General features: G+C 28.7%; 56 protein-coding genes, 6 tRNA genes and 1 riboswitch (1 of these 63 running past the window's edge). Of the genes, 8 read left to right on the forward strand and 54 right to left on the reverse strand.

The window, feature by feature from the left end:
• Positions 1 to 87: 87 nt before the first annotated feature.
• From raiA to I4V51_RS11955, 4 genes are all read right to left on the reverse strand, one after another.
• Positions 88 to 615 (reverse strand): ribosome-associated translation inhibitor RaiA, encoded by a 528-nt coding sequence (raiA, locus tag I4V51_RS11940; RefSeq protein WP_195988666.1) that lies wholly within the window; start codon positions 613 to 615, stop codon positions 88 to 90.
• Positions 616 to 1,052: 437 nt separating this feature from the next.
• Positions 1,053 to 1,769 carry a ComF family protein gene (locus I4V51_RS11945; RefSeq protein WP_195988667.1) on the reverse strand — a complete coding sequence of 239 codons (717 nt, stop codon included), beginning with the start codon at positions 1,767 to 1,769 and terminating at the stop codon, positions 1,053 to 1,055.
• On the reverse strand, positions 1,742 to 2,734 hold the full coding sequence (locus I4V51_RS11950; RefSeq protein WP_195988668.1) for a hypothetical protein: 993 nt from the start codon (positions 2,732 to 2,734) through the stop codon (positions 1,742 to 1,744). Before I4V51_RS11950 ends, I4V51_RS11945 begins: the two co-directional genes overlap by 28 nt.
• Before the next feature lie 18 nt (positions 2,735 to 2,752).
• The gene (locus tag I4V51_RS11955; RefSeq protein WP_195988669.1) at positions 2,753 to 4,984 is read right to left on the reverse strand and encodes an ATP-dependent RecD-like DNA helicase; all 2,232 of its coding nucleotides are present in this window, start codon (positions 4,982 to 4,984) and stop codon (positions 2,753 to 2,755) included.
• A 157-nt stretch (positions 4,985 to 5,141) separates the two neighbouring features.
• Here I4V51_RS11955 and nagA point away from each other — a divergent pair, with 157 nt between their 5' ends.
• Positions 5,142 to 6,281 carry an N-acetylglucosamine-6-phosphate deacetylase gene (nagA, locus tag I4V51_RS11960; RefSeq protein WP_195988670.1) on the forward strand — a complete coding sequence of 380 codons (1,140 nt, stop codon included), beginning with the start codon at positions 5,142 to 5,144 and terminating at the stop codon, positions 6,279 to 6,281.
• 172 nt (positions 6,282 to 6,453) lie between these two features.
• On the opposite strand, the gene metK is transcribed toward nagA, so the two are convergent.
• From metK to I4V51_RS11995, 7 genes are all read right to left on the reverse strand, one after another.
• Positions 6,454 to 7,629 carry a methionine adenosyltransferase gene (gene metK / locus I4V51_RS11965; RefSeq protein WP_195988671.1) on the reverse strand — a complete coding sequence of 392 codons (1,176 nt, stop codon included), beginning with the start codon at positions 7,627 to 7,629 and terminating at the stop codon, positions 6,454 to 6,456.
• A 91-nt stretch (positions 7,630 to 7,720) separates the two neighbouring features.
• Positions 7,721 to 7,923: riboswitch (SAM riboswitch) on the reverse strand.
• Positions 7,924 to 8,046: 123 nt separating this feature from the next.
• Positions 8,047 to 8,131, reverse strand: a tRNA-Tyr gene (locus I4V51_RS11970).
• Between the two features lie 5 nt (positions 8,132 to 8,136).
• A tRNA-Thr gene (locus I4V51_RS11975) sits at positions 8,137 to 8,211 on the reverse strand.
• A gap of 5 nt (positions 8,212 to 8,216) precedes the next feature.
• Positions 8,217 to 8,292: transfer RNA gene (locus tag I4V51_RS11980), tRNA-Val, on the reverse strand.
• A gap of 28 nt (positions 8,293 to 8,320) precedes the next feature.
• Positions 8,321 to 8,405: transfer RNA gene (locus I4V51_RS11985), tRNA-Tyr, on the reverse strand.
• A 3-nt stretch (positions 8,406 to 8,408) separates the two neighbouring features.
• Positions 8,409 to 8,483 (reverse strand) — tRNA-Thr (locus I4V51_RS11990).
• 38 nt (positions 8,484 to 8,521) lie between these two features.
• Positions 8,522 to 8,606 (reverse strand) — tRNA-Tyr (locus I4V51_RS11995).
• A gap of 389 nt (positions 8,607 to 8,995) precedes the next feature.
• Between I4V51_RS11995 and yyaC the strand changes: the two genes are divergently transcribed.
• Positions 8,996 to 9,535, forward strand: coding sequence for a spore protease YyaC (gene yyaC, locus I4V51_RS12000; protein ID WP_195988672.1), 540 nt, complete (start codon positions 8,996 to 8,998; stop codon positions 9,533 to 9,535).
• Between the two features lie 48 nt (positions 9,536 to 9,583).
• Here yyaC and mreB read toward each other — a convergent pair whose 3' ends face one another.
• The 24 genes from mreB to I4V51_RS12120 form a co-directional block, all read right to left on the reverse strand.
• On the reverse strand, positions 9,584 to 10,618 hold the full coding sequence (gene mreB / locus I4V51_RS12005) for a rod shape-determining protein MreB (RefSeq protein WP_195988673.1): 1,035 nt from the start codon (positions 10,616 to 10,618) through the stop codon (positions 9,584 to 9,586).
• A 110-nt stretch (positions 10,619 to 10,728) separates the two neighbouring features.
• On the reverse strand, positions 10,729 to 10,983 hold the full coding sequence (gene spoIIID / locus I4V51_RS12010; RefSeq protein WP_195988674.1) for a sporulation transcriptional regulator SpoIIID: 255 nt from the start codon (positions 10,981 to 10,983) through the stop codon (positions 10,729 to 10,731).
• Between the two features lie 119 nt (positions 10,984 to 11,102).
• Positions 11,103 to 11,936, reverse strand: coding sequence for a M23 family metallopeptidase (locus I4V51_RS12015; RefSeq protein WP_195988675.1), 834 nt, complete (start codon positions 11,934 to 11,936; stop codon positions 11,103 to 11,105).
• Between the two features lie 150 nt (positions 11,937 to 12,086).
• Positions 12,087 to 13,142 (reverse strand): stage II sporulation protein D, encoded by a 1,056-nt coding sequence (gene spoIID, locus I4V51_RS12020; RefSeq protein WP_195988676.1) that lies wholly within the window; start codon positions 13,140 to 13,142, stop codon positions 12,087 to 12,089.
• Positions 13,143 to 13,278: 136 nt separating this feature from the next.
• Positions 13,279 to 14,541 (reverse strand): UDP-N-acetylglucosamine 1-carboxyvinyltransferase, encoded by a 1,263-nt coding sequence (gene murA / locus I4V51_RS12025; protein WP_195988677.1) that lies wholly within the window; start codon positions 14,539 to 14,541, stop codon positions 13,279 to 13,281.
• A gap of 20 nt (positions 14,542 to 14,561) precedes the next feature.
• Complete coding sequence (locus tag I4V51_RS12030) at positions 14,562 to 15,203, reverse strand: hypothetical protein (protein ID WP_195988678.1); 642 nt, start codon at positions 15,201 to 15,203, stop codon at positions 14,562 to 14,564.
• A gap of 220 nt (positions 15,204 to 15,423) precedes the next feature.
• Positions 15,424 to 15,825 (reverse strand): ATP synthase delta/epsilon chain alpha-helix domain-containing protein, encoded by a 402-nt coding sequence (locus I4V51_RS12035; protein WP_195988679.1) that lies wholly within the window; start codon positions 15,823 to 15,825, stop codon positions 15,424 to 15,426.
• Between the two features lie 12 nt (positions 15,826 to 15,837).
• Complete coding sequence (atpD, locus tag I4V51_RS12040; RefSeq protein ID WP_195988680.1) at positions 15,838 to 17,232, reverse strand: F0F1 ATP synthase subunit beta; 1,395 nt, start codon at positions 17,230 to 17,232, stop codon at positions 15,838 to 15,840.
• Positions 17,233 to 17,247: 15 nt separating this feature from the next.
• Positions 17,248 to 18,093, reverse strand: a complete 846-nt coding sequence (gene atpG, locus I4V51_RS12045; protein WP_195988681.1) for an ATP synthase F1 subunit gamma — start codon at positions 18,091 to 18,093, stop codon at positions 17,248 to 17,250.
• A gap of 37 nt (positions 18,094 to 18,130) precedes the next feature.
• Complete coding sequence (gene atpA / locus I4V51_RS12050) at positions 18,131 to 19,645, reverse strand: F0F1 ATP synthase subunit alpha (protein WP_195988682.1); 1,515 nt, start codon at positions 19,643 to 19,645, stop codon at positions 18,131 to 18,133.
• A gap of 10 nt (positions 19,646 to 19,655) precedes the next feature.
• A complete protein-coding gene (locus tag I4V51_RS12055) occupies positions 19,656 to 20,195 on the reverse strand; it encodes a F0F1 ATP synthase subunit delta (RefSeq protein ID WP_195988683.1) in 540 nt (179 codons plus the stop codon).
• A 2-nt stretch (positions 20,196 to 20,197) separates the two neighbouring features.
• Complete coding sequence (locus I4V51_RS12060) at positions 20,198 to 20,677, reverse strand: F0F1 ATP synthase subunit B (protein ID WP_195988684.1); 480 nt, start codon at positions 20,675 to 20,677, stop codon at positions 20,198 to 20,200.
• Between the two features lie 33 nt (positions 20,678 to 20,710).
• Positions 20,711 to 20,944, reverse strand: coding sequence for an ATP synthase F0 subunit C (atpE, locus tag I4V51_RS12065; protein WP_042399498.1), 234 nt, complete (start codon positions 20,942 to 20,944; stop codon positions 20,711 to 20,713).
• Between the two features lie 15 nt (positions 20,945 to 20,959).
• Positions 20,960 to 21,643, reverse strand: coding sequence for a F0F1 ATP synthase subunit A (locus I4V51_RS12070; RefSeq protein WP_195988685.1), 684 nt, complete (start codon positions 21,641 to 21,643; stop codon positions 20,960 to 20,962).
• Entirely contained in the window at positions 21,644 to 22,015 is a 372-nt protein-coding gene (locus tag I4V51_RS12075) for an ATP synthase subunit I (RefSeq protein ID WP_195988686.1), read from the reverse strand. It abuts the gene before it with no gap.
• A gap of 663 nt (positions 22,016 to 22,678) precedes the next feature.
• On the reverse strand, positions 22,679 to 23,860 hold the full coding sequence (locus I4V51_RS12080; protein ID WP_195988687.1) for an acetyl-CoA C-acetyltransferase: 1,182 nt from the start codon (positions 23,858 to 23,860) through the stop codon (positions 22,679 to 22,681).
• A gap of 297 nt (positions 23,861 to 24,157) precedes the next feature.
• Positions 24,158 to 24,658, reverse strand: coding sequence for a dCMP deaminase family protein (locus I4V51_RS12085; protein WP_347708662.1), 501 nt, complete (start codon positions 24,656 to 24,658; stop codon positions 24,158 to 24,160).
• 184 nt (positions 24,659 to 24,842) lie between these two features.
• A complete protein-coding gene (gene upp, locus I4V51_RS12090; protein ID WP_195988689.1) occupies positions 24,843 to 25,472 on the reverse strand; it encodes a uracil phosphoribosyltransferase in 630 nt (209 codons plus the stop codon).
• Between the two features lie 32 nt (positions 25,473 to 25,504).
• Positions 25,505 to 25,954 carry a ribose 5-phosphate isomerase B gene (gene rpiB, locus I4V51_RS12095; protein WP_195988690.1) on the reverse strand — a complete coding sequence of 150 codons (450 nt, stop codon included), beginning with the start codon at positions 25,952 to 25,954 and terminating at the stop codon, positions 25,505 to 25,507.
• A 95-nt stretch (positions 25,955 to 26,049) separates the two neighbouring features.
• A complete protein-coding gene (locus I4V51_RS12100) occupies positions 26,050 to 27,099 on the reverse strand; it encodes an L-threonylcarbamoyladenylate synthase (RefSeq protein ID WP_195988691.1) in 1,050 nt (349 codons plus the stop codon).
• Between the two features lie 19 nt (positions 27,100 to 27,118).
• On the reverse strand, positions 27,119 to 27,706 hold the full coding sequence (locus I4V51_RS12105) for a hypothetical protein (protein ID WP_195988692.1): 588 nt from the start codon (positions 27,704 to 27,706) through the stop codon (positions 27,119 to 27,121).
• Positions 27,707 to 27,760: 54 nt separating this feature from the next.
• Positions 27,761 to 28,846: a peptide chain release factor 1 gene (prfA, locus tag I4V51_RS12110; RefSeq protein ID WP_195988693.1), complete on the reverse strand. Its 1,086-nt coding sequence runs from the start codon at positions 28,844 to 28,846 to the stop codon at positions 27,761 to 27,763.
• Between the two features lie 195 nt (positions 28,847 to 29,041).
• A complete protein-coding gene (prmC, locus tag I4V51_RS12115) occupies positions 29,042 to 30,796 on the reverse strand; it encodes a peptide chain release factor N(5)-glutamine methyltransferase (protein ID WP_195988694.1) in 1,755 nt (584 codons plus the stop codon).
• 17 nt (positions 30,797 to 30,813) lie between these two features.
• Complete coding sequence (locus tag I4V51_RS12120; RefSeq protein ID WP_195988695.1) at positions 30,814 to 31,401, reverse strand: thymidine kinase; 588 nt, start codon at positions 31,399 to 31,401, stop codon at positions 30,814 to 30,816.
• Between the two features lie 167 nt (positions 31,402 to 31,568).
• On the opposite strand from I4V51_RS12120, the gene rpmE reads away from it, so the two are divergent.
• Positions 31,569 to 31,775: a 50S ribosomal protein L31 gene (gene rpmE, locus I4V51_RS12125; RefSeq protein ID WP_005212373.1), complete on the forward strand. Its 207-nt coding sequence runs from the start codon at positions 31,569 to 31,571 to the stop codon at positions 31,773 to 31,775.
• A gap of 162 nt (positions 31,776 to 31,937) precedes the next feature.
• Here the strand turns inward: rpmE and rho are convergent, their stop codons facing one another.
• From rho to I4V51_RS12180, 11 genes are all read right to left on the reverse strand, one after another.
• On the reverse strand, positions 31,938 to 33,368 hold the full coding sequence (gene rho / locus I4V51_RS12130) for a transcription termination factor Rho (RefSeq protein ID WP_195988696.1): 1,431 nt from the start codon (positions 33,366 to 33,368) through the stop codon (positions 31,938 to 31,940).
• Positions 33,369 to 33,614: 246 nt separating this feature from the next.
• Positions 33,615 to 35,216 (reverse strand): CTP synthase, encoded by a 1,602-nt coding sequence (locus I4V51_RS12135; protein ID WP_195988697.1) that lies wholly within the window; start codon positions 35,214 to 35,216, stop codon positions 33,615 to 33,617.
• Positions 35,217 to 35,364: 148 nt separating this feature from the next.
• On the reverse strand, positions 35,365 to 35,667 hold the full coding sequence (locus I4V51_RS12140) for a ribose-5-phosphate isomerase (protein WP_195988698.1): 303 nt from the start codon (positions 35,665 to 35,667) through the stop codon (positions 35,365 to 35,367).
• A 97-nt stretch (positions 35,668 to 35,764) separates the two neighbouring features.
• Complete coding sequence (locus tag I4V51_RS12145) at positions 35,765 to 36,181, reverse strand: DUF1934 domain-containing protein (protein ID WP_195988699.1); 417 nt, start codon at positions 36,179 to 36,181, stop codon at positions 35,765 to 35,767.
• A 9-nt stretch (positions 36,182 to 36,190) separates the two neighbouring features.
• The gene (locus I4V51_RS12150; RefSeq protein WP_195988700.1) at positions 36,191 to 37,180 is read right to left on the reverse strand and encodes a tRNA 4-thiouridine(8) synthase ThiI; all 990 of its coding nucleotides are present in this window, start codon (positions 37,178 to 37,180) and stop codon (positions 36,191 to 36,193) included.
• Between the two features lie 15 nt (positions 37,181 to 37,195).
• A complete protein-coding gene (spoIIR, locus tag I4V51_RS12155; RefSeq protein ID WP_195988701.1) occupies positions 37,196 to 37,876 on the reverse strand; it encodes a stage II sporulation protein R in 681 nt (226 codons plus the stop codon).
• A gap of 72 nt (positions 37,877 to 37,948) precedes the next feature.
• Positions 37,949 to 38,794, reverse strand: a complete 846-nt coding sequence (gene ispE, locus I4V51_RS12160; protein WP_195988702.1) for a 4-(cytidine 5'-diphospho)-2-C-methyl-D-erythritol kinase — start codon at positions 38,792 to 38,794, stop codon at positions 37,949 to 37,951.
• A gap of 126 nt (positions 38,795 to 38,920) precedes the next feature.
• Complete coding sequence (gene cphA / locus I4V51_RS12165; protein ID WP_195988703.1) at positions 38,921 to 41,536, reverse strand: cyanophycin synthetase; 2,616 nt, start codon at positions 41,534 to 41,536, stop codon at positions 38,921 to 38,923.
• The gene (locus I4V51_RS12170; protein WP_195988704.1) at positions 41,520 to 42,353 is read right to left on the reverse strand and encodes a cyanophycinase; all 834 of its coding nucleotides are present in this window, start codon (positions 42,351 to 42,353) and stop codon (positions 41,520 to 41,522) included. Before I4V51_RS12170 ends, cphA begins: the two co-directional genes overlap by 17 nt.
• 113 nt (positions 42,354 to 42,466) lie before the next feature.
• Positions 42,467 to 44,035, reverse strand: coding sequence for an SPOCS domain-containing protein (locus tag I4V51_RS12175; protein WP_195988705.1), 1,569 nt, complete (start codon positions 44,033 to 44,035; stop codon positions 42,467 to 42,469).
• 427 nt (positions 44,036 to 44,462) lie between these two features.
• Positions 44,463 to 44,699: a Veg family protein gene (locus I4V51_RS12180; RefSeq protein WP_133014100.1), complete on the reverse strand. Its 237-nt coding sequence runs from the start codon at positions 44,697 to 44,699 to the stop codon at positions 44,463 to 44,465.
• A 250-nt stretch (positions 44,700 to 44,949) separates the two neighbouring features.
• Here I4V51_RS12180 and yabG point away from each other — a divergent pair, with 250 nt between their 5' ends.
• Positions 44,950 to 45,849, forward strand: a complete 900-nt coding sequence (yabG, locus tag I4V51_RS12185; protein ID WP_195988706.1) for a sporulation peptidase YabG — start codon at positions 44,950 to 44,952, stop codon at positions 45,847 to 45,849.
• Positions 45,850 to 45,888: 39 nt separating this feature from the next.
• On the opposite strand, the gene I4V51_RS12190 is transcribed toward yabG, so the two are convergent.
• Positions 45,889 to 46,890, reverse strand: coding sequence for a CotS family spore coat protein (locus I4V51_RS12190; RefSeq protein WP_195988707.1), 1,002 nt, complete (start codon positions 46,888 to 46,890; stop codon positions 45,889 to 45,891).
• A 104-nt stretch (positions 46,891 to 46,994) separates the two neighbouring features.
• On the opposite strand from I4V51_RS12190, the gene I4V51_RS12195 reads away from it, so the two are divergent.
• Positions 46,995 to 48,113: a glycosyltransferase family 1 protein gene (locus I4V51_RS12195; RefSeq protein ID WP_195988708.1), complete on the forward strand. Its 1,119-nt coding sequence runs from the start codon at positions 46,995 to 46,997 to the stop codon at positions 48,111 to 48,113.
• 72 nt (positions 48,114 to 48,185) lie between these two features.
• On the opposite strand, the gene I4V51_RS12200 is transcribed toward I4V51_RS12195, so the two are convergent.
• The 3 genes from I4V51_RS12200 to I4V51_RS12210 are packed head-to-tail and all read right to left on the reverse strand — an operon-like array spanning position 48,186 to position 50,983.
• Entirely contained in the window at positions 48,186 to 49,220 is a 1,035-nt protein-coding gene (locus I4V51_RS12200) for a CotS family spore coat protein (RefSeq protein WP_195988709.1), read from the reverse strand.
• A gap of 13 nt (positions 49,221 to 49,233) precedes the next feature.
• Positions 49,234 to 49,974: a hypothetical protein gene (locus tag I4V51_RS12205; RefSeq protein ID WP_195988710.1), complete on the reverse strand. Its 741-nt coding sequence runs from the start codon at positions 49,972 to 49,974 to the stop codon at positions 49,234 to 49,236.
• 13 nt (positions 49,975 to 49,987) lie between these two features.
• On the reverse strand, positions 49,988 to 50,983 hold the full coding sequence (locus I4V51_RS12210) for a CotS family spore coat protein (RefSeq protein WP_195988711.1): 996 nt from the start codon (positions 50,981 to 50,983) through the stop codon (positions 49,988 to 49,990).
• 125 nt (positions 50,984 to 51,108) lie between these two features.
• Between I4V51_RS12210 and I4V51_RS12215 the strand changes: the two genes are divergently transcribed.
• Positions 51,109 to 52,239 carry a glycosyltransferase family 1 protein gene (locus I4V51_RS12215; protein WP_195988712.1) on the forward strand — a complete coding sequence of 377 codons (1,131 nt, stop codon included), beginning with the start codon at positions 51,109 to 51,111 and terminating at the stop codon, positions 52,237 to 52,239.
• Between the two features lie 38 nt (positions 52,240 to 52,277).
• Here the strand turns inward: I4V51_RS12215 and I4V51_RS12220 are convergent, their stop codons facing one another.
• The 3 genes from I4V51_RS12220 to tsaD all read right to left on the reverse strand — a co-directional run bounded on the left by I4V51_RS12220 (position 52,278) and on the right by tsaD (position 55,713).
• On the reverse strand, positions 52,278 to 53,492 hold the full coding sequence (locus tag I4V51_RS12220; protein WP_195988713.1) for a trypsin-like peptidase domain-containing protein: 1,215 nt from the start codon (positions 53,490 to 53,492) through the stop codon (positions 52,278 to 52,280).
• A 115-nt stretch (positions 53,493 to 53,607) separates the two neighbouring features.
• Positions 53,608 to 54,618 (reverse strand): alpha/beta hydrolase, encoded by a 1,011-nt coding sequence (locus tag I4V51_RS12225; protein WP_195988714.1) that lies wholly within the window; start codon positions 54,616 to 54,618, stop codon positions 53,608 to 53,610.
• Positions 54,619 to 54,696: 78 nt separating this feature from the next.
• Entirely contained in the window at positions 54,697 to 55,713 is a 1,017-nt protein-coding gene (tsaD, locus tag I4V51_RS12230; protein ID WP_195988715.1) for a tRNA (adenosine(37)-N6)-threonylcarbamoyltransferase complex transferase subunit TsaD, read from the reverse strand.
• A gap of 289 nt (positions 55,714 to 56,002) precedes the next feature.
• Here tsaD and I4V51_RS12235 point away from each other — a divergent pair, with 289 nt between their 5' ends.
• Together I4V51_RS12235 and I4V51_RS12240 are read left to right on the forward strand one after the other, a co-directional pair.
• Complete coding sequence (locus tag I4V51_RS12235) at positions 56,003 to 56,644, forward strand: RusA family crossover junction endodeoxyribonuclease (protein ID WP_195988716.1); 642 nt, start codon at positions 56,003 to 56,005, stop codon at positions 56,642 to 56,644.
• 14 nt (positions 56,645 to 56,658) lie between these two features.
• Positions 56,659 to 57,228 carry a GDSL-type esterase/lipase family protein gene (locus I4V51_RS12240; RefSeq protein ID WP_195988717.1) on the forward strand — a complete coding sequence of 190 codons (570 nt, stop codon included), beginning with the start codon at positions 56,659 to 56,661 and terminating at the stop codon, positions 57,226 to 57,228.
• Positions 57,229 to 57,447: 219 nt separating this feature from the next.
• Here the strand turns inward: I4V51_RS12240 and I4V51_RS12245 are convergent, their stop codons facing one another.
• Positions 57,448 to 57,671, reverse strand: the end of a protein-coding gene (locus I4V51_RS12245; protein ID WP_195988718.1) for an NAD(P)/FAD-dependent oxidoreductase. The gene runs 709 nt beyond the window's last position; only the last 224 of its 933 coding nucleotides appear in the window; its start codon lies beyond the right edge, outside the window; the stop codon is at positions 57,448 to 57,450.

The raw sequence follows: 57,671 nt of genomic DNA on the forward strand, positions 1-57,671 counted from the left end.
TAATTATGATATATAGTTAAATAATAGTAAAAATTTATATATAAATAAAGAGAGCTGTCAATAACAGCTCTCCTATAATTATATTAATTAAATATAGTCTGGTTCTAAAAGACCATAATTCCCGTCTTTTCTCTTGTATATGACATTAACATTATTTGTATCAGCATCTTTAAATACAAAGAAATTATGTTCAACAAGTTCCATTTGTAGTATAGCTTCCTCTGTACTCATTGGTTTTATATTAAATTTTTTAACTCTTACTATTTCACCTTCATCATCTTCTTCAAATGCAACTTCATCAAAACTATTAAATCTTAAAGATTCATTATTTCTTCTTTGTAATTTAGTTCTTTGTTTTCTTATTTGTCTCTCTAATTTTGTTTCTACTAAATCAATAGACTTGTACATATCATCTGTTGATTCTTCACATCTTAAAATTACACCATTAAACGGTATTGTTACCTCAAAAATTTGGCTATTCTTTTGAACAGTTAATGTGGCTCTTGCAGCTACTTCTGGTGAAAAATATCTGTCTAATTTTGAAATCTTTCTTTCTACTATCTCTTTTAATGCTGGTGTTACGTTAATGTTCTTTCCTATTACTGTTACTCTCATAAGGTCAGCCCCTCTCTTTAAGTTCTAATTATACTATTTAAGATTTCAATATATATTTGTTTTATATATATATTTTATCATCTTATATATTATTCCTCAAAGACCGTTTTCTGAATTTACAGAAAATTTAAACTTATTTACTCTACATAACTCGTCCTATCTTCATTTATCTCATTATTAAAAATAAAAAAACATCAATTCATAAGAATTGATGTTTTTTTATAAAGTTAGCTGACCTGGATTTTGCCCCCACACTCGCCTGCTGGAGCTTTTGCTACCCGGAATTAACCTCTCACTACTAACACTCTCAGTATCTCTACTGGCAGGACTTACCTCTATACCGCACCATGCTCATTAAATCTTTGTCTAACTTACGTGGATCGTTTCGCCTGCGACTGGCATCGACTTTCATCCACAGACCTAACTTTACATTATTATTATATATTGCTTTTAGCAATTGTCAATACTATAATTTTTTTTGCCCCTGATTTTTTTAATATTTTTTTACATTCACTAATAGTAGCTCCTGTAGTAACTACATCATCAATTAATATAATATTTTTATTATTTATATAATCACTGTCATTAACCTTAAAAACACCCTTTATATTTTTAATTCGCTCTTCTTTACTCAATGTTTTTTGTTCTTTAGTGTTTTTTATCTTTTTAATACAATTACTTATCGGTATATTCATATTATTACTTATAATTTTTGCAATTAACTTACACTGATTAAAACCTCTCTTTTTTTCAGCTTTTTTGGTCATAGGAACATAACAAATAACATCTGCACGTATATTATTATCTTTTATTATTTCCATCAAAAAATTTGCTAACAAATAACCTGCTGTATAATTGCTTTCATACTTAAACTCTAAAATTAATCTTTTTAATATGCCACCATAAAAACCATATGATAAATTATCATTTTCAAATATTGATCTATTAATACTTCCCTTACAACATGGGCATATTCCTATAAATCCATCACACTTACAAATTATACACTTATCCTCTAGTGGATATATTATATCTAAAATTTCATTATATATTTTTAAGATATAATGTATTATTTTACTATATAACTTATAACTATTATTAATTAAATTAAAATTTTTAATCTCCTCTATGATCTTAAATATTGTTTTTCCCATAATATTTTATTAAATTCTCTAGTAATATTTTTTGCATTATCTATCTCCTCTGAAATTTCTTTTGATACAAGGATTAATTCTGATTGAATCTCACTTATACAGTTAATTGATCCACACATATAAACTATCTTTTTATACGAATAGTAAATATCATCAGCAAATAATACTATTATATTTACATTTGGAATATTATTCATATATTGACCACAATTATTAGTAATTATAAATAATGAATCACTATATCCATCTATTATTTCTTTTATAAAGCTAAAACTTTGATTCTTATTATATCTAACAACCCTAATGTCTAACTGCCTCAAAACTTCATAATAATGATTATAAACTTTATTTAATTTTTCTTCAGATGGTACAACAATCAATACTATTCTTCTATTTTCCTTAAACCATTTAAAATATTCAAATAATGATAATGGAATATTTTCTTCTAATCTTATTCTTGTACTCATTAATCGTGGTTCTATCATTGGCTCTTCTGATAACATATATGGAATTTCAATCTTTTCTCCTATTGGAAAAATAAATTCACTAGAATAAATTATAACTTTGTTACTCTTCCAATATATATTCTCTACAGCCTCTCTAACATACTCATTACTTAACTTTGAAAATAAAGTAATATCATCAAATATAACTAAATCATATAACATATCTATGTTATTTATCTCGCTTATAACTATACATTGTAAATTACTTTCTATTTGTTTATCACTTATAGCTTCATCAATAAATTCACGTAAACTAATTTTCTTTTCATCTACATAATCCCTCTCTTCACTACAAAAAACATATAATATATTTTTATCCTCGAATAAAGTCTTATTTATTATATTTGAAAAAATTTCTATAGTATTAAATGGTCTTGTTTTCACAGATAACACTTTTGTTTTTTTTCCATACCACTTATTTATTTTTTTAAAAATATTACTCAATTCCTTATAATTCATAGTATCGACTCCATTTATCTATTCTTCACTTATTTTATCATCAGATACAATTTCTAAAATTCTCTCTTTCAATGATGAATATCTCTCCATACTATTTGTATTATCTACCATGTATTTTAGTGCTTTTTGATTTCCAACAACTACAACAAGCTCTTTTGCCCTTGTTATTCCAGTATATAATATATTTCTATTCATTAAAAATGATGATCCCATAAAAGCTGGAGTAATTACTACTTTAAATTCACTTCCTTGACTTTTATGTATCGTTATAGCATATGCCAATTCTAGTTCTTCAACATATACATTATCATATACAATTCTTCTTTCATCATCAAATATAACAGTAACTGTTCTATTCTCTTCATCAATAGCTTCTATAAACCCCATATCTCCATTAAATACACCTACACCTTCATTATCACCATATCCACCCATTCTATTCCATTTTAAAGAGTAATTATTTTTAGTTTGCATTACTTTATCTCCAACTCTAAAAATAACATCCTTAATTTTCTTTTCTTTTTTATACTTATCTGGTGGATTTAAAATAGCTTGAAGCTCATTATTTAAATTATCTACTCCTAAAATACCCTTTCTTGTAGGTGATAATATTTGAATATCCTTAACCTTATTCCACTTAGAATTAAATGTTGGTAATCTTCTATTCACTAGGTCTAATATAGTACTTAAAATGTCTTCATTATTTTCTCTATTATCAAAAAAGAAATCTCCTCCCTTTTTATTTAAGTATGGCAGTTCTCCATTGTTAATTTTATGAGCATTTAAAATTATCATGCTCTCTTTTCCTTGTCTAAAAATTTCATTTAACCTTACTACTTTAATAAAATCACTATTTATTAAATCTCTTAAAACATTTCCAGGACCTACAGATGGCAATTGATCCACATCTCCAACTATAATAACTCTAGTTCCTAATTTAATGGCCTTTAAAAGGCTATTCATTAGCATTATATCTATCATAGATGCTTCATCAATTATAATAACATCTCCCTCTAAAGGTTCTCCTTCGCCCTTTCCAAAAAATGAGTTTTCATCATCACTAACTCCCATCTCTAATAATCTATGTATAGTTTTAGCTTCTCTCCCTGTTGACTCTGTCATTCTTTTAGCAGCTCTTCCAGTAGGTGCTGCTAAAAGCACCTTCATTCCATTATTTTCATATATTTCTATTATACATTTAATTATGGTTGTTTTTCCAGTACCTGGACCTCCAGTTATTATTTCTATTCCATTTTCAAAAGCACCAATTATCGCATCCTTTTGAGACTCTGCAAATTTAATATTATTTTTGCTTTCAAAACTAGATATTTCAAAAGAAATATCTGAATTTATAGTTTGAAAATTCTCTATACTTAATGTAATAATTTTATTTGTAACTCCTAATTCACAAAAATAATATGGAAGTGAATATACAGCTTCAATATCATTAATTTTTTCAACCTTTATCTTTCCTTCTAAAACACTATTATATATATTAACCTCTATTAGCTCTTTATCAACTACAAGAACTTTTTGACACTCTGTAATAAGTTTTTCTTTAGGCATATATGTATTTCCAAGACCAGAAAAATTATTTAAAACATATCTTATTCCACTTTGAACCCTAAAATCAGATTGTGGCTCAATCCCTAAACTTTTTGCTATCCTATCTGATGTTAAAAATCCAATTCCCGATATTTCATCATTCAATACATATGGATTTTTTGAAACTATATCTATAGAATTCGGACCAAATTTTTTATAAATTTTCAAGCATTGATTTATTGTAACTCCATGTTTTTGAAAAAACATTATAATATCTTTCAACTCTTTACTTTCAAGATATGATTCATATATTATATTAAATTTCTTTTCTCCTATTCCCTCAACCTCTTTTAATCTTTCAATATTATTATCTAATATATCTAATGTTTCTACACCAAATGCCTTTACTATTTTTTTAGCAGTAACAGGTCCTATACCATGTATTATTCCTGTACTAAGATATTTCTCTATTTCTTTAGAAGAAGTTGGCAACAACTCTTTATACTCTTCTACACTAAATTGCCTTCCAAATTGTTTATGATTTATCCAATTTCCTTTTATCTCTATTTGTTGACCTTCTTTAATTAAAGGCATTATTCCAACAATAGTTATTACCTCTTTATTAGCTGTAACTTTCGCTACTATATATCCACTATCATCACTTTTAAATATTATTGCCTCTACTAAGCCTTCTAATATTTCCATATTATCGCTCCAAACATTTTATTTTACTCATTAATATTATATAATTATATCATAAGTAAAATTTTCATTGATTATTTTAAAAAATAGATTTATATTTTACTTATTAATACTATTAACTTATTATTAATTAGTTAAACATTAAACTGGAGGTATTTAAATGTTATTACAAAATTGTAATATAGTCTTTTTAGATAGAATTGAAAAAGGCTCACTATTAATTGAAAACGGTGTTATAAAGGAAATTAACCCATTAGAAACTACGGACTTAGAATGTATTGATTGTAAAGGTTTATATGTTTCTCCTGGTTTTGTTGATGTTCATATACACGGTGCTGGTGGACATGATACAATGGATGGAACTTTTGAAGCAATTAATGAAATAGCTAAAACTATTTGCAAATATGGGACAACTTCATTTACACCAACAACAATGACTATGTCTGCTGATGCTATATTAAAATCTATGACAGTCATAAAAAAAGCAAAACTTGAAGGAACTGATGGAGCTATAGTTTTAGGTGCTCACTTAGAAGGTCCTTTCATTAGTCCAAGTGCGATAGGCGCTCAAAATCCAAATTATTTAATAGCACCTTCATTTGAAAATTTTAAATCAATGACTGGTGATGCCATTGATGCTGTTGTTTCTATTACTATGGCTCCTGAAGTTTCTGGTGCAAAAGAATTAGCTACAGAATTAACTGCTAAAGGTATTCGTTGTTCTATGGGCCATACTAAAGCAACTTACGAAGAAGCTATTGAAGGTATAAAATGTGGTTTCTGTCACTCAACACATTTATTTAATGCTATGACTGGATTTACTCACAGGGAACCTGGCGTAGTTGGAGCAACATTCGACTCAGATATAACTACTGAAACTATCTCTGATGGTATACATATATCATACCCATCACTAAGAGTTGCTTATAAACAAAAAGGAACAGATAAAACTTTACTTGTTACAGATGCTATGTGCGCTTGTGGAATGCCTGATGGAACTTATGCTTTAGGCGGACAGCCTGTAATTGTTAAAAGTGGTGCTGCTAGACTGGAAAATGGTGCCTTAGCAGGTTCAATCTTAACTTTAAATAAAGCAGTTAAAAATATATATGATAATACAGATTATCCATTATATGAAGTTGTTAAAATGGCTTCTTATAACGGGGCTAAATATTGTAAGGTTGACGATAGAAAAGGTCAGATCAAAGAAAATTTCGATGCTGATTTAGTTATTTTTGATGAAAACATCGATGTTAAAATGACAATTATCGGTGGAAAGGTTGTTTATAATAACTTTTAATTTCAAATAAATCGAACTACAGTGATAACGAAAAACACAATATTGCTTTTCCAGAGATCAGTGAAGTTTTCAATTTGAAGTTATATTATTAATTTTCGGCATCACAGCATATAAGCTTTGGTTTGCTCTTTATTTAAAAAGCGAGATACAATTTTGTATCTCGCTTTCCATATTATAAATATTTCTTAATCTCTTCTACTTTATTTAACTCTTCCCATGGAAGGCTTAAATCGTTTCTTCCAAAATGACCATAAGCAGCTGTTTGTCTATATAAAGGTCTTCTTAATTCAAGATTATTTATTATAGCTCCTGGTCTTAAATCAAATACCTTTTCAACAATATCTGTTATCTCTTGATCTGATATTTTACCTGTTCCAAAAGTCTCTACTTCAATAGAAACTGGCTTTGCAACACCTATTGCATATGCTAATTGTATTTCTAATTTATCTGCAACTCCTGCTGCAACTAAGTTCTTAGCAACCCATCTTGCTGCATATGCTGCTGATCTATCTACCTTTGTTGGATCTTTTCCTGAGAATGCACCACCACCGTGTCTTCCATATCCTCCATAAGTATCAACTATAATCTTTCTACCAGTTAATCCACTATCACCTTGTGGCCCTCCAACAACAAATCTTCCTGTTGGATTTATATAATATTTAGTTGAATCATCTAATAATTCAGCTGGAATAACAGCTTTTATTACATGTTCCATTAAATCTTCTCTTATTTGCTCTTGGCTAACATGATCATCATGTTGAGTAGAAATTACTATAGCATCAATTCTAACAACTCTGTTATCATCATATTCTACTGTTACTTGAGTCTTTCCATCTGGTCTTAAGTAAGGTAATGTTCCATTCTTTCTTACTTCTGTTAATCTTCTAGATAATCTATGCGCCATAGCAATTGGTGAAGGCATATATTCTGGTGTTTCATTAGTAGCAAAACCAAACATCATACCTTGATCCCCAGCTCCAACAGCCTCAACATCATCCTTTTCACCAGCTCTAGATTCTAAAGCTTCATCAACCCCCATAGCTATATCGCTTGATTGTTCATCAATAGATGTTAATACTGAACATGTATCGCAATCAAAACCATACTTTGCTCTATCATATCCAATTTCCCTTACTGTATTTCTAACTATTTTAGGAATATCTACATAACAAGATGTTGATATTTCCCCCATTACTAACACCATCCCAGTTGTTACTGCTGTTTCGCAGGCAACTCTTGCCATAGGATCCTTTTCTAGTATATTGTCTAAAACTGCATCTGATATTTGGTCACATATTTTATCTGGATGCCCTTCTGTTACTGATTCTGAAGTAAATAATCTTCTCATTTTGCTTAGCTCCTTTCAACTTTTTGATATTAATTCTAAGCAATAAAAAAAGCCTCTTCAAGAAAGAAGAGACTGTAATTATCTAAGGTCTTTCTTATCTTGCAAAAATAATCTTTATTATGCAGGAATTTGCACCACGCTAATTCAGTTTGTAGTTTGGAGTTTTTAGTTAGTAGTTTTTCAGGAAACTTTACGAATTTCTCTAACTTCTAACTTATAACTTCTAACTAGTAACTAGTTAACAGGTTGCAGGGTTTCACAGGGCCTTTATCCCTCCACCTCTCTGGATAAGAACTAATATCAAATTTTATTTCTAACACATTTTAACAATATATTTATACTATGTCAATAGTAATTATATACATTATTTTAAATAAAACTTTTACAAAAAATAAAAGCATGGTATTAACCATGCTTTGGTGGGGGAGGACGGATTCGAACCATCGAAGCGAAACGCAACAGATTTACAGTCTGCCCCCTTTGGCCACTCGGGAACTCCCCCATATTTGGAGCTTCATGTCGGAGTCGAACCAACAACCTGCTGATTACAAGTCAGCTGCTCTGCCATTGAGCCAATGAAGCTTATTTGGTGGAAACAACAGGGATCGAACCTGTGACCCTCTGCTTGTAAGGCAGATGCTCTCCCAGCTGAGCTATGCTTCCATATCTTTTCAATAAAATTAAATTTAAATGGTGGGGGAGGACGGATTCGAACCATCGAAGCGAAACGCAACAGATTTACAGTCTGCCCCCTTTGGCCACTCGGGAACTCCCCCATTTGGAGCTTCATGTCGGAGTCGAACCAACAACCTGCTGATTACAAGTCAGCTGCTCTGCCATTGAGCCAATGAAGCATATTCCAATTTAATTTTATTATTTTTTAAATTATTAATGGTGGGGGAGGACGGATTCGAACCATCGAAGCGAAACGCAACAGATTTACAGTCTGCCCCCTTTGGCCACTCGGGAACTCCCCCATGAACAATTTAATAACTTTGTGCCGTTCGTTTTGTTACTTCCGAACTGACAAGGACTAGTATATAATTAATGCCTAAATAAATCAACCTTAATTTTATCCCTTTTAAGCTAATTATATTGATTTTTCTTTCATTTACTTTCTTTTTCTTTATTTTAATACATTGTTAACTTTTTTTTATTATATGTATTATTAAAAATATTTTAAATGTTTTTATCAATTTCAGTAACATATATTTCTCAACAAAAATATATTATAAGTGAAACAACACTTTAATATTTAAAGGTAAATTTTTCATTATTTAATTAACACACTTATATTATCAAATTTCTAATCATATATTTTATATATGATATTCTTTCATCTATTATAACGATAGGGGTGAATTATTTGATAAAACGAAAATTTAACTATAAATCTAATTTAGCATATTATGAAATTGCTGAATTCATGAGAAAGTATATTAATTCTAATACTATAATAGTATGTATAGGCACTGATAAATGCGTTGGTGATTGTTTAGGTCCATTAGTTGGAACCTTTCTTGAAGAACATAATTTTCCCTTACCTGTATACGGCACATTAAAGGATCCTATTCATGCTCTAAATCTTGATAAAAAATTGCTTGAAATAAATAAATTACATCCTAATTCATCTATAATAGGCATTGATGCATGTTTAGGTGATACAACATCAATAGGTGAAATTCATACTCGTGATTATCCAATCCATCCTGGAAAAGGTGTAGGAAAATCCCTCCCTGATGTTGGTACAGCCTCAATAATAGGAATAATTGATTCAAGCGATACAGCTGAATTCTTTACATCTAGGAGTATACGACTTCATTTAGTATTTGAAATGGCAAAAGTTATTTCACATGGATTAATCCATGCATATTATTTAAATACTATAATTAATAAGCAAAGCTAGAAGTTAATAACTTCTAGCTTTGCTTATTATCAAAAAATTTCATAATAACTAATTTATTAATTGTATCTCTCTACTTGAAAAATCGTTGTCCAATTTGCTGACATAATTTAAAACTTCACCAGTTCCTATTGCAACAGCTTCCACTGAATTTTCTGCTACTCTAACTTCTATGCCTGTATTAGCCTCAATAAGCTTATCTAAACCATCAATTAATGCACCACCACCAGTCATTAATATTCCTTTTTCTATTATATCCGCAGATAATTCTGGTGGAGTTTTTTCTAATACCGATTTTACAGTCTCAACTATTAATGATACTGGCTCCATTAATGCTCCTCTTAATTCTTCTGTAGAAATAACTATTTCATCAGGTAAACCTGTGATTAAATTTCTTCCCTTCATTGTTGTTGTTAAATTTCTAGATCCTTCAAATACTGATCCAATTGATACCTTTAAATCTTCAGATGTTTTCTCTCCGATTAAAATCTTATATTTATTTCTAACATATCTTGTAATTGCCTCATCAAATTTATCACCAGCTATTTTAATTGATTCCCTTATAACTACCCCACCTAATGAAATTACAGCAATATCAGTTGTTCCTCCACCGATATCAACTATCATATGTCCATCTGGTTTAGTTATATCTAATCCTGCACCGATTGCAGCTGCTAGTGGTTCCTCTATAAGATGTACCTTTTTTGCTCCCGAATTCATTGTAGCATCTACAACTGCCCTTTTTTCAACTTCCGTTGCTTGCGAAGGTATACAAACCATTACTTTTGGTGCTATAACACGTCCCTTTCCACAAGCCTTTTTTATAAATGCCTTAAGCATTTTCTCTGTTACATCATAATCTGAAATAACACCATCTCTTAATGGACGAACAGCCACTATATTTCCTGGTGTTCTTCCTATCATTTTCCTTGCCTCTTCTCCAACAGCTAAAACCTTATTATTATTTTTATTAATTGCTACAACTGAAGGTTCTTTTAACAAAACCCCTTTTCCTTTTACATATACAAGTACAGTAGCTGTACCTAAATCTATTCCTAGATCACTACCACTTCTCCAAAACCACATTTAATTCACTCCTAAATATATAATAATTTCAAAATAATTGTTTTTTCTACAAATTTATCCCTACTTTATTATATATGTAATGAATTTATCATTCAATCATTTTATATCTATTATAACTCATTTGCCTTATATTTCATTTTTGTAGCTTTTCCACCTCTTATATGTCTTTCAGACTTATTTAGTTCTAATATTAAATGTGTTTGTTCTGCTATTGCTGGATTAATTTTAGGCAATCTTTCAGTCATATCCTTATGAATAGTACTCTTACTTACACCAAATACTTTTGCTGTTTTTCTTATTGTAGCCTTAGAATCAATTATATATTGTGCAACTTCTAAAACTCTTTCTTCAATATAATCTTTCAAGATTCTACCTCCTTAACCTCTATTTGTTATTTACTTTATAAAAAAAATCATAAAATTTACATAAATAAAACTAAATATTTTTTAAGTATCAACCATAAAATGGTTGATACTTAAAACAATTACTTTAAATTAAAGTATGCACTAGGATCAACATCATTTCCATTTGCATCTTGTACTTGAACATTTAATACATCTCCGCAAACTTTTGATGTAAATATACCTGAAGTATTACCAACTGTTCCTATTTCAGTTCCAGCACTAACAACATCTCCTACTGCTACTTTAACTTCTTCACTTAAGTTAGTGTATTTTGTCTTTAATCCATTTGTATGTGTAATGATAATGTAAGTACCATCTGTAGTATTACTTGATACTTCTTCAACTTTTCCCTCTGCAGCTGCTTTAACAGCAGTTCCTACTGCAGCATTAATATCAATACCTCTTCTTGATGTATCTTCACTTCTTGTTTCATCAGAATAAGTTCTAATCATCTTACCAAATCCTCTTGAAATAGCCACATTTCCATCTATAGGTAATGATAAAACTATTTGAGTATCATTTCCTGCAGAAACATCAGTTGTTTCTTCTTGTGTAGATTCTGTAACTTGATTTTCAGCAACTTCCCCTTGAGTATTATCTGCTACTTGTTCTTGTGAATCCGCAACTTCAGGCTCAGATAAAATTTCCTCACTATTATTAGCTAACTCATCATTATTTTCTACTCTTTCAGCATTTTGCTTATTAAAGTTAGAATCAGTCTCTGAAGAAGTCTTATCCTCTACCTCATTTAAAGATAATTCGTTATTTACCTTATTTTCTTCTTTAGCAACAGAATTTTTTCTAATTGTAAATGCAGCTACTGTTGCAACAATACATAGACAAACAAATAATACTAAGTAAAAGCCCTCCTTTCTGAAAAAGTCCTTTACTTTATTTTTTTTATTTTGGTCCATTTCAACACCTCCTGTCTTGTATTCTTGCCTGTAAAGATAAATTAATTCACTTTAAACTTAAGTTTTATACGTCAAATTTATACAAAAAAAGACAAGAATAGTTTTTATTTAATAAAACTCTTCTTGTCTTTCATTTATTAAATTTATATATTAACTAAATTTTAAATACCCTATATTAATTCCAGTATAATAGTGCTTCAAAATTTCCTCATATTTACTACCTTCTTTAGCCATAATATTGGCTCCCCATTGACTCATACCCACTCCATCACCATCCCCCTTACATTCAAATATGATTGTCTTATCCTTTATTGAATATGTAAAATTAGTCGAATTTAATCCTACCATAGTTCTAAATTCAGCTCCATCTATCTTATCATTTCCAATAACAACTGTAATAACACCACCAGCACTACTTCTCTTACTAATCTTTAATTTCGAACTTAAATTTTCTGTATTTAATCCTGAGTTTGGATATTCAGCATTTATTGCTAAAGACAAATCACTCAATGTCATCTTCTTCGTGGTTGTAAATTTAGGAGATGACTCTTCTCCAAAACTTTCAACCGATATAAGATATGGTATATCTCCAAATGATAAATCAGATGCCGATTCAGTTTTTCCTGAACTAGTAGAAAAAAATAACGGATATAAAACTAATTCTCCGTCATATGTTAAGATCATTCCCTTAGTATCCTCTACTGCAGCCTGTATCTTATTCCAATATTTCTCACCATTTTCTTCCCCCCATTTATTAATTAATTCATCCTTAGAAGAATAAATCTGACAATGCATAGAATCACATATATCCGTTTCATCATGAATTGAACAATTATTTATTTTTTTACTTGCTAAGTAAGTTCTGCTTGCTATAGCTTGAGCCTTTAATGCTTCTTCCTCAAAATTTACTTGCATCTCATTAGCAACCACTCCACATATATAATCTTCAATATTAACTTCCTCCACAGTTTCCTTTAATGTTCTATAAACCCTTACTATATCATCACCATTTATATGTATTTCATTACTTGTCTCTGCTAATGTTTCCTTAGTTGCCTCCTCCTTTTTAATAGGTTGTTTGCTCTCTTTAATACTATTAGTTTTTATGGATAACATGGGAATAATTATCATAAATAAAATTATTAATATAGTTGTATATAATATCGGTTTTATCTTACTTATAACACCACAATTTATTTTTTTCATAGCCCCTCCTATTACTCTATTACATCTATATATATGTTTTAATCTGTAAAACAATACCTCTTATTTTCAAACCATACACTTATGCTACTCTAAAATTCAAAAAAAAAATTAGGAGTCTTTAAAAGACTCCTAAGTATTATTTATATGCTCTATATATATCTGCACCAAGCTTTCTAAATTTATCTTCTATATTAGTGTACCCTCTATCTATATGATATATTTCACCAATTTCCGTTTGACCACTAGCAACTAATCCAGCTAAAATCATAGCTGCACCAGCTCTTAAATCAGTAGCCTTCACTTGACATCCAGTAAGATTCTCTACCCCTTCAACAATAGCAATTCTTCCGTCAATTTTAATATTAGCACCCATCCTACCAAGTTCTCCAACATGCATAAATCTATTTTCAAACACTGTTTCTGTTATTACACTTGCACCTCTTGTAACTGATAATAATGCCATCATCTGTGCTTGCATATCTGTTGGAAAGCCTGGATAAGGCATTGTTTTTATATCCACTGCCCTCTTTTCACTTGTTCCATCTACTATCATTTTTTCTCCATCTACCTTACAGTAGACTCCACACTCTTTTAATTTTTCAATTGTTGGCATCAAGTGCTCTTCATTAACTCCATTTATAGTTATTTTACTATTTGTTATTCCTGCTGCAACCATAAACGTACCAGCTTCAATCCTATCAAAAATAGGTGTAAATGGTTCAGGTTGTTTTAATTCTGATACACCCTGTATAGTTATTTTTCCATATCCAGCTCCCTCTATTTTTGCTCCCATACTATTTAAAAATCTTGCTAAATCCCATATTTCTGGTTCTTCAGCCGCATTTTCAATAACTGTAACTCCTGGTGCAAAAACAGAAGTCATCATTATATTTTCTGTAGCCCCTACAGATGGGAAATCTAAATATATTCTATTTCCATGTAGTTTATTAATTTTAGCTTCAACATATCCATAGCCTATTTCAGAATCTATTCCTAATGCCTTAAAACCTTTCAAGTGAAGATCTACTGGCCTACTTCCAATATTACATCCTCCTGGCATTGATATTTTACATCTGCCAAATCTAGCTAACATAGGTCCCATAACCAAAAATGATGCTCTCATCTTACGTATTAATTCATTATTTGCTTCTATTTCTTTTAGGTTTAAAGTATTTATCTTTAAATCCCCTGTTATAGGTGAAAATTTAACTTCACAATTTAATTCTCTTAATAAATTTATTAAAACTGTTACATCTTCTAACATAGGTACTTTTTTCAAAACTATTTCTGTTGGATTTAAAATAGTTGCAACTATTATAGGTAATACTGCATTTTTTGCAACACTTATATCAACTTCTCCTTGAAGTTTTTTTCCACCTCTAACTATAATTTTTTCCATATTATCCTCCATATTTATTGTTAGTATGTTACGAAAATTATCGGTGTTCCTATAATTAAATATGAACCTGTATCGTAAGTAATTTGTCCAATGTTTATATTAGTACTATCTATCATCGTTGCCTTAGCTATACTACCATTGCTTATATCTAATTTTTCATTAATTTTAATTTTCAATTTATTTTCTACATCTTCAAATATATTTTTTTCTTCTGTTTCTATCTTTCCCTTTATAAATGAAAAATACCTCTCATCTATAAATTTACTGTTTCTAATTTCTTGAACTAATACTTCTAAATTTTTTTCTGATAAAGTCTTATCATTATTAATTGCTATTACTTCAACTTTTGTTAATCCATTATAATTAAAAATATTAACACTATAGTCAATATTTTTACCTTTTGCAGATATGCCCCTTTCAGTTATTGTTACTATTAAATCATTTTTTCCCTCAAAAATTTTATTTATTCTTTTAAATTCATCGTTAATATCTGCCTTTACTGTATATTCCAATTTAATACCATTTTCAATAAATTCATATTCATTTAATACATATCTTTCAACATCATTAAATAAATCCTTCTTTGCTTCACACTCATACTCTTTTCCATTAATAATTAATAGAGAAAAGATTAAAAGAAATACAAAAAATACTTTTTTCATATTGTAATCCCCTGCCCTTCCTCTAAAATTATTGTCCAAACTATTTTTTTTATACACTATAATATATATATATTATAAATCCCTTAGAATAGTTCGCTCTCATCTTAAATTTTTATAAATATCAACTATATTCGTCTATATACAACAGAGTATTTAAAATTTAACTATATTCTTTATAATATTCAAAAAAAATAAAGAAGCCACTTATTTAGCGACTTCTTTATTTTAATTCTAATCTAGCTTTAGCTCTAGCCTCTGCCTTCTTAGCTCTTCTAATATCAATATTATTTTTTTCTTTATTATTTAATCTATCTTGAGCTCTCTTAAGAGATTTCTCTGCACGATCTTTATCAATCTCTTCTGGGAAATTAAAAGAATCACAACAAAAATTAATTATATTATCCTTAATATAAACAATTCCTGATGAAGTAAATACTTTTTTCTTACTTCCATCTATATTAGTATACGTAGTTACTGCTGGTATAGTAGCTATTATAGTTGGTGCATAATTTGCTAGAATTTCTATTTTACCATCATCTGCAGTTGTTGCTAAAGTAACTATTTCCTCTGTTAGCATTTCACGCCCTGGAGCTACAATATTAAGTTTTATTAATTTTCCCATAAATCATATCTCCTATTTCATACTATTTGCTTTTTCTACAACTTCTTCAATTGTACCTGCAAATAAGAATGCTGATTCAGGTAAGTGATCATATTTTCCTTGTAATATTTCTTTGAATCCTCTTACTGTTTCTTTTACAGGAACATATCTTCCTTGCATTCCTGTAAATTGTTCTGCAACTGTAAATGGTTGAGATAAGAATCTTTGAATTCTTCTTGCTCTAGCAACTACAGCTTTATCTTCATCAGATAATTCATCAACACCTAAAATTGCTATTATATCTTGTAATTCTGTATATCTTTCAAGTATATTTTTTACTTCTGTTGCAACTTCATAATGTTCTTTTCCAACTACTCTTGGATCAAGTATTCTAGATGAAGATTCTAGAGGATCAACTGCTGGATATATACCTAATGCTGAAATAGATCTAGATAATACAGTAGTAGCATCTAAATGTGTAAATGTAGTTGCTGGTGCTGGGTCTGTTAAGTCATCCGCTGGAACATAAACAGCTTGAACTGATGTTATAGATCCATTTTTTGTTGATGTAATTCTTTCTTGAAGAGCACCCATTTCAGTTGCAAGTGTTGGTTGGTAACCAACTGCTGATGGTATTCTTCCTAATAATGCAGATACCTCAGAACCTGCTTGTGTAAATCTAAATATATTATCTATAAATAATAATACATCTTGACCTTGATCTCTAAAGTATTCAGCCATAGTTAATCCAGTTAATGAAACTCTCATTCTTGCACCTGGTGATTCATTCATTTGCCCAAATACTAACGCAGTTTTATTAATAACTCCTGAATCCATCATTTCATGATAAAGATCATTACCTTCTCTTGATCTTTCCCCTACTCCTGTAAACACAGAAAGTCCACCATGCTCTTTTGCAATATTATTAATTAACTCTTGAATTAAGACTGTTTTTCCTACACCAGCCCCTCCAAATAGACCTATTTTACCACCTTTTTGATATGGTGCAATTAAGTCAATAACTTTTATTCCAGTTTCAAACATTTCAGGCTCTAAAGATTGTTCTTTAAAACTTGGTGCTGGTCTATGTATAGGATATGACTCCTCTGCTTCTATTTCACCCTTATTATCTATAGGTGCTCCTAACACGTTAAATAGTCTTCCTAATACATTTTTCCCTACAGGTACTGATATTGGTTTTCCTGTATCTAACGCTTTCATACCTCTTTTTAATCCATCAGTAGATTCCATTGCTATTGCTCTAACAATATCATCTCCAACGTGTTGCTCAACTTCTACAACTAACTCTCTATCACCCATGTTAATTTTTATTTCATTGTATATGTTTGGTAGAGAATCTGAATCAAACTTTATATCAACTACAGGTCCAATTACTTGAACTACTTTTCCAATTTTACTTTCAGCCATACTTCTTCCTCCTTGCTACTTTTGAGCTTCGGCTCCCCCAACAATTTCTGAAATTTCTTGCGTTATAATACCTTGTCTAATTCTATTAAACTTAATATGAAGATTTTGTAGTATGTCATCTGCATTCTCAGTAGCTCCATCCATTGCTGTCATTCTAGCACTATGTTCACTTGCCTTAGCGCTAAGCATACATGTCTTAAGCTGACTTTTTAAATACATATCCATTGCATTTTTAAACACTGCATCTTCATTTGGTTCAATTATATATTGTCCTTCTTTACCAGACTTTTTATCTACAGGTAATATTTTAACACTCTTTACTTCTTGCTTAACAGGGGAAATGAACTCTGTATATACTATATTTACCTCAGAAACTTCGCCCTTTTCATATAAATATATAGCATCGTTATATATTTTATTAACATCCTTAGTAGCAGGTATATCTGGCAAGTCTACATATTCGGAATATGTACTTATTCCATATCTAGAAACATATGAAATTCCTTTACTACCTACAACTACAACTTTTGCTCCGCTACTATTTTTAACTAAACTGTTTAAATACATAGCCACATTATTATTGTAACCTGCACATAACCCAGTGTCTGAAGTTAATACAATATAGAGTTTATCTCCTTCAAAATTTTTATAATAAATCGAGTCAAAATCTTCTGGCATACTAGAGACAACTTCTTTAATAACTTCTCTACACAAATTATTATATTGCTCGTTAGCTACAAGTTCCTTTCTTGCCTTTCTGAGTTTAGAAGTGGCAACAAGTCCCATAGCTTTGGTTATTTTTCTAGTACTTTCAACTGACTTTATTCTTCTTTTTATTTCTATAAGTCCCGCTGCGCCCACTGTTTTACCTCCTAAAGAATTGCATAGCTATATAAAGCTATGCATCTTTTAAAAATTCTTTTTTAAATTCAACTATACATTTTTCAATGTTTTCTTTTAATTCCTTACTTAATTGTTTTTCAACAATTATTTGCTTTAATATATCTCTTTGATGAGTATCCATATACTCTAGGAATTCCTCTTCAAACTTTCTAATATCTTTAACCTTTATATCTGATAAAAAGTCATTTACAGTTGCATATAATATAACTATTTGCTTTTCAACATCCATTGGTTTGTATTGATCTTGCTTTAATATTTCTATTATTCTCTTTCCCTTTTCTAATCTTCTCTTAGAATCAGAATCTAAATCAGATCCAAATTGAGAGAACGCTGCAAGTTCTGTATATTGTGCAAGCTCTAATCTTAATGTTCCTGAAACCTGCTTCATAGCCTTAATCTGAGCATTACCACCAACTCTTGATACTGAAATACCTGCATTTACCGCTGGTCTTTGACCTGCATTAAATAAATCAGTTTCTAAGAATATTTGCCCGTCCGTAATTGATATTACATTTGTTGGAATATATGCTGTTACGTCTCCAGCTAATGTTTCTATAATTGGAAGTGCTGTTAATGAACCTCCACCATTTTCCTTAGATAGCTTTGCAGCTCTTTCTAAAAGTCTTGAATGTATATAGAATACGTCTCCTGGATACGCTTCTCTTCCTGGTGGTCTTCTAAGTAATAGTGACATTGTTCTATATGCTACTGCATGCTTAGATAAATCATCATATATTATAAGAACGTCTTTTCCCTTATGCATGAAGTATTCACCCATACTACATCCTGCATATGGTGCTAAATATTGAAGTGGAGCACTTTCTGATGCTGTTCCAGCAACAACTATTGAATAATCTAAAGCGCCCATTTCTTCTAATGTATTTACTATATGTGCAACTGTTGATTGCTTTTGTCCAATCGCTACATATACACATATAACATCTTTACCTTTTTGATTTAATATTGTATCTATTGCAATAGCTGTTTTACCAGTTTGTCTATCGCCAATTATAAGTTCTCTTTGGCCCTTTCCAATTGGAACCATAGCATCTATTGCTTTAATACCTGTTTGTAAAGGTTCGTTAACTGAAGATCTATCAATTATACTTGGTGCTGGTACTTCTATAGGTCTACTTCCTGAATAACTTATAGGTCCTTTTCCATCAATTTCTTCACCAAGAGAGTTTACAACTCTACCTAAAAGTCCTTCACCAACAGGAACTTCAACTATTCTATTAGTTCTCTTAACTATATCGCCTTCTTTTATTCCTTCTTCAGAACCTAATAAAACACATCCAACATTATCTTGCTCTAAATTTAAAGCCATCCCAAATACTCCATTTGGGAACTCTAAAAGCTCACCTTGCATACAATCGTCTAATCCGTATACTCTAGCTATTCCATCACCAATTTGAATTATTGTTCCAGAATCTGAGGTTTGAATTTGATTTTCATATCTTTGTATTTCTTTTTTAATGATAGATGTTATTTCTTCTGGTTTTATATTCATGCAATCACCTCTATTCCGTAGTAAGCATTAGCTTTCTTAAATCATCTAATCTTGTTTTTACAGTACCATCTATGACATCATTGCCTATTCTTACATAAATTCCACCTAAAATTTCCGGATCAACTTCCTTTTTTAATATAACTTCTTTATTATATTTTTTTTCAAGTTTATCTACTAAAGAATTATACTCGTATTCTTCTAATGGTACAGTTGTTTTTACAATTCCTTGTATTACATTTAATCTTTCTAAATGGATTTTCTCCATTTCTTTTAATTTTTCTTTTAAGAATAAAATTCTATCCTTTTCTATTAATATTAATAAAAATGATAAAAGTTCTTCATCTATTTTACCTTTAAATATATTAATAAAGGTTTTTTTCTTTTGTTTTGTACCTATTTGTGGGTGCTTTATTACTTCGAAAAAATCTTTATTATTTTCAATTAATTCACAAATTTCTCTTAAGTCACCTAGGTACTCATCAACTTTTCCCTTTTGTTCTGCCACCTCATATAGTGCCAGGGCATATCTTCGGTCTAAATATTCATACATATTTAATTACCCACCTCAGAAATAAACTCATCTATTAATTGTCTATTTTTTTCTTCATCAATATTTTTTTCTATTACTTTTCTAGAAAGATCTAAAGCTAAATCTATAGCTTCTTTCTTTAATGAATACTCAGCTTTTTCTTTTTCTCTTTCTATTTCAATCTTAGCTCTTTCTATAATTAAACCTGCTTCTGATTTTGCTTCTTCAACAATTTCATCATATACTTTTTCAGCCTTTTTCTTATGTCTTTCTGTAATAGCTTTGCCTTCTTCTCTTGCTTTTTGTAATTCTCTCTCGTTATTAATAGCAAGAGTTCTTGCTTTTTCAAGCTCTTCATCTGCACTATCTAACTTTTCAGCTATTTCATTTTCTCTGGCTTCAACTATTAACTTAACTTTTTCAAAAAAGAAATATTTTAATCCAAAGAATAGAATTAAAAAATTTACTACTGTGGCCAACATAATACCAAGATTAAATTCCATTATCTTTTACCTCCCTTTGGAGTTATAAACATATTATGCTACTCCTACAAATATTAATAAAATTGATACTAGTAATCCATAAATAGCTGTTGCTTCTGCAAAGGCAGAACCTATAACTAGTGTTGTTGTAATTTTCCCTGTTGCTTCTGGATTTCTTGCAACACCTTCAACAGCTTTTCCTGTAGCATTTCCAATACCAATACCTGCTCCTAATCCTACTAATACTGCAATACCTGCTCCTAATGCTCTCATTCCTATTTCATTCATTTTAAATTCCTCCTCTTAACTATGTTCAGATACTATTTTAATATTTATCATTGTTAACATTACAAAAATAATTGCTTGAATACCACCATCAAATATATCGAAATATAAATGTAATGGAATAGGTATAACAAGTTGTGCAAACCATGCTACTTTTTCTAAACTTTCATAAACAAGTTCAATTATAAAAGTAGCTGCTAACATATTACCAAAAAGTCTTAATGACAATGATATTGGAAACATTATTCTTTCTAATATTGTAATAGGTAATATGAAAGATACCGGCTCTAAATAGCCTTTAAAATATCCTCCAACGCCATTCTTTCTAATAGCATATCCTTGAACCATTATGAATGACATTAAAGCTAATGTTAATGTAACACTAAAGTTTTTTGTTGGTGGTGATATTCCTACTAGTCCTGTTAAATTCATTACTAAAACAAATATCCCTAATGCTCCTACAAAAGGAACTATACTTATAAAGCCTTCTCCAACATTACTTACTACAACATTATTTAGCATATTATAAATCCATTCAACAATAGTTTGCTTTTTGCCGGGCCTTACTTGCATATTTTTTGTAGCCCACCATGCCAGCGCTAAAATTAATAAAACAATTACCAATTGCACTATCGATTCTGGTTTTATATCAATTGCTATTTTGCCTAAGTAAAAAGAAAATATCGCTTTTGATGGTTCCATCTATTCACTTCCCTTCTGTACTTTTATAGTAGTTATTACTAGTATTATATAATGTATAAAAAATCCAATTAGAAAAGCTAACAAATTGCTTATCTTATTAGAAAAAACTACTGCTATAGCAACTATACTTACTATTCTTATTAAATAACTTAGTGGAAACAAAAATGCTTTATTTTTTTTAGGTTCACTCATAAATTTATTAGTAATAATAGCAGAAATAATAAAGTTTATCATTGAAACTATTAATCCAACTAACAATATAATTCCAATGTTATATTGCCCTAATACTACTAATATTAAAACTAAAGTAATTCCTGTTATTAAATCATTTTTTGCTACAGATTTTACTATTTCATTTAAATCTTTAGCCATTTTATTCTCCTAGTAAATAACTTATTTGGGACATAGTGATTTTACTTATTCCTATATAAAAACTAACTATCTCTATAGTTTGATATGTATTTTATGTATAAAAGAGCTCTTATATAGGAATACTATTAATTTGTTAGTAGCTCGCTATCCCTATTGACAGTAGCTAATTATATACCTACTTTTAAATTAATAAAAACTCAGTTTTTAGTTATTTTTTACAGTTTATCGTTAAAATCGCTCGTTTTTAGATAATATTGCTCAAATACTCATCCAAAATCCCATTTTTGCGACTTTTAGTTTTTTTTTGCAATTTACTTTTGATTCTTGCATTTATTCGAATTTTCATAATTTTTTTTATTTTCCGAATTATTTTTTTGATAACGTTTCAGAATTTTATTATGTTATTTTTTTTTAATTATATTATTATTTTTTAGATTTTTAGAGTTTTTTTTATCACTTTGAAAGCATTATTGCCAATATATTGTATAATTTTTTTATTATTTTTGAATAATTTTTTTACAGTTTATTCATTATTTTTTTCAAATTTATTATTTTTTATTCTAATAGTTATCATAAAAATTACCTATATATAATGAAATTATAAAAGGAGCCTCTAAAAAGCTCCCTTTTTCTATAGTTTTTGTTTTTCTTTATCAAAGAAAATTAAACTCTTTCAACAACTAAAGCTGTTCCCATTCCTCCACCAATACATAAAGTAGCTAATCCTTTTTTAGCATCTCTCTTTTCCATTTCATAAAGTAATGTAACTAATATTCTAGCTCCTGAAGCACCTACTGGATGTCCAAGGGCAATAGCTCCACCATTTACATTGACTTTTTCCATATCAAAGTTTAAATCTTTAGCTACAGCTAAACTTTGAGCTGCAAATGCTTCATTTGCTTCTATTAAATCCATATCTTCAACTGTTAATCCTGCTACTTCTAATGCTTTTTTTGTTGCATGGAAAGGCCCATATCCCATTATTGATGGTTCTAATCCCTTACTTCCATAAGAAAGTATCTTAGCCATTGGCTTTAATCCTAATTGCTCTGCTTTTTCTGCACTCATAACTACAAATGCTGCTGCTCCATCATTGATTCCTGATGCATTAGCTGCAGTTACAGTACCTTCCTTAATAAATGCAGGTCTTAATTTAGCCATTCCTTCAATAGTTGCTCCGAATCTTGGGAATTCGTCTTGAGCAAATACTTTTGGTTCTCCTTTTCTTTGAGGAATAACTACTGGTACTATTTCATCTACAAATTTTCCTTCTTTAATTGCTCTCTCTGCTTTCAATTGAGAATTTAATGCAAACTCATCTTGCATTTCTCTTGTTAAATTCCATTCTTTTGCTATGTTTTCAGCTGTAACACCCATGTGATAATTATTAAATGCATCCCATAAAGCATCCTTTATCATTGTATCAACAACTTTTCCATCGCCCATTCTTTGACCCCATCTAGTTCCTGGCATAGTATATGGTGCTGCTGACATATTTTCCATACCTCCAGCAACAACTACATCACAGTCACCAGCTTTAATCATTTGAGCTGCTAAAGCAACACATCTTAAACCTGATCCACAAACTTTATTTATTGTCATTGCAGGAACTTCTACTGGTAATCCAGCTTTTACAGCTGATTGTCTAGCTACATTTTGTCCTTGTCCTGCTTGAATAACATTTCCCATAACTACTTCTTCAACTAATTCTGGCTTAATTCCAGCTCTATTTACAGCTTCTTTAATTACTATTGACCCTAATTCTGCTGCTGGAACATCCTTTAATGCTCCTCCAAATGAACCTATTGCAGTTCTTACTGCACTAACTATTACTACTTCTCTCATAAAAATTCCTCCCATTACTTTCCCAATAAACTCATAATAGTGTTAATTGTTTAAATTGTTAAACAATTAACACTATTATTATACCACTCTAGTTTTTCCAATATCAACTAATTTTAAAAATATTTTACCTTTTATTATATTTTTTTATTTTTTTACTTTATTTTGATTTTTATATTTATATCTTTTCATGTAACATTAAATATATTTATATGTATATTAAGCAAACTATATTTTATTTTAAAATTAATTTATGTATTTTATCCTAGGCCAACGTTATTATTTTATCAAATATAAAAACTAAATCTCATTAACATCTAATGATAATTCTATCTTCCCATGTGTTGGCTCTAATTGTTTCAATTTTACCTTAGCACATTTAAACATAAGTTTAGATGCTCTTACAGAATCTGTATCTGCATATTTATCACTTAAATATATAACTTCACTTATTCCAGATTGTATAATGGCCTTTGCACATTCATTACACGGAAAAAGTGCAACATATATTTTACATCCTGATAAATCCTTCCCCTTTGCATTTAAAATTGCATTTAATTCAGCATGAACTACAAATGGATACTTTGTATTTAAGGTATCCCCTTCCTTCTCCCAAGGAAATTCATCATCTGAACATCCCTTTGGAAGTCCATTATAACCTATACTTTCAATTATATTATTCTTGTTTACTATGCATGCTCCAACCTGTGTACTTGGATCCTTACTTCTCTTTCCTGATAATAATGCTACAGACATAAAGTAATCATCCCAAGATAAATATCCTTCTCTTTTTCCCAAAATATTCAGCCTCCCTACTATATATTATTTTTATAATACACTACTATTGTGTCAATTATAATACAATTGATTGATATTGCGAAAAAAAATAGAAGTTAAGCATCTAACTTTCAATTAAGCTTACTCCTTAACTATAAATTACTTCGTAATTTAATTAAAAAGCGAAGACCTAGGTCTTCGCTTTTTATTATTTAGTTCCGAAAAGTCTATCTCCAGCATCTCCAAGACCTGGTACAATATATCCTTTTTCATTTAATTTTTCATCTATAGAAGCAACATATATGTCTACATCTGGATGTTGCTCTTGAACTAATTTAATTCCTTCTGGAGAAGAAATTAAACACATTAATCTTATTTTTTTAGCTCCTCTTTGTTTTAATAAAGTTATTGCATCAGCTGCTGATCCACCAGTAGCTAACATTGGATCAACTACAATTACATCTCTTTCTGCTATATCTTGTGGAAGTTTACAGAAATATTCTACTGGTTGAAGAGTTTCTTCATCTCTATATAACCCTATATGTCCAACCTTAGCTGCTGGAATTAAGTTTAATATTCCATCTACCATTCCAAGTCCAGCTCTTAATATTGGTACTATAGCCATCTTCTTACCAGCTAACATTTGACACTTAGTTGTACATATTGGAGTTTCCACTTCAACTTCTTCAGTTTCTAAATCCCTAGTTACTTCATATGCCATTAACATAGATACTTCTTCTACTAACTCTCTAAAATATTTTGATCCTGTGTCTTTACTTCTTATGTATGCTAACTTATGTGATATTAAAGGATGTTTCATTTCTGTTACTTTACTCATACTCTTGTTCCTCCCAGTAAAACCTTAATATATTATTTAGAATATTTTTTTTCAATTTCAGTGATTTTATTAATTCTTCTTGAGTGTCTATCTCCTTCAAACTCTGCACCTAAGAATTCTTTAACTATGTCTATAGCTAATCCTTTACCAACAACTCTTTCTCCCATAGTTAGTATGTTAGCGTCATTATGTTCTCTAGTTGCATGTGCACTAAATGTATCTGAGCAAAGTGATGCTCTTATTCCTGGAACCTTATTTGCTGCTATTCCTATACCAATTCCTGTACCACAAATTAATATACCAAAATCAAATTCTTTAGCTACTACAGCTTCAGCAACAGGCAAAGCTATATCAGCATAATCACATGATTCTTCAGTATAAGTTCCAAAGTCTTTAAATTCAATATTTTGACTTTCTAAATACTTAGCAATCTCATCTTTTAAATTTAATCCACCGTGGTCACAACCTAAAGCAATCTTCATAAAAATCAACCTTTCTATTATTTAATATACAATAATTATTTATTGTAATTTCATATTTATAAAAAAAGAAGAATAGGTTCCCCCATCCTCCTTATTTACACATCTATAATATCATATCCAGCAGCTTTACTTAATCTGTTCATTATTGCAACACCAACGCCTTTTTCTTCAAAGCCCTGACATAAAATATATTGCACTCCTAAGTCATCACACTTTCTTAAAGCCTCAAAAAGATGTTTAGCAATTTGATTTAAATCTTTTTCACTTCCTAAAGATATTATATTACCTTTATCAAATTTATTTAAATTTTCATCTGTAGTTAATACAGCAACATCGTTGTTTTTTTCTATATAATTTTCTAACATTTCTCTAATAATTTCAATAGTTTTTTCATTTTTACCTCTAATTATTTTTAAATGCGCCTTTGGAGCATAATGCCTATACTTCATTCCTGGTGCCTTTGGCTTTAAATCATCACTCGGTTTTGACCTTAAAGCCTTATCTATATCAATATTAGAATCTATTTCTCTAAGCATTTCTAATGTTATTCCGCCTGGTCTTAATATAAGCGGTGGATTAACTGTACAATCAATTATAGTAGATTCAACTCCAATATCACTACTTTCTCCACCAATTATATAATTAACTCTTCCATTTAAATCATCTATGCATCTTTCTACTTCTGTTGGACTTGGTCTTCCCGATATATTAGCTGATGGTGCAGCAATTGGTCTATCTGAAAGTTCTATAAGCTTAAGTGCAATTTCTGAATTTGGCATTCGTATTCCTATTGTATCAAGATCAGCGCTAGTCATATTAGGTATAATATCCTTTTTTTCTAAAATTATAGTTAATGGACCTGGCCAAAATTTATTAATTAATTCTTCCGCAACTTTTGGAACTTTTTTTACTAAATTAGAAATATCCTTAGAACAAACATGTACAATTAACGGATTATCTTGTGGCCTTCCTTTAGCTATAAATATTTTCTTTACAGCTTCTTCCTCTAAAGCATTTGCACCTAATCCATATACCGTTTCTGTTGGAAAGGCTACAATTCCACCGCTTCTTATTACCTTTGCAGCCTCTTTTATAAATTTAATATCTTTATTAATATCTTTAATTATAGCAACCTTAGTTTCCATAAGGGCTTACCTTCTTTCCTTAAATTTCTTTTTGTCCCCTTGCTATTTTTATATTTTCTATAGCTGATGTTGTATATGTAGCATTTACACAATTTCTATATATACTATCTAATAATATATACTTATTCAATTCACCATTTTTAATAACTTTAAAATAATAAATTGAATTTGGCTCTACTCTTTTTAACCTTATATATTCATCTGCAACTTCTTTATATGTTTTTAAAAATCCTTTATTTATAGGCTTCATCTTTTTATTTTTAGCCTTTCCCTTTGTAACAATTACAATTTCCATATCTTCATTATTCTTATTAGTATGTACAATTGCTACCTTATCACATTGAATATATATATATGGTAAAAATAATCCTATGCTAAACTTTAATTTATTGTTACCACAAACAAATTTTAGTGTGCAACTATTCATTTTTCCCATAATAGCTATAAAAATAAGAAACTCTATAAAAAATAAAAATACTATTACTACAAAATTATTAATATATGATAAATAAGTCACAATTGGAAGGAGTATTGCTAAAAAAAACATAGAAATAATAAATATCTTATTGCTTCTTTTTTGTTTCTTTAAAGCCTTATCAATTTTCATATCATCACCTATTTTAAAAGCCTTACATTAAACAATGCAAGGCTTTTAAACTTACTATATTGAATCAGTGTTACCCATTGCTTGCATTTTTTCTGCTTGGTCTGCAGTAATTAATGCATTTATAACTTCTTCAATATCTCCATTCATAAAACTATCTAATTTATATAATGTTAATCCAATTCTATGATCAGTTACTCTTCCTTGAGGATAATTATAAGTTCTTATTCTTTCACTTCTATCCCCTGTACCAACTTGACTCTTTCTATCTTCTGCAATTCCTGCAAGTCTTTCAGCTTCAGCTACTTCAAATAGTCTAGCTCTTAATACCTTCATAGCTTTTTCCTTATTTTTAAGCTGTGATTTTTCATCTTGGCATGCAACAACTGTACCTGTTGGTATATGTGTTATTCTAACAGCTGAATCTGTTGTATTAACGCATTGTCCTCCATTACCTGAAGATCTGTAAACGTCAATTCTTAAGTCTTTATCGTTGATTTCTATTTCAACATCATCAACTTCCGGTAAAACTGCAACAGTAGCTGTAGAAGTATGTATTCTACCTGAGCTTTCTGTATCTGGTACTCTTTGTACTCTATGTACTCCACTTTCGTACTTAAGTTTTGAATATGCTCCATTACCTTTAATCATGAATACAACTTCTTTAAATCCACCAAGGTCATTTTCATTTGAACTCATCATCTCAACTGACCATCTTTGTGATTCTGCATATCTTGTATACATTCTGAAAAGATTTGCTGCGAATAACGCGGCTTCATCTCCACCAGCTCCACCTCTGATTTCAACAAATACGTTTTTATCATCATTAGGATCCTTTGGTAATAATAATATTTGTATTTTATTTTCTAATTCTACTTCTTGATCTTTAAGACTTGAAATTTCTTCAGATAACATTTCTTTCATTTCTTTATCTGTTTCTTCCTCTAACATTTCCTTGTTAGCTTCTAAATCTTCAACTACCTTTTTATATTCTCTATATGCTGTTACTATTATTTCTAATTCAGCATGCTCCTTACATAGCTTTCTCCATTCTTTTTGGTTAGCCATTATTGAAGGATCAGATATTTTAACTGATAGTTCTTCGTATTTATTTTCCGTAAATGCTAATTTATCTAATAACATACTATCACTCCGTACTATATTTTTTCATATTGAAACATTATAACATAATGCCCATATATTTATCAACCTAAAATCAAACTCATAATATAACTATAGTTAAGAAAGAAATTTCATTAGAAGTTTCTAAAAATATACATTTAAAGAAATTACAAAGTAATTTCCTCCTTAACTTTTATTTTTCTTCCCAATATATTTCTAAAGTTCTCCTAAAACAACTCTATCGTGACCAGCTAAATCTTTAACTATTTTTACATTTCTATAACCTTTTTCAATCATTAAATCACTAACTTCTTTCCCTTGATCATGACCAATCTCAAAGGCTAATACTCCATTTTCTTTTAATATTTTATCACTATCATCAACTATTTTTTTATAAAAATAAAGTCCATCATCCCCACCACTTAAAGCAGTATGAGGCTCATATTTTTTCACATCATCCATTAAAGTATCTATAACTTCTTCCTTTATATATGGTGGATTAGAAACTACTACATCATATTTCTTCTCTTGAATTATAACTTCATTTAATAAATCACTTTTTATAAATTTGGCCCTAGAAGCTAAATGATGCTTTATTATATTTCTCTTAGTTACCTTTTCTGGAACATCATAGTAATCAATTAAATCTACCTTAGTATTTTCTCTTAAATGTGCTATAGATATACCTATAGCTCCACTTCCACAACACAAGTCACAAATATCATATTCTTTATCCTTGTCAATAATTTTAAGAGTTTCTTCTACTAATATTTCTGTATCACCTCTTGGAATAAGTACCCCTTCCTCAACATGAAAATCTAAGCCCATAAATTCGGCAATTTTCAATATATATTTAATAGGCATTTTTTCTTTTCTTTTATTTATTAATCTATAAAATTCTCTTTCCTTAAACTTACTAACTTCCTCTTCTTTGTTCATAATTAAGTAAAGTTTATCTTTTCCAAGAACTCTTCCTAATAATAATTGAGTATCTAAAATATAAGTTTCTATATTAGCTTCCTTTAATATTTTATTTCCATCTATTAATAATTCCCCAATAGTCTTCTTATATTCAATTCCTTCTGCTGCCATTAAAGATTTTATAGCAACCTCTAATTGTTCATCATCAGGTTCTTTAGTAGTTAACTCTTGTAATTTTAAACCTGGATATGCAATAATTTTTCCCAATTTACTTTCAGTCCTTCCAAGCCATTTTATTAATTCGTAAGTAATCCCAGCTACTATTGGCATTAATACTATTCTTAATATAAGTCTTTGCCAAAATCCACCCCAACCTGTTAGAGTAAATAAAGCAATACTAACAAACATGGTTAAAAACAAGAAATTTGTTCCACATCTAGGATGTAACCTTCCAAACTTTCTTACATTATTAACTGTTAATTTTTCTTCAGCCTCATAACAAAATATAGTTTTATGTTCTGCTCCATGATATTGAAATACCCTATATATATCATCCAACTTACTAATCAAGTACATATATGATATTAAAATTGCTATTCTTATAGCTGCCTCTATTAAATTTAATACCACTGGAGATAATCCAATATTCTTAAATACTGACGCGATAGCAGTAGGTATACCTAAAAATAATCCTGCCGCGACTAAAAGTGATATCATCATTGTTATTGTAACAATCAAATCATTAGCACCCTTATCACCTAATTTCTTTTTAAGCCAAATATCAAATTTTGATTCTTCCTCATCTTCTTCAAAAAAACTAGCTGAATAATTTAATGTTTTAATTCCAACTATTAATGAATCTACTAGTATGGCAGCTCCTCTAATAATAGGTATATTTAAAAACTTATACTTTTTTGTTATTGGTTTTGTCTTTTTCACTTTAACTTCTATTTTTCCACTTGGAGTTCTTACTGCAGTTGCTAATCCCTTAGACCCACGCATCATAACTCCCTCAATTATGGCTTGACCCCCAACATCACATTTTCTCATATCATCACTCTTTCATTTTATTTTTCATTTTTAAATTTAAAATAACAATGTCCACATAAAGATTCATACTCTACATTATCTACGTTATCTATAGCAACTTGTTCACCTTCAAAAACAAATTTGCCATTTATTTTTCTTCCATTTAAAACTGCTTTTCTTCCACATTTACATATAGTTTTTAATTCCTCTATACTATGAGCTAATAATAATAATCTTGTGCTTCCCTCGAATCCTTGCATTCTAAAGTCTGTTCTAAGCCCATAGCAAATTACAGGTATATCTAAACACACAGCTATTTCAAAAAGCTCATCTATTTGGTGTGATTTTAAAAATTGTACTTCATCTACTAATATACAATCTATTTTATATTTAATTTCTTCCCATTGTTTAACTTCTTCATATACATTTTGTTCGTCATTAATTAATAAATCAACCTTACGCTCAACACCTAATCTAGATACTAGCTTATCTCCACCCTTTTTGTCTGTAGATGGCTTAATTAATACAACTTTCATTCCACGTTCTTCATAATTATGTGCAACCTGCATAAGATTTGTTGATTTTCCTGAATTCATTGCACCATATCTAAAATATAATTTACTCATAACGTCTCTCCTTATAATTTTGGTCTATTTCGATTATAGCATTTTAATATATAGTTAATAAAGATGTTTTTATTTCCTTGTTATATTGACTGTATTTATTACGTATGTTATAATTCTTTTGGTCATTGATTAATTCAATGAATGTACTTTTGAAAGAGGTGAATCAAATGAAACAAGGCATACATCCAGAATACCATCACGATGCTGTGGTTAAGTGCGCATGTGGAAATACTTTCACAACTGGTTCAGTTAAAGAAGAATTAAAAGTTGATATATGTGCTAAATGCCACCCATTCTTCACTGGTAAGCAAAAAATCGTTGATATCGGCGGTAGAGTTGACAAGTTCAATAAGAAGTTCGGTCTTAACAAATAAGATTAAGTTAGAATTTATGAGAAGGAATTATATTCTTTCTCATTTTTTCTTTTTATAGAATTTTAAATAGAAAGAGGCTACTTTGTTCAATATGAATTTAATCAAAACACTATATTTTTTTGATTAAACCTTATTAAAAGTAAGCCTCTTTAAATATTAAATTTACTTTTTAAATGTATCATTTTTGGGGAAAACTTGAATGAATTCCTTATTGTTTTTGGTTTTAGATAACATATTTATTAGATTTTCTGTAATATTTTCAATATTGCCATCTCTATACATAACCTTTCTAATAGCAAAGGCTACTTCCTTTTCTTCTTCTGATAATAATAAATCTTCTTTTCTAGTTCCAGATTTATAAATATCAATTGCAGGGAATATTCTTCTTTCTTGAAGCCTTCTGTCTAAATGAACTTCCATGTTACCAGTTCCTTTAAACTCTTCAAATATCATATCATCCATTCTTGAACCTGTTTCAACTAATGCAGTTGCAAGAATTGTTAAGCTTCCGCCTTCCTCTATATTTCTTGCTGCTCCAAAGAACTTTTTAGGCATTATTAATGCTCCTGGATCTAACCCTCCTGATAAAGTTCTACCTGTTGGAGTTATTGTTAAGTTATATGCTCTAGATAATCTAGTTATACTATCTAATAATATAACAACATCCTTCCCTTGCTCTACCATTCTTTTAGCTCTTTCTAACACCATTTGAGCTACCTTTGCATGATTTTGTGGTTCTTCATCAAATGTTGAATAAATAACATCACCATTTATAGATCGCTTCATATCAGTAACTTCTTCTGGTCTTTCATCTATTAATAAAACTATAAGTTTAACATCTGGATGGTTTTTAGTAATATTTTGTGCAACCTTTTTTAATAGCGTTGTTTTACCAGCTTTTGGTGGAGCAACAATTATTCCTCTTTGTCCTTTTCCTATTGGACAAATAATATCCATTAATCTAGATGATAAATCTTTTTCATTACTAGTTTCTAAATGTAATCTTTCATTTGGATATATAGGAGTTAATGTTTCGAAACTTTTTCTTCCTATAGCCTTTTCAGGATTGTCTCCATTTACTTTTTCTACAAATAATAAAGCTTTGAATTTTTCTCCATCCTTAGCTTCTCTAACCTTACCTTGAACTTCATCACCTGTTCTTAAGTTAAATCTTCTTATTTGTGATGGTGATACATATATATCATTTTCTCCAGTTAAGTAATTATTACATCTTAAGAATCCAAAGTTGTTATTTTCTTGAACTTCTAATACCCCCTTAGAAGAACCTGATTCATTTATCATAACCTTTAATCTTTCTTTTTTTTCTTCTTTTTCCTCATCTGTCATAAAATAACCTTCTCTAGTTTCATGACTATTTGAAGAACTATTATTAACATTTACTTGCTCTTTTGCTTTTGGAGCTATTTTTTCAGTTAAAATTACTCCATTTTTTTCTATAGTATTAGGTGTAACCTTTACTAATTCATCAATTATTTCGTTCTTTTTCATTTTGCTTATGTTTTTTATTCCAAGTTCTTTAGCTTTATTTTTTAAATCAACTAAAGTCATCTCAGTGTATGTCTCTCTGGTCAAATTGACACCTCCAATAGTTTTTCTTAATTTGGGATAATAATAGATTAAACCTAAGGTCTGATATATTTGAAATGAAATACAATATTACTAAAATTAAATATGCATTAATAGTATATACTTAAATTTATATATAATTATGAACTAATAAACTTTAAAATTCAATAGAAAATTATATTATAAGCTTATCCAATTTAAATAATTTTATAACACATAAAAAAATGTGAAGACTTTCGTCTTCACATTTTTTTATTTTTCTCTAATTGCCGCCTTAATAAAATGTTTAAATAATGGATGTGGATTATTTGGCCTTGATTTTAACTCTGGATGGAATTGTGCTGCTACAAACCACGGATGATCTTCAACTTCTACAATTTCAACTAATCTTCCATCAGGGCTTGTACCTGTAATTTTCATTCCTGCTTCAGTTATTTGCCTTCTGTATTCATTATTAAATTCATATCTATGTCTATGTCTTTCATAGATAAGCTCATCTGAATAACACTCATATGCTTTTGAAGTTTTATCTAATTTACATGGATATAACCCTAATCTCATTGTCCCACCTAAATCTTCAACATCCTTTTGTTCTGGCATAAGATCTATTACTGGATATGCTGTATCTGGGTTAATTTCAGAACTATTTGCATCTTCATATCCTAATGAATTTCTTGCAAGTTCAATTACTGCAGTTTGCATACCTAAACAAATTCCTAAGAAAGGCACCTTATTTTCCCTTGCATATTTAATAGCTTCTATTTTACCTTCAACACCTCTATCACCAAATCCACCTGGTACTAATATTCCATCAACATCACTTAATATTTCATGTGCATTTTCTAATGTTATATCCATTGCGTTTACCCATTTTATCTCTACATTAGTTCCATTAGCTAGTCCACCATGACTTAATGCCTCAACTACAGATATATAAGCATCATGTAATTCAACATATTTTCCTACTAAAGCTATTTTAACACTCCCTTCTAAATTTTTTAATTTAGAAACCATATCAATCCATTCTGTATTATCAATATCTCTACAACCTAATTCTAATTTTTCTACAACTAATCTATCTAATCCTTCTTGATGAAGCATTAATGGAACTTCATATAAATGATCTGCATCTAAATTTTGTATTACACATTTACCTTCTATATTACAGAATAATCCTATTTTATATTTTAAATCATCTGATATTTCTTTTTCTGATCTACAAACTATAATATCTGGCTGAATACCAATACTTCTTAATTCCTTAACAGAATGTTGAGTAGGTTTAGTTTTTAATTCACCTGATTTTCCTAAGAAAGGTACTAATGTAACATGTATAAAACATACATTTTCTCTACCAACGTCATACTTTATTTGTCTTATAGCTTCAAGAAATGGTAATGATTCAATATCACCAACAGTTCCCCCTATTTCCGTAATTACAACATCAACATCTGTTTCCTTCGCTACTCTATGAACTCTTTCTTTTATTGCATTAGTAATATGAGGTATAACTTGAACTGTTCCTCCTAGGTATTCTCCTCTTCTTTCCTTAGAGATAACAGACCAATACACTTTACCAGATGTAATATTACTATTTTTAGTTAAATTTTCATCTATAAATCTTTCATAATGTCCTAAATCTAAATCTGTTTCTGCCCCATCATCAGTTACAAAAACCTCTCCATGTTGATATGGACTCATTGTCCCTGGATCTACATTTAAATATGGATCAAATTTTTGTATCGAAACTTTTAACCCTCTATTTTTTAATAATCTTCCTAATGAAGCTGCTGTTATTCCTTTTCCTAATCCTGATACAACTCCGCCTGTTACAAAAACATATTTAGTGCTCATTTTTAACCCCCATATATAAATTAATTTTATTTTTCTATTGACTATTGATTTTTAGAGTGATATAATTTAAATTACCTCTCTTATTACCTAAAGAGGAATAATCATAGATATTATAGTACCACATTAGTTTAAATTAGGCTAGTGTTTTTTATGCATTTTTTAAATTTTCTTTTATTTTATCTTCCAATTCAAAGTATTCATCTCTAAACTTTTTATTTATTAATATCTTTTCTTCAGCTTTTTTCATTCTATAATATAACATTCTATTACTTGCAATTCCTAATTTTTCTTCAATCACCTTTTCATTTAAACATCTAAATTTTTTCATAAGTAATAAAGTTAAATATAATTTATCCTTTTTTTTCAATACTTTTTTAAATTCTTCATAGTTTATTCCATAATACCTACATAAAATTAATATTACTATTTCATAATTATTTATATTTCCCACTCCTCTTTATATCATTTTCTGTAAGTATTTCCATTTGATGTTTTTTTATTCACAAAAAAGACCTCTATGAATTTTTAATTTCATAGAAGCCTAAAATTTAGTTTACCTTAATTTTTATATTTAATTCTGTAGTTATTCCTTCTTGTCCATCAAGTCCTAATGTATATCTTGAATAAATATCTCCACCATTTTCATCAATATTTATATTTAACTTTTCAGTATCAACATTTAAATCTAATACCCCATATGGAGTGTTATATAAAGAAACAGCCATAGTTCCTTCTTTGAATTCCATATTTGTAGTTGTAGATCCAACTCTCTCTAATACCATAATATTATCTTGTATATTTAAAGTAGTAGTTGTACCATCCATTCCTGATATTTCTGACTCTTCATATATTGCCTTAAATCCAGTTTCATCAATAATAAACTTACCTGGAGTTACCACTTCAATTACTTCATTAGGATCTAAATTTGATGTACTTTTTACAGATATAATAGCTCTTTTTTCCATTTTATCCCCCTATTTTATAGAAATCATATATTGTTCTAATTCTTTATCACTTATAGGTTCTACCACTATATGATTTTCTAAAGTTTGTCCATATATCCCATATTTAACATTTAAACTTGCTTCTTCTCTACCTTTACTATATCTAGCTGCCATTCTAGCTGCTAAATGTATATCTTTCTCTGTTCCATTTCCTTCTAATAGTACAAGTGCTCCTGAGAAATTAGTTGTATGGAAAGAATAATACTCTTTATGTATAAGTGATTTTATAGCCTCGCCTTCCCCTTGAGTTCTTGCAACTATTATTTTATTATTATCTTCTGTTCTAAAATGTCTTCCGTATCTTAAAAGACTTAATTCATCCTCTTCAACCTCATCTTTGAAAGTTAAAAGATCTTTTAATCTTAATGCATAATTTGGCTCTGTTAATTTACATCCTCCAGCTGGTGATGGATATTCAGTTATTCCCCATTTTGCAGCTAATTCCATTTGAGGCTTTCTACTTCTTCCTGTTATGTTTAATAACTGCTCTCTATCAACCATTCCACTTAGCTCCATCTCTGTTGGATCCATATTTTTAGCACATAGAGGTCTTAAAATTTTATTAGCAAATCCTGATTCTTTTTTTACTATATTTAATGCTTGCCTATTTTGAGACATAGGTCTTTGATTTAATACTTCACCAGTAATAATAAAATCTGCATTATGCTCTTCTAATAATTTTCCTGCATAATTCATCATCATAGCATGACAATCTATACATGGATTCATATTTTTTCCTCTACCATGTTTAGGGTTTTTTACCAACTCTAAATGTTCTGGTGAAAAATCTACTACCAACAATGGTATATCTATTTGCTTTGTCATTTTTATAGCACTTTCCTCACTAAAGAAATATGATCTAAAACAAATTCCCAATACATCTATACCTTGTTCCTTTATTAATTTTGCTGCTAAAATACTATCTAGCCCTCCTGAAATCATAGCTAACGCCTTTGCCATATTGTTTTCCTCCTATTAATCAAGAATGTCCTTTATAACTTCTACAATTTTAAATTTAAACTTAATACCATTATTAACATTACTTGATTCATTATTTTTTTGTTCATCTTCATTTGTTATATCCCTATTTTTAGGTTGTATATTTTCAATTTCATCTTTTAACTCACTAGAATCTACTTCATTTTTACTTTCATCAACAAAGCATAGTGATGGGAACATAACACACCACCAATTTTGGCCTTTTCCTTCTCCAATTATAACTCTAAATGCTTCATAATTTCCTTGTGGAAATACATAATCTCCATATACCTTATCTGGAAAGTTTTCATAAGATAACATTGTATTTACTTCATAAGTATAGTTATTTTCTTCAATAACCTCTTTTGCAATTTCATTAACATAATTAATGTTTTGTTTTAATACATTCTCTGCCTCATCTAGTGATGTTATCCCATTTAACTTTTCACTAAGCGCTTCCACTACTTTATCTCTTACTTTTAATTTAAGATTCTGATCTTCTTCTGTATCACTGTTTGCTATAACATGAAATCTTATAAGCTTGTCCTTTATATCATTATAATTTAATTCTGTTAACTCTAAGCTACTTTCCTTAGTAGCACTTTCAACACTTTGACAACCATTTAAAAATAAAACTATCAAAACCATAGGTATTATAAAACAAATATACTTTTTCATAAACATAACCCCTTCCTAGTTTTAAGTATTGACATTATAAAGGGGTTTATTCATTTATATAATATTTTATTTTTAAATAGTTCTAGTTAAAAATACTTCTCTATGATTTTCTTTCATTTTTTCATAACATTTTTGAGCCTTTAACATATCATCAAAGAAAGCAAATACACTTGGTCCACTTCCACTCATCATACTTCCTACTGCGCCACATCTATTCATATCTTCTTTTATTTTAATTAATATATTATGCTTTCTTAATGTAACATTTTCTAATAAATTTTTCATATTATTCGCTACATAATATAAATCATCATTTTTAATAGCTTCCATTAAACTTTCTGTTTTAGGATGTATCCTAACTCTATCTAAACTAAAAGCTTTATATACTTCTTTGGTTGAAACTCCAAATCCAGGCTTTACTAAAACTAATATTTTATCCTTAAAAGGTGATAAAGTTGTTATTTTTTCTCCGATACCTTCACATAGGGCTGTTCCACCATTAATACAATATGGAATATCTGCCCCTAGTTTTAATCCCATATCCATTAATTCTTCATTAGATGCATTTATTTCAAAAATATTATTCATAAGTTTTAAAACAGCAGCCGCATCAGTGCTTCCTCCAGCTAACCCAGCTGATACAGGAATATTTTTTACAATATCGATATGTACTCCATCTTTAATATCATATTTTTCTTTAAATAACATCGCTGCTTTATACGCTAAATTTCTTGAATCCGTTGGAACATAACTTTTATTGCAACTTAATGTTATACCTTCTTGTTGTTTTACTATAGATATCTCATCATATAAATCTATATTTTGCATTATCATTCTTAACAAATGATAACCATCACTTTCTCTTTTTCCTACTATATCTAAAGAAATATTAATTTTTGCATAGGCCTTTATTTTCATATATTCAAATCCTTTCAATGGAAAGTGCATATTTCTAAATTAAAGTTCAGAGTATAAACCCTGAACTTTATAAATAATATTATATATATTATTTTTCTTATAGTAAATATGTCATTGTTGTATTCTTTAATTTGAATTAACAACATTCCCTAAATTTTCATCATTCTCTTGATTGGATTTTATTAAATTTACTAACGGATTTAATTCTTCAAAAAATACAATTATAGTATCTCCCTTTACTGATTTATCTAGTGCTAATTGTAGAGCCTCAACTTCATCTAACACTATTTTTACATTAGCCTCTTCTTTTGATAGTAATATACCTTCTTTAATTAAATTAGGAACTTCTCCTACTTCTCGTCCTCTTCTATCTTTATCTTCTTTAATTATTATTTTATCAAGATATTGAGCACTTATTTTTCCAATTTCTTTTGCTACATAATCACTTCTATCTCCTGGAACTCCTATTACACCAGTAATATTTCCAATGCTTATATGTTTTAATGTTGGAAGAACTCTTTTATAGCCTTCTATATTATGACCATAATCTAATATAACTTTTATACCATTATAATCAAAAATATTAAATCTACCTAAATTATCATTAGAGTTAAAGTTTTCTAATCCTATCCTTATCATACTATAATCAACTTCCATAGCGACTAATGCTGCACAAGCCGCCATTGCATTTTCAATATTAAATTCCAATGTACCATTCAATGCTATTGGAATATCTTTAGTGTTTATTATTTTATACTCTATTCCTCTATTATTTACATATATATAATCATCTTTTCTATACACAGCAATATATTTTTTATTTATATTTTCCCTAATTAGTTCATTATCATAATCAGAAGAGTAATAAATAATATTTGAGCCTATTCTATTTATAATTTCTCTACTCCACTTATCATCAGCGTTAATTACTACATTTCCCTCTTTCTTTACTGCCTCTGCAACTAATGATTTTACCTTACAAAGCTCCTCCATTGTGTTTATATTATCTACTCCTAAATGATCATCTGTAATATTAGTTATTACTGCAACGTCTGCTAAATCATAAGCTAATCCTTTTCTTATAATTCCTCCCCTTGCCGTTTCCAATACAGCAATATCTACTTCCTTATTGTATAATATACACTTAGCACTCTCAAACCCTGTATCATCACCATTATCAATACACTTTCCATCGATATATATACCATCAGTACTTGTCATTCCAACACAATATCCCATTCTAGATAAAGTACTATTTATTATTCTAGTTGTTGTTGTTTTACCGTTTGTTCCTGTAATAGATATAACCGGTATATTTTTAGGATTATTATTATACATCATACTAATAATATTATTTCCAATGTTCCTCCTGACTCCTTCTGATGGGTATGAATGCATTCTCAATCCTGGTGCTGCATTAACTTCAAGTATTGCCCCCTCTTCCATTAATGATTTACTAATATCATTTGTACAAATATCTACACCACATATATCTAATCCTATAGTTTTAGCTGCTCTTTCACATATTTCTTTATTTTCTTCAGAGATAATATCTGTGTAATCTATAGCTATTCCACCGGTAGATAGATTTGAATTTTTTCTTAAATATAATTTTTCTTCATTTTTTAATATTGAATCTAAATTATAATTATTATTGCTTAAATTTCTTAATAATTCATCATCAATCTTAACCTTAGTTAATGGTTTTTCATGATCTTCTCCCCTTAACTCATCATTATTTAATTCATCAATAAGCTCTTTTATACTTTTTTCTCCATTTCCAATTATAAATGGCGGAATTCTTTTTGAAACCGCCACAACCTTATATCCTACTACACAAACTCTGTAATCATCACCTTCATAATACTTTTCTATTATTATATCCTTAAAATTATCCATTAACTTTTGATAGTAATTTAACAATTCTTTTTCACTACATATTTTTAGTATTACGCCTCGTCCTTTACTTCCAAACTCTGGTTTTAAAACAACAGGATACCCTATTTCCTCTGCAGTTCTTAACAAATCAATAACATTATTAACCTTTTCACCTTTTGATACAGGTAAATTTTGAATTTCTAATAATTCCTTTGTCAATAACTTATCACATGAAATATCCGCTGATACACAACTTGTAACATTAGTAATTGCTGATTCTATTATTCTTCCTTGCTTTCCATAACCAATTTGGTAAAAGCCACTATTTCCAATTTTAAGTACTGGTAATCCAACATTCTTTGCTGCATTACAAATTTCTAAAGCACTTGGTCCTATAAGCTCTTCAGTCATTATAGCTTTTATTATGTCTACTCTATTATTAAAGCTAATACATTTATTTTCTATAAGTGAATTTATAAGATCTACTGCTAATTTTGCAACTTCAACGCCTACTCTTGGATACTCATATTGATATACTACTATATACCTATCGCCTTCAATTTCTCTAGCTTTTCCATAAGCTACATCTATTCCTAAAATATTTTGTATAGCAATAATTATATGCTCACAAATATGGGCTAAATAAGTTCCTTCATTTAGCCTCTTTACAAATCCACCTTCCTCATCAATTCCACATCTATGAGTATAAAGAATTGGAAGTGTATCTACTAATTTATTATTAAAGTCTTTTATATCTTTGCTAGGTATTTCCGAATATCCTTCTAAATCAACATCTAATTTTATGCACTTTTTATGTGAATAAATATTTCTTCCAGCATAAACAGTACTATTTATGATTCTCATAAAAATTCTTATCCTCCTCAAACGGTACCTTATCTATTAAATTAAATCTATTACCTTCTTTTAATACGTGAAGTTTTACATTAAACATGCTCAATACTTCTTCACTATATTGCTCTGACACATTACTATAATCAATGGAACTTCCATCAATAAAATATACCGCTCCAGACCCAATTACTTCTGCAGTTCCTTTATCGCTCACTACTATTGCTGTATCTTCGTCTATTCCAATACCCAATACTTCTGGATTTTGAGCTATAGCAGTTAATAATCTTCCTATCCTTCCTCTCTGAGCAAAATGTTGATCAATTATTATATTATTTACTAATCCTAATCCAGGTGACATCTTTAAAGTACATTTATGTGGTGACTCATCATCTTCTCCTTGAACTATCATAGTATCACTCATAACAGATGCTCCTGCTGATGTTCCTGCAATTAGTCCGCCATTATTACAAAGCTCTTTTATGGAATTATATATTGGGGTTCCCCCTATCATACTAGTAATTCTTAACTGATCTCCACCTGTAAAGAATAATAAATTTGCAGTATTTATTAACTTAATATTTTCCTTATTAAACGCATCATCACGTGTACTAATATCAAGCTTAGCTATATTTTTAATACCTAATTTAGTAAATACCTCTTTATAATTTTGATAACTTTGTTCTGGATATTGTGTTGCTATAGTTGCTATTATTAATCTTTCTTTTTCAGGGTCTATATATTTTGCTACTCTTCTTAATATATCTTTATCACCCTTTTTATCTTCAGCTCCTCCAATTATTATTAGATTACCACTTACTTTTTCGCTCAATTTATCACCTCAAATCACATATTTTTTATTTTATCCAATACATTAAAATATATTCACAAATAATAAAAGGCTACTGTACATCTTGTACAATAACCTTTTAATACTAATAATATTTAAAATTTACATTTTCCTGGTATTATTATTTTTTTACCTTCTGTCAATGCTTCTGCCCCTTCTAATTCATTAATCTCTATTAATGAATCCATTGTAGTGTTATACTTTTTAGCTAAATCCCAAAGTGTATCTCCTACGTTAACAACATATATTGTAACTGAAGCTTTTTTGCATTCCTTTTCTTCTTCACTTTCAATAATATCAACTATCCACTCTTTATTAACCTTATAGCATACCTTTACTAAAACAGATAATGTTGCTCTTACTCCAATTGTATTAGCTTCAATAGTCGCATCCAAATTCTCCAAATGCACCTTACATAAAGCAACCATATCTGGTTTTGTTCCTTTTAAATCAATTACTGAAGTAAATGGAATTTCCCCATTACACATATCTATCCTACAATCATCATCAGTTGTTTTATAAAGTACTGAAACTTTTATCACACCCTCAACCTTTACTTTATCTTCTTCTACTGTTTTATCTGTTATAACAGGGCATCCTGTCGCACATATTACACATCCAATTTTGTCATTTTCATCCTTAGGATATAAATTGTCTTTTATTATTAATTCTGATGTAACTATTCCACTAACTAAGCCAATTTCATACTTCTTTTTAGTAAGCTCTATTGATTTAGTTGGAGAATATGCATCTTTAATTACATCAATAACCTCCTTAGATATTACCTTAATGCTTCCCTTAATCATAAACTCAACATTAATAACTCTATTTTCACCTAAATCATCAGCAGTTATTATACTATCTGAATTTACTATATCTATTTGATTTGATGTCATCATTTCACTATTTACACCAATAGCCTCTTCTTCCTTTGACAAATAAATATCATCTTGTAGTAAGAATATATCATTTTCATCCTTACCCTTACATAATACTTCAATCTTACAATAACATCCAAAATATATTTTTCCATCTCCCAGTTTAACTTCTTTCTTGTGTAAATTCATGCAACACTTTAATATCTCATCAATTTCTGGTTTATCCATTGTTACTTTAATCATAGATTTTCCCATTAATTCAATATCTTTTTCGCATTTTATTTGATTTATCTCTTCACTTTTTAGTTTAACTTGTATATCATCTCTTCCATCAATTTCCTTAACAAATTCAAATTCTTCAACTTTATAAAGTTGCCATTTAGTTGTTCTTATACCATCAATAGCAATCTTACGTTCATTCATAATACTAGCTTGAATATGTTCTATTACACACTCGACTTCACAAATTACTTTATGTTCTTCATTATTAAGATCAAGATAGTCTGCAAACTTTTCTGATAAACAAACAGAGTTTATACTAGTTACTTTGCTTTCGTCCTCTGATAAGTACATAACAGAATAATTAATTTGACCTTCTATCATTATCTTATCTGCTAATGTTTCTTTATTAGTAATAGTAGCTTTTGCTTCTATTCCTAATATTTGATACACATCTGGATGAGAGTCTTTTATTAAATATTCACCCTTTAGTACATTATTTGTAGAACTTTCTCTTAGTAATTGTTCATTTTGAATACTTTCTTTAATAACATCTATCTGAGACATCATATCCCCCCCTATAGTTTAACTACTATATTTATATTCTCTAAATATATATTTATTCTAATCTGCATCAACTGTTTACAATTTTTTATATAATATATTCAACAAAATTTTTATAACACCTTGTTTTTTCCCATTTAATTACATTATTTTGTCGAATTTTCGCTTCTTTTAAAAAAATTTTATTTTTTTTTAAATAAATTGTTGACTTTATTATAAATATGTCATATTATAAAGATGGTTATTGACCATATAACCTCTCATAAATTCTCAATACCCTTTTATACCATAGTTGAAAGATGGATACCCGCCATCTTTCTTTTTTTTATTTCTTTATAAATATATATTATTTAAAGTTAAATTTTAGAAACAACTTTTAAATATTTTTAAATAAAATAAATAAGAGCTTCGAAAATTTCGAAGCTCTTATTTATACTGCATAATATAATAATACAGTTTTAGTTAAAACATCTGAATAACTATAAGTTACTGTCCTTTGGGTGTCACTTTCCAATCTTACAACAAAAATACTAGGATGAACACTTTCAATTACTCCATCATTTACAAGTATCTTCTTTCTTCCACCATTTGCTTTTAGTGTTACCTTTTCGCCCACATGGTTTTCTATATCTTTTCGTATGTTGGCTAAGGTTCTATTCTTTTCCACATGACCACCATCTTTCTATTTATATTATAAAGCTTTTTAGCATTTTTGTCAAATAAATCCAAATATTTTATCACTTTCCAGTGTTATTGTCAATGTAAACTTTTTCTTTTTTTTAAAATCCATTTATAGCATCTATTAATTATTATTGCATTTTTTATTATTTTTTATTCATTTATAATATCTATATTGGGGCAAAGCTTAATAAATAAACATACTATAAACTGTAATAATGTAATTATTAGGAGAAAAAATGGTAATAGGTGATATTGTAGTTAGAAAATCATACGATAAAGATATAACATTTAAAATAATAGATATAAAAGAAGTAGACGGTAAACCCGTATTTATTCTTAAGGGAATTAGCATTAGAATAATAGCTGATTCTCCTGAAACTGATTTAGAGCCAGTTGATGTTGACTTTGTTGGTGAAAAAGAAAAAATATTAAATAGTCGTGTTAATGATGCTATAAAAAAAGCTGTTAATACTCGTTCTGAAAGTGCCTCTAAAAATAGCTGTAAAAATGGACCTATTTTATTATCTCGTGGAAGTAAAAGTCAAAAAAACAATCCAAATAAAGACTTAATGTTTGGCCGTCCTGGAAAAATACTTCATATTGATGGTGATAGAGACTATTTAGAAACATGTTTGAAAGTATATAAGCAACTCTCATTAGATGCTGTTGGACGTGCTATATCTGAAAGAGAGCAAGCTGATCATGTTGTAGATTTAGTTAAAGAAATTAAACCAGATATAGTAGTATTAACAGGTCATGATAGCGTCTTAAAAGAAAGTAATGATTACTTAGACTTAAATAACTACAGAAACTCAAAATACTATATAGATGCTGTTAAGGCTCTTAGAAATTATAATTCAAGCTATGATGAGTTAGTTATTTTTGCTGGTGCTTGTCAATCCTGCTATGAATGCTTGTTAGATGCAGGAGCTAACTTTGCTAGTTCTCCAAGCCGCGTTTTAATACATTGCCTTGACCCTGTATTTGTATGTGAAAAAATTGCTTATACAACTATCGATTCAGTTGTATCAATAACTAATATTGTTGAAAATACTATAACAGGAATAAAAGGTATTGGTGGTTTACAAACCCGTGGCAAATACAGAGAAGGCTATCCTAAATCTCCATTTATATAAATTAATATAATTTAAAAGTCGGCTTAAAAAAGCCGACTTTTAAATTGTATTATATTCATTTTTAAACTCATCTAAAAACTTAAGATATTCATCCTTTTCATTTATTATACTCTCTAATTTACTATCGAAAGTATTTTGTCCCCAGTTAACTTCATTATAGTAATATCTATTAGCTAATCTCCAATATCTCTGTGGGAACTGTAAATAAGCATATAATACATTATATTCACATTCTTCTAACCTAGAAACTTGGTTATAAGCATCTATTATAGCTTTAGCAAATTTTATATCCCATTTATTTCGCTTCAATACCTTTATCATAAAATTTGAGATATCAAATGTTCTTATTTCCCTCTTACAATAATCAAAATCTATTACACTAACAGAATTATCATTGCCTAGTATAATATTATGATAAGTATAATCGTGATGACAGAAGCCCTTTTCAATTTCAGCTTTTTCACATAACTGATCATATTCTGATGTTATTAAGGTGTTTAAAGCCTTTTTTCCCATCTCCTTATAGAACTCCATTGATTTTAAATATAATAAATCAAAATCACTTTTTCTATTCTTTTTTCTTATCATATCTCTCATTTTATCAAGAGATTTTATTCTTTTCTCCATGAGACTTGGCCATCTTCCTAAATCACTCTTTAATTTAGAGTTCTCTGGTGGATCATACCCCTTAGATGCTTCATGTAATTTAGCTAATGTTGCTGCAGCTATTTTTACTTCATCTATGTTATGAAAATCACACTCTCTACCTTCTAACCATTCAGATAAAGTATATAGATCTTCATTTACTAACGCATATGGCTCACCATCTATGTTTAAAAAATATCTGTCTACAGTATTAAAACCATTATTTATCAAATGTTCCTTAGCACCATAAACAAACAAAAGTTTTTGTGGACCATAATTTATCTTCTTAAGACATCTCTCACCTTTATTAGTTTTTAAATAATAGATACCCTTATTAGCTTTTATTATATCTATTTTTATTTGAAACTGTCTTTCTATTTCAAATTCTCTCATCATATTCCTCACCCCCTCTATATTTATATGTGTATACCATCTCTTTTATTAACATTTTTTATTTATTATAATATAATAAATTATAACTATTTTGAAAGGATTAAATCATGAAGATTGGTATTGATGGAAGAGCCGCAAAATGGTATAGGGGAACTGGTATAGGAACCTACACTTATCAATTAATTACTAACTTAAGTAAATATGATAATTTAAATCAGTATCTTACTTTCATTCCTGAAGATTCTGATTTAAAGCTTGAAGATAACTTTTCTATAAAACACACAGTAGACTCATCTAACAATAACTTTTGGGATAATATAAAAGTTCCTAATTTATTAGATAACTTTAATATGGAGCTATATCACGTTCCTCAAAATGGTGTAGGCCTTTCAGACAACATTAATTGTCGTAAGACCATTACCTTACATGATATAATTCCACTACGAATGCCCGAAACTGTAAGTAATAGATATTTGAAAATATTTAATGAGGAAATACCACAAATACTAAATAATTGCGATGGAATAATTACTGTTTCTGAGTTTTCTAAATTAGATATAGCTAATGAATTTAACTTTCCTCTTGAAAAAATATTTGTTACTCCTTTAGCAGCTGAAGATATTTATAAACCAATAAATCGATCTTATTGTAAAAATATAATTAAAGATAAATATCGCATCAATGATAATTTTATATTATATGTTGGTGGATATAGTCCTAGAAAAAATATTATTGGTATTATGGAGGCATTTTCTCTATTAAGAAACAACATTAAAAAAGATTTAAAAATTGTAATTACTGGTAAGAAAGGCCTTTCATATGAGAGATATAGAAATCGTGCTATAGAATTAGGTATTACTGACTCTGTCATTTTTACTGATTTTATTCCACTAGAAGATTTACCATTATTTTATAATGCTTGTGAGTTTTTAATCTATCCATCATTTTACGAAGGTTTTGGTCTTCCACCTCTAGAAGCAATGGCTTGTGGCACACCTGTAATTGCATCTAATGTTACATCAGTTCCTGAAGTATGCCGGAACTCAGCAATTTTAGTTAATCCTCATGATGTTGATGAATTATCATATTCAATGGAAAGAGTATTAACAGATAGCTTTTTAAAACTAACAATGATTGAACGTGGTTTAAGTACTAGTAATAAATATTCTTGGAAAAATACTGCTTTAAATACTATAGAAGCTTATAAAAATATAATTGATTTTTAAAAATTTACTGTTTTTAAAATCATTTTTATTTAAATTTAATAAGGGTTATGCATATGCATAACCCTTATTGTTTTATTCTAAATTTTTATTTATATTTCTTAATAAATCACTTCTAAAAGTATCAATTTCAACTTTATCTTTTAACCTACTTAAAAATACTTCATAATCCCAAGATTTCTGCTTCAAATAGTAATCCTTAGAAATATTAATAAAATCTCTTGGATAGTTTAACATTGCATAGATTACTTCCTTCTCTTTATCTAAAACTTCAGATATACTACTATAATCCTTTATTATTTTACTAACTACTTCTTTATCATAAAGATAGTTCTTAATTACTTTTATCATAAAATTATATATATCCATAGCTCTAATGTCTATTTTACAATAATCAAAATCTATCATATTAACTTCATCTTCATCAATTATGAAATTATGATGCGCTAAATCTAAATGACATATAATCATATTTTTCTCATCTGTATAAAGATTATTATAATCACTATTAGTTAATAGATTTATACTTTTATTTAAATCATTTTTTGCTTTTGCTACATTATCTAAAAATAATATATCAAATTCATTTTTATAACTAAACCTACCTATGACTCTCTCTGCTTCTGTAATAAAGCATAAATCATTCAAAAATTCATATATTAAATTTTTAGATTTATTTAATCTTATATCCTCATTTGTAAATTTATTAATTATATCCTTTGATGCATTATGAAAATTTGCTAAAGCTTTAGTACACCATTCTACTTCAACTGGATTTGTAAATGTTGCTTCTCTCCCCTCTATCATATCTAATAATACATATGACTTCCCTTTCCACTCTGTAATTATATCTCCATTAGAGTTTGTACAATATTGAAGTATATATTTATCATTTTCCTTAATTATATTTAAAGCTTTATTTATAAAATTTATCCTATCTTGTGATGAACTAATTATTTTTAATATTTTCTTTCCCTTATCTGTAAATAAAATAAATACTTTTCTTAATGGAATAATGTCATAAACCTTTACGCCTAGTTTATAAAAAAACTCCTCGCTTAAATCATAGCTACACAATATTCTTTTATCTATATATCTAAACTTATTCATTTTGTTCCTCCATTCATAAAAGTTCAATACCATCTATCTTTTGAGCAATACCAATCTCCTTTATCCATTCTTCATCACTAAATCTTTCTCTATCTTCCTTTAACTTCAACAGTTCTTTAATTGACTCAAGAGGATAATTAGCTAATATAGTCATGTAATTTATACTAGAATTGTTTAAGTTTGATTTATATGCAAAATCATTTATTAAACTAATAATGTCTCCATTATATCCCCTTTTCTTTAACCTTTTTATATAATTATAACAATCATGCTCAATCATATTATAAGAAATATATCTTGTAGTTCTTATGCTGATGGCTAAACCATCTTTCTTTAGATTTCCCTCATCTACTCGTCCTAAGCATATATCATAATTATTCATACTCCTTATTATTATTTTTAAGTACTCTTCTTCATCTAACTTATTTAAAGATTTATTAGCTCTATTTAAAATTTTATTTCCTTCTTCAATAATAAAGAAATCAAAATCACTTTTATTATATTTCTCTTGAAATGATTTCATCATTTTTAATATTTTTTTTCTTTGAACCATAAATGACTCTATTTCCTTACCTATTGAACTTTCAATTCTTGGAATTATATTTATTTTCTTTCCTTTTAAAATTTTTTGCACTTCAATTATCAGAGATATTTGCCTGTCTGTATCCCAAACATATTTTTTCTTCATCCCCTTAGGAAAATTTTCTTCCCCAACAATTATTCCATTACTATTTAAAAATTCTATTATATCCAAATAACATCGCTCCTTAATTGAAATACTCTTCTAGAAATTCTTCTCTATATTCAATATCTTCTAAATATTTTTTTATCTTTTCTACAAAAAATTCCTCACCCCAGGGTTGTTGTTCCCAATAATATTGAATTCCAACTTGCCAAAATACTTGCGGAAATCTAATAAATTCCCTTATTAATTTTAATTCCTCATCATAAACATTATTACTTTTGCAATAATTATTTAAAATTAAATTAGCTTTTTCCTTGCTCCACTTCCCATCTTTCATTGCCCTAATCAATAATGAAGATAAGTCATGTAAATGAGTATCTAAAATACAGTAGTCAAAATCTATTACATTAAATTCTCCATTCTCATCAACTAAAATATTATGATGTGCAAAATCATGATGACAAAATCCCATTTTCATTACTTCTTTATCCATCATTTCAATGTAATTACTTTGTTGCAATGACTTAACCACCATTTTCCCTCTTTCTATTTCACTTTCTAAATTATCTAAATATATATAATCAAATTTAGATTTATATGCTTTCTGATATATTCTATTTTTAAAATCTAACATTTCATTACATCGTGTCTCAAAAACTTTTATCCATGAATACCAACCTATTCTTGGATTCATATTTCTATTTAAGGCAAATCCAGTACTGCATGTATGAAGTTCACCTAATTTTTTAGCTATTGCCCCTAATTCTATTGGATTATTATAATTACTAACTCTAGATGGGATCCATTCTGTTAGATAAGCATACTGATTTCCAATCTGTATATAGTCACCATTATTTTTATTTTTTAATATAATGGGAATTTTACTAAATTTTCTTTTTTGCAAATGCTTAATTGCAGATAAAATAAAATAGAAATGCCCAAAATCATATTTAATTATTTTTATTGCATAGGTTGAATTATCGCTTTCTAATTTATAGCTATTTTTAACTTTTTCAAGTGATTTTATATTTATTGAATAATTAGATTCTATAGATTTTTTTAGATTTTCTGTATCCATAGCAAACTCCTAAAGTTTTATTCTATTTATTATATGAAATTACATATTTCATTGTGTTTACTATCACATAAATTACTTATTTATAATATTTATAATATTATAGGTTTTTTAGGAGGCGTTATGCTTTGAAAGTTTCAATAGATGCTAGGGGAATTAATTTATACAAGGGATCTGGTATAGGTACCTATACTGAGAATCTTCTTATAGAACTTCTTAATATAGATAATAAAAATAATTATTCTATTTTTTGGGCTGGAGATAATTATGAAAATTATAAAAAATATAATTCCAAAATAATTTTTACGTCAAAAAAACATGGTGCGTTTTATGAAAATTATTATTATCCAAATTACATTAAAGAAAATAACATAGATTTACATCACATACCTCAAAACGGTATTGGGTTAAATGAACTATATACATCTTCAGCAATAGTAACTATTCATGATCTAATTCCTTATATTTTACCCGAGACTGTTGGTAGAGGATATCTTGAAAGATTTTTAAGGGATATGCCTTTTATAGTAAATAATTCTAAGGCAATATTAACAGTTTCTGAATACTCTAAAAATGACATAATAAAATTTTTTCCTTCAGTAAATCCAGATAAAATATTCGTTACTCCTCTAGCTGCTAATAAAAGTTACAAACCATTAAATAAATTTAAGTGTATTGATTACCTTAAAAATAAATATAGTATTGATTGTCCCTTTATATTATATATAGGTGGATTTAGTACAAGAAAAAATGTAAAAGAACTTATAATTGCTTTTAGTAAAATTCAAAAATCATTAAAAAAGAATTATAAATTAGTTTTATGTGGCTCTATACGAGATGAGGGAGTTAAACTTCAAGAACTATGCAAAGAACTTTTAATAGATGATAAAATTATATTTACAGGTTTTATACCTGATGATGATTTACCTATATTTTATAACGCTGCTGAACTTTTTGTTTATCCATCATTATATGAGGGCTTTGGTCTACCCCCTCTTGAAGCTATGAGTTGTTCTACTCCTGTAATTACATCTAACTTGACCTCAATTCCAGAAGTAACTAACAATTGTGCTATTTTAATAAACCCTTTATATACCGATGAACTTTCTTCATCAATTATTGATTTATTAAATTCAGATTCACTATTACAAGAGTATAGCCAAAAAGGATATAATAATAGCTTAAAATTCACTTGGAAAAACACAGCAATTTACACCTTAAAAGCCTATGAAAGTATCTTTAAAAATAAAGAAAATTAAAAAATAGAGACTATGAATTTCGTCATAGTCTCTATTTTTTAATTTGTTGTATTTGAAGTTAACGTTATAGTAGTATTTTGAGTTTTTCCATCTCTAATAAACTCAATATTAATACTATCTCCCTCTTCCTTAGAATTTTTAACAGCTTGTAATTCATCAAAAGTTTTAATTCTATTTCCATCAGCCTTAACTATTAAATCTCCAGCCTTTAGCCCTGCTTTTTCTGCTGGTGAAAATTCATTAACCTCAACGATGTAAAGTCCTTCTTCCATATTTAATTGATTAGCCATGCTCTCATCTATAGCTCTTATTGATACTCCTAAGTTTAATATAGGTTTAGATAATGATTCAATTTTATCTTTTACATCATTAATAGGAATTGCAAATCCAATACCTTCCGCACCGTCACTTGCCTTTAATGTGTTAATACCAATAACTTCTCCTTTTGTATTAATTAATGGACCACCACTATTACCTGAATTAATAGCTGTATCTGTTTGTATTAAATTAGTACTAACTCCTGTCTTTGTCTCAACACTTCTATTTAATGCACTTATTATACCCTTAGTTAATGTAGATGATAATTCCTTAGATAACGGATTTCCAATGGCTAATACTTCTTCACCTGGTTGTAATGCATCAGAATCACCTAACTCAACAACTCCAGGAACTTCTATATCATCATTAATTTTTATCATAGCTACGTCTTGATCTGCATCATAGTTTACTACAGATGCCTTTACTTCTCTATTATCACTTAATGTTACAGTTACTTCCTTCGCTCCATCTATAACATGATAATTTGTTAAAATATATCCATCATTATTTATTATAAATCCTGATCCCATACCTTCCGTTTCTTGTTGGAACCATCCATTTACACTTTGTAGTGATTTAGTTGATACCATAACTACTGCTGGAGCAACTTTCTTATATATATCTGCGGCTGATAATGCCTTATTATCACTTGCAAATGAAACTGGATCTGCAGTTACAGAGTTACCTGAACTATTATTATTTCTATTTCCGTCTGTTATAAAGTAAGTAACTCCTGAACCAATTACTCCACCACATAAAGAACATATAAGTGCAAGTGCTATATACTTAGCAATTCCATTTCCTTTTCCATTCCTATTTTTTTTCTTCTTTTTCTTATCCTTATTTGGCTCTTCATTAAAAGTATGTTTTACTTCCCCCTCTTCACTTACTTCTGTTTCGCTATATGCTGCATCATAAATATTCTCATTATCCATATATACTAACTCCTTTTTCGTTTTTATTTATTTCATACTTATAATATAACCACTCAATGTGTCAAATATATGACAATAAAAAAAACAGGCATCACTTTTTGACACCTGTTCATTATTATTTTTTTTTCTCATCTATATCTTGTAACTTTTTAATAGTTTGTCTTATAGCATTTAAAACATTTTCCTTATCATTTAAAGCTAAAAAATCTTTATCAGATTTACTTACATATACAGTTGTTAAGTCATCACTACCTAATCCTTTTAAAGGATCGTCTTGATTTTTAGTAACTAAATAATACGGAATATCACTAAACACGCCTTCAATCTGACTATTACTTTGTCCCTTAAGAACATTATTCAACTCATGGTATACTGCCGTTGTATAGTTTGATTTAGTTCTTAAAGTTAAAAATTCATCCAAATTATTTTCTAAAAGCCCTGATTCATAGTCCCTTAAATTTATATCTAAACCAAACTTGTCCAGTAACATTGTAAGTCCACACTTTGATCCAATTCTTTCGATCCCTCTTCTAATCTTAGTTATAAAGTAACTATTTTGATATTCTTTTGTCTGAACTTCTTTTTCATTAATAGGATCAATCATTATAGCAGCTGCAACGGACTCCTTAAATTGTTCTGCAAAACTTGTTAGCACAAGAGATCCATATCCTTCTCCAACAATTATATAAGGCCCTGACAGTCCTGCTTTTCTTAATAATATTTTCAAATCTCTAGCTTGTTCCTTAGGTGTTCTTCCTGAAGATATATCACTATATCCGTATCCCTGTCTATTGTAAACGAAAGTTTTTACATTATCATTTTTCTTTAGTTCTTCTACAATAGGAGTCCACTCCTCTAAAGTAGCTCCCATATCACCATCAAAGATAATAGTGTAGCTACCTTCCCCTTCAATTCTATAATCTAACCTTAGATCATCTACTGTAGTGTAATTTACCCTTTTTTTTAATCTTTCCCCATCAACAAAGTCAACTACATTTTGAGTAACAACTCCAATAACTATTATAAAAACAATTATCCCAAATATTATTTTAATTTTATCTTTCGGACTCCTTTGCTTCTTCATACTTACTGTGCGTACTCCATTTGAATACGGTAAAAACTTCATTTTATTTCTCTCCCCATACTTTCTTATATACAATAAATATTTTTATACTTAAGATTTTGAAATTATATCTATTTAGTTTTAATTATTTAGCTTTAAATTAGGCTTTGCATTTAAGTTTAAATCACTAATTTCTTCATTAATAAAATTGAAATAAGCTGCACTTCCAATCATAGCTGCATTATCAGTACATAAAATCGGAGCTGGGAATAATACTTCTATACCTCTTTTAGAAGCTTCTTTAATAAGTGTTTCTCTTAAGCTTGAGTTAGAAGCTACTCCACCAGCTATTGCAATTGTCTTAACGTTTTTCTTTTTACAAGTTAATAAAACATTTTCTTTTAACACATCTATAACTGCATATTGGAATGAAGCCGCAACATCAGCATTATTCACTTCAACATTTTGCATTTTACATTTATTTAAATAATTAAGCACTGCTGACTTTACACCACTAAATGAAAAATCTAAAGTCTCCTCATGAAAATTAGCTTTTGGGAATACTATAGCTTTAGGATTTCCCTCCTTTGCTAATTTATCTATTTTAGGCCCACCTGGATATCCAAGTCCTAATGCTCTTGCAACCTTATCATAAGCTTCTCCAGCCGCATCATCCCTAGTTTGACCAATTACTTCATACTCACCATAATTTTTAACATGTACTATAAAAGTATGTCCTCCTGATACTACTAATGATACAAATGGTGGTTTTAATTCTTTATGTTGTATATAATTTGCACAAATATGTCCTTCAATATGATTTACTCCTATTAAAGGCTTCTTAGTTGCAAATGCCAATCCCTTTGCAAACTGTAATCCAACTAGTAAAGCTCCTACTAATCCTGGACCGTATGTAACACCTATAGCATCAATTTTATCTAAAGTAACATTTGCCTCTTCAAGAGCTTCTTCTACCACTCCATTAATGGCTTCAATATGCATTCTTGAAGCTACTTCAGGAACTACTCCTCCATACTTTTTATGTGTATCTATTTGAGAAGCAATTACATTAGATAATACCTCTCTTCCATTAACAACAACTGCTGCTGAAGTCTCATCACAACTTGATTCTATTGCTAAAATATACTTATCTTCCATTTATTTTACCTCTTCTTTTTACTATATAACACCAAACTGTATTATAACGTAATCATAAAACATAATCAAATTATTACTTGTTAATATAAATTTGCTAATGTATAGTTTAACTATACTAAAATTCTTATTTAGATTATATACTTTTAAAAGTTATTATTCACTATTTTTTATTTCATTTTATGGATTTTTAAGGATTTCTTAATAATTATGTACTAATTTAATCCTTACCATAATAATTATTAACATTATTGTTAAATATTATATTGTTTTATTTTTAGGGAGAAAATATATGAAACCTTATGCAAAAGTAATAGTTTTAGGATCACCTATAACTAAGTCAAATTTTAAATTACATAATAAAGATGGAAGAGCCATATTACCTTACAATACAGGAAAATCACATGATAAGTATGCATTATACGAAGAAGAAATAGCCTATCATGCTAGAAGCCAAAACCCTGATATAGTATTTCATGAATCTCTTATTGCTGTATTAAAGGTTTATTATAAAAGTGAAAAAAGACATCCAGATACAGCTAATATAACTAAAAGCATATTTGATGGTATTGAAAAAAGCGGTCTAATTGTAAATGATGCACAAATTCGAAGAATAATAGTAGAAGAGTTTTATGATAAAGAAAACCCAAGATTCGAACTAGAGCTATTTGGTGAAAGTGAATTTTCAGTTTCATATTCTATTAATGAAAGAAAAATTAAAAATGAAAAAAGACTTTATTCATCATTACATAAATCTGTAAACTCTCCTATTAAATCATCAAAAACAAAAGTTTCAAAAGAAAAATCTGATAATACAGTATCTTCAATAAATAAATGCTCCATTTGTAATAATATATTAAAAGATAATAACTATATAAAAGCGGATAAAGGCAAAACTCTTATTTGTAAAACTTGCTTTAATAAATTATTTTAAGGAGATTTTAAATTATGAGTAATAAATATGTATTCTTAGGCGATAGCTTAATATACGGCTATGGCGTTAAACCCAAAGATAATTGGGTTTATAAACTTAAAACAACTTACAACTTAAATATATGTAATAAAGGTGTTAATGGTAGTACATCAACTGATATGCTAGTTAGGTTTCAGAGAGATGTTCTTGATTCATTTCCGAACACTTTATTTTTAATGGCAGGAACAAATGATTTACTTTCTAATAGAAATGTATCTTCTATTATTGCTAATATTGATTTAATGATTAAAGATGCATTATCAAATAATATTAAAGTATTAATAGGTATTCCACCTAACATTATTCCTGAAATGGCTAACACCCTTTTTATGAGATGTGATGCTTATGATTATTGTAAAGAAAATTTACCTTTATTAAGAAAAGAAATTTTAAATCTTTGCACTAAATACTCATTAAAATACATAGACTTTTATTCAATAACAGAAAATACTAAAGAAATCTCAAATCTATATCTTGATGGAATTCATTTTAAACCATTAGGACAAGACCTATTACTTAAAGCAGCTAAACAACTTTTTAAGTAAACTGATTAGTAAAGATTTAGTCCACAATTTAATCAGAATCTCTTTAAAGTTAACGACTTGTCATAAAAATTTGTAGCAAGACTCATTAACTATAATAAAAACAGTGAAGAGGAAAAATGAAATATTAATTGGGAAAGAAGCATTGAAATTAACCTGTAGAATTTCAATGCTTCCCAATAAATCACTATTCAATTTTTCGTTCTCACTGTAGTTTTCAGTTTATTTCAAGTACTCTGCTACTTGTTTTCCAACTTTAAATCCATTTTCTCCACTATTAAAAAGTAAATCTATTCCACCTTCCATAGTACCTGTTATAAATACTCCTTCCACAGAAGTATGATTATTTTCGCTACGAACTATCTCTCCATCCATTATCATGCTCATTTTTTTTATAAAATCATTATCTGGTAAGTATCCTACCGATAATATTAATGAATCGCATT

Source organism: Clostridium sp. D53t1_180928_C8 (genome assembly GCF_015667795.1).
GTDB lineage: Bacteria > Bacillota > Clostridia > Clostridiales > Clostridiaceae > Clostridium.

Coding starts and splice junctions, on each gene's coding strand:
- upp (WP_195988689.1), bottom strand. CDS start 25,472: ATGAGTAAAGTAACAGAAATGAAACATCCTTTAATATCACATAAGTTA.
- tsaD (WP_195988715.1), bottom strand. CDS start 55,713: ATGGAAGATAAGTATATTTTAGCAATAGAATCAAGTTGTGATGAGACT.
- I4V51_RS12200 (WP_195988709.1), bottom strand. CDS start 49,220: ATGAATAAGTTTAGATATATAGATAAAAGAATATTGTGTAGCTATGAT.
- I4V51_RS12210 (WP_195988711.1), bottom strand. CDS start 50,983: ATGGATACAGAAAATCTAAAAAAATCTATAGAATCTAATTATTCAATA.
- I4V51_RS12100 (WP_195988691.1), bottom strand. CDS start 27,099: ATGGAAACTAAGGTTGCTATAATTAAAGATATTAATAAAGATATTAAA.
- I4V51_RS12030 (WP_195988678.1), bottom strand. CDS start 15,203: ATGAAAAAAGTATTTTTTGTATTTCTTTTAATCTTTTCTCTATTAATT.
- ispE (WP_195988702.1), bottom strand. CDS start 38,794: ATGAAAATAAAGGCCTATGCAAAAATTAATATTTCTTTAGATATAGTA.
- I4V51_RS12075 (WP_195988686.1), bottom strand. CDS start 22,015: ATGGCTAAAGATTTAAATGAAATAGTAAAATCTGTAGCAAAAAATGAT.
- raiA (WP_195988666.1), bottom strand. CDS start 615: ATGAGAGTAACAGTAATAGGAAAGAACATTAACGTAACACCAGCATTA.
- I4V51_RS12015 (WP_195988675.1), bottom strand. CDS start 11,936: ATGGACCAAAATAAAAAAAATAAAGTAAAGGACTTTTTCAGAAAGGAG.
- I4V51_RS12190 (WP_195988707.1), bottom strand. CDS start 46,890: ATGATGAGAGAATTTGAAATAGAAAGACAGTTTCAAATAAAAATAGAT.
- I4V51_RS12070 (WP_195988685.1), bottom strand. CDS start 21,643: ATGGAACCATCAAAAGCGATATTTTCTTTTTACTTAGGCAAAATAGCA.
- nagA (WP_195988670.1), top strand. CDS start 5,142: ATGTTATTACAAAATTGTAATATAGTCTTTTTAGATAGAATTGAAAAA.
- prfA (WP_195988693.1), bottom strand. CDS start 28,846: ATGTTATTAGATAAATTAGCATTTACGGAAAATAAATACGAAGAACTA.
- mreB (WP_195988673.1), bottom strand. CDS start 10,618: ATGTGGTTTTGGAGAAGTGGTAGTGATCTAGGAATAGATTTAGGTACA.
- I4V51_RS12235 (WP_195988716.1), top strand. CDS start 56,003: ATGAAACCTTATGCAAAAGTAATAGTTTTAGGATCACCTATAACTAAG.
- I4V51_RS12145 (WP_195988699.1), bottom strand. CDS start 36,181: ATGGAAAAAAGAGCTATTATATCTGTAAAAAGTACATCAAATTTAGAT.
- cphA (WP_195988703.1), bottom strand. CDS start 41,536: ATGAGAATCATAAATAGTACTGTTTATGCTGGAAGAAATATTTATTCA.
- I4V51_RS12035 (WP_195988679.1), bottom strand. CDS start 15,825: ATGGGAAAATTAATAAAACTTAATATTGTAGCTCCAGGGCGTGAAATG.
- I4V51_RS12220 (WP_195988713.1), bottom strand. CDS start 53,492: ATGGATAATGAGAATATTTATGATGCAGCATATAGCGAAACAGAAGTA.
- I4V51_RS12055 (WP_195988683.1), bottom strand. CDS start 20,195: ATGTATGAATATTTAGACCGAAGATATGCCCTGGCACTATATGAGGTG.
- atpE (WP_042399498.1), bottom strand. CDS start 20,944: ATGAATGAAATAGGAATGAGAGCATTAGGAGCAGGTATTGCAGTATTA.
- atpD (WP_195988680.1), bottom strand. CDS start 17,232: ATGGCTGAAAGTAAAATTGGAAAAGTAGTTCAAGTAATTGGACCTGTA.
- yabG (WP_195988706.1), top strand. CDS start 44,950: ATGGTAATAGGTGATATTGTAGTTAGAAAATCATACGATAAAGATATA.
- I4V51_RS11950 (WP_195988668.1), bottom strand. CDS start 2,734: ATGAATTATAAGGAATTGAGTAATATTTTTAAAAAAATAAATAAGTGG.
- I4V51_RS12195 (WP_195988708.1), top strand. CDS start 46,995: ATGAAGATTGGTATTGATGGAAGAGCCGCAAAATGGTATAGGGGAACT.
- I4V51_RS12060 (WP_195988684.1), bottom strand. CDS start 20,677: ATGGAATTTAATCTTGGTATTATGTTGGCCACAGTAGTAAATTTTTTA.
- I4V51_RS12120 (WP_195988695.1), bottom strand. CDS start 31,401: ATGAGTAAATTATATTTTAGATATGGTGCAATGAATTCAGGAAAATCA.
- rpmE (WP_005212373.1), top strand. CDS start 31,569: ATGAAACAAGGCATACATCCAGAATACCATCACGATGCTGTGGTTAAG.
- I4V51_RS11945 (WP_195988667.1), bottom strand. CDS start 1,769: ATGGGAAAAACAATATTTAAGATCATAGAGGAGATTAAAAATTTTAAT.
- I4V51_RS12080 (WP_195988687.1), bottom strand. CDS start 23,860: ATGAGAGAAGTAGTAATAGTTAGTGCAGTAAGAACTGCAATAGGTTCA.
- atpA (WP_195988682.1), bottom strand. CDS start 19,645: ATGAATATAAAACCAGAAGAAATAACATCTATCATTAAAAAAGAAATA.
- prmC (WP_195988694.1), bottom strand. CDS start 30,796: ATGAGAAAATGTGATGTTGGGGGTCAAGCCATAATTGAGGGAGTTATG.
- I4V51_RS12225 (WP_195988714.1), bottom strand. CDS start 54,618: ATGAAGTTTTTACCGTATTCAAATGGAGTACGCACAGTAAGTATGAAG.
- I4V51_RS12240 (WP_195988717.1), top strand. CDS start 56,659: ATGAGTAATAAATATGTATTCTTAGGCGATAGCTTAATATACGGCTAT.
- I4V51_RS12105 (WP_195988692.1), bottom strand. CDS start 27,706: ATGAAAATTGATAAGGCTTTAAAGAAACAAAAAAGAAGCAATAAGATA.
- I4V51_RS12135 (WP_195988697.1), bottom strand. CDS start 35,216: ATGAGCACTAAATATGTTTTTGTAACAGGCGGAGTTGTATCAGGATTA.
- rpiB (WP_195988690.1), bottom strand. CDS start 25,954: ATGAAGATTGCTTTAGGTTGTGACCACGGTGGATTAAATTTAAAAGAT.
- metK (WP_195988671.1), bottom strand. CDS start 7,629: ATGAGAAGATTATTTACTTCAGAATCAGTAACAGAAGGGCATCCAGAT.
- murA (WP_195988677.1), bottom strand. CDS start 14,541: ATGGAAAAAATTATAGTTAGAGGTGGAAAAAAACTTCAAGGAGAAGTT.
- spoIIR (WP_195988701.1), bottom strand. CDS start 37,876: ATGAAAAAGTATATTTGTTTTATAATACCTATGGTTTTGATAGTTTTA.
- I4V51_RS11955 (WP_195988669.1), bottom strand. CDS start 4,984: ATGGAAATATTAGAAGGCTTAGTAGAGGCAATAATATTTAAAAGTGAT.
- spoIID (WP_195988676.1), bottom strand. CDS start 13,142: ATGAAAAAAATAAATTGTGGTGTTATAAGTAAGATAAAACCGATATTA.
- I4V51_RS12150 (WP_195988700.1), bottom strand. CDS start 37,180: ATGGCAAAGGCGTTAGCTATGATTTCAGGAGGGCTAGATAGTATTTTA.
- I4V51_RS12175 (WP_195988705.1), bottom strand. CDS start 44,035: ATGTCTCAGATAGATGTTATTAAAGAAAGTATTCAAAATGAACAATTA.